The sequence below is a fragment of the Gammaproteobacteria bacterium genome (assembly GCA_016200485.1).
Lineage (GTDB): Bacteria > Pseudomonadota > Gammaproteobacteria > Tenderiales > Tenderiaceae > JACQEP01.
The window spans coordinates 57,672-115,342 of the sequence record JACQEP010000014.1; the positions used below are offsets into that span (position 1 = coordinate 57,672).

At 52.1% G+C, this 57,671-nt stretch carries 59 protein-coding genes (2 of these 59 cut by a window edge); 25 read left to right on the forward strand and 34 right to left on the reverse strand.

From position 1 onward, the window contains the following. From HY272_09045 to HY272_09070, 6 genes are all read left to right on the forward strand, one after another. Positions 1-996, forward strand: the 3' portion of a protein-coding gene (locus HY272_09045) for a hypothetical protein (GenBank protein ID MBI3772829.1). It extends 864 nt beyond the left edge of the window; only the last 996 of its 1,860 coding nucleotides appear in the window; its start codon lies beyond the left edge, outside the window; its stop codon occupies positions 994-996. Between the two features lie 39 nt (positions 997-1,035). Next, positions 1,036-1,584 (forward strand): PEP-CTERM sorting domain-containing protein, encoded by a 549-nt coding sequence (locus tag HY272_09050; protein MBI3772830.1) that lies wholly within the window; start codon positions 1,036-1,038, stop codon positions 1,582-1,584. A 301-nt stretch (positions 1,585-1,885) separates the two neighbouring features. Then, positions 1,886-2,674, forward strand: coding sequence for a hypothetical protein (locus tag HY272_09055; protein MBI3772831.1), 789 nt, complete (start codon positions 1,886-1,888; stop codon positions 2,672-2,674). Between the two features lie 6 nt (positions 2,675-2,680). After that, positions 2,681-3,676, forward strand: coding sequence for a TRAP transporter substrate-binding protein DctP (gene dctP / locus HY272_09060; protein MBI3772832.1), 996 nt, complete (start codon positions 2,681-2,683; stop codon positions 3,674-3,676). 10 nt (positions 3,677-3,686) lie between these two features. Continuing rightward, complete coding sequence (locus HY272_09065) at positions 3,687-4,193, forward strand: TRAP transporter small permease (GenBank protein ID MBI3772833.1); 507 nt, start codon at positions 3,687-3,689, stop codon at positions 4,191-4,193. A gap of 6 nt (positions 4,194-4,199) precedes the next feature. Continuing rightward, positions 4,200-5,477, forward strand: a complete 1,278-nt coding sequence (locus tag HY272_09070) for a TRAP transporter large permease (protein MBI3772834.1) — start codon at positions 4,200-4,202, stop codon at positions 5,475-5,477. Positions 5,478-5,494: 17 nt separating this feature from the next. Here HY272_09070 and HY272_09075 read toward each other — a convergent pair whose 3' ends face one another. Together HY272_09075 and HY272_09080 are read right to left on the reverse strand one after the other, a co-directional pair. Continuing rightward, entirely contained in the window at positions 5,495-5,929 is a 435-nt protein-coding gene (locus tag HY272_09075) for a group 1 truncated hemoglobin (GenBank protein ID MBI3772835.1), read from the reverse strand. Beyond that, positions 5,926-8,571, reverse strand: a complete 2,646-nt coding sequence (locus HY272_09080; GenBank protein ID MBI3772836.1) for a cation-translocating P-type ATPase — start codon at positions 8,569-8,571, stop codon at positions 5,926-5,928. Before HY272_09080 ends, HY272_09075 begins: the two co-directional genes overlap by 4 nt. A gap of 306 nt (positions 8,572-8,877) precedes the next feature. On the opposite strand from HY272_09080, the gene wrbA reads away from it, so the two are divergent. Together wrbA and glgP are read left to right on the forward strand one after the other, a co-directional pair. Then, positions 8,878-9,483 (forward strand): NAD(P)H:quinone oxidoreductase, encoded by a 606-nt coding sequence (wrbA, locus tag HY272_09085; GenBank protein MBI3772837.1) that lies wholly within the window; start codon positions 8,878-8,880, stop codon positions 9,481-9,483. A gap of 48 nt (positions 9,484-9,531) precedes the next feature. Beyond that, positions 9,532-11,220, forward strand: a complete 1,689-nt coding sequence (gene glgP, locus HY272_09090; GenBank protein ID MBI3772838.1) for an alpha-glucan family phosphorylase — start codon at positions 9,532-9,534, stop codon at positions 11,218-11,220. A gap of 200 nt (positions 11,221-11,420) precedes the next feature. Here the strand turns inward: glgP and HY272_09095 are convergent, their stop codons facing one another. The 4 genes from HY272_09095 to HY272_09110 are packed head-to-tail and all read right to left on the reverse strand — an operon-like array spanning position 11,421 to position 13,433. Next, positions 11,421-11,870, reverse strand: coding sequence for a sodium:proline symporter (locus HY272_09095; GenBank protein ID MBI3772839.1), 450 nt, complete (start codon positions 11,868-11,870; stop codon positions 11,421-11,423). Between the two features lie 17 nt (positions 11,871-11,887). Beyond that, a complete protein-coding gene (locus HY272_09100; protein ID MBI3772840.1) occupies positions 11,888-12,367 on the reverse strand; it encodes an SRPBCC family protein in 480 nt (159 codons plus the stop codon). 7 nt (positions 12,368-12,374) lie between these two features. Then, entirely contained in the window at positions 12,375-13,013 is a 639-nt protein-coding gene (locus HY272_09105; protein ID MBI3772841.1) for a DUF1571 domain-containing protein, read from the reverse strand. Next, positions 13,014-13,433, reverse strand: coding sequence for a cupredoxin domain-containing protein (locus HY272_09110; GenBank protein MBI3772842.1), 420 nt, complete (start codon positions 13,431-13,433; stop codon positions 13,014-13,016). 227 nt (positions 13,434-13,660) lie between these two features. On the opposite strand from HY272_09110, the gene HY272_09115 reads away from it, so the two are divergent. The 4 genes from HY272_09115 to HY272_09130 all read left to right on the forward strand — a co-directional run bounded on the left by HY272_09115 (position 13,661) and on the right by HY272_09130 (position 16,671). Further along, positions 13,661-14,671 carry a beta-propeller fold lactonase family protein gene (locus tag HY272_09115; protein ID MBI3772843.1) on the forward strand — a complete coding sequence of 337 codons (1,011 nt, stop codon included), beginning with the start codon at positions 13,661-13,663 and terminating at the stop codon, positions 14,669-14,671. Between the two features lie 177 nt (positions 14,672-14,848). Then, complete coding sequence (locus tag HY272_09120; GenBank protein ID MBI3772844.1) at positions 14,849-15,211, forward strand: hypothetical protein; 363 nt, start codon at positions 14,849-14,851, stop codon at positions 15,209-15,211. Between the two features lie 68 nt (positions 15,212-15,279). Next, positions 15,280-15,636 (forward strand): hypothetical protein, encoded by a 357-nt coding sequence (locus HY272_09125; protein ID MBI3772845.1) that lies wholly within the window; start codon positions 15,280-15,282, stop codon positions 15,634-15,636. A gap of 93 nt (positions 15,637-15,729) precedes the next feature. Next, positions 15,730-16,671 carry an endonuclease/exonuclease/phosphatase family protein gene (locus HY272_09130; protein MBI3772846.1) on the forward strand — a complete coding sequence of 314 codons (942 nt, stop codon included), beginning with the start codon at positions 15,730-15,732 and terminating at the stop codon, positions 16,669-16,671. Between the two features lie 61 nt (positions 16,672-16,732). Here HY272_09130 and HY272_09135 read toward each other — a convergent pair whose 3' ends face one another. From HY272_09135 to HY272_09155, 5 genes are all read right to left on the reverse strand, one after another. Further along, entirely contained in the window at positions 16,733-17,677 is a 945-nt protein-coding gene (locus HY272_09135; protein ID MBI3772847.1) for a PD40 domain-containing protein, read from the reverse strand. Then, the gene (locus HY272_09140) at positions 17,649-18,182 is read right to left on the reverse strand and encodes a hypothetical protein (GenBank protein MBI3772848.1); all 534 of its coding nucleotides are present in this window, start codon (positions 18,180-18,182) and stop codon (positions 17,649-17,651) included. The genes HY272_09135 and HY272_09140 overlap by 29 nt, the downstream gene beginning before the upstream one ends. Positions 18,183-18,511: 329 nt before the next feature. Beyond that, the gene (locus tag HY272_09145; GenBank protein MBI3772849.1) at positions 18,512-19,708 is read right to left on the reverse strand and encodes an SAM-dependent methyltransferase; all 1,197 of its coding nucleotides are present in this window, start codon (positions 19,706-19,708) and stop codon (positions 18,512-18,514) included. A gap of 88 nt (positions 19,709-19,796) precedes the next feature. After that, positions 19,797-20,090, reverse strand: a complete 294-nt coding sequence (locus HY272_09150; GenBank protein MBI3772850.1) for an RNA-binding protein — start codon at positions 20,088-20,090, stop codon at positions 19,797-19,799. Between the two features lie 51 nt (positions 20,091-20,141). Then, positions 20,142-20,822 (reverse strand): hypothetical protein, encoded by a 681-nt coding sequence (locus tag HY272_09155; protein ID MBI3772851.1) that lies wholly within the window; start codon positions 20,820-20,822, stop codon positions 20,142-20,144. Positions 20,823-21,091: 269 nt separating this feature from the next. Here HY272_09155 and HY272_09160 point away from each other — a divergent pair, with 269 nt between their 5' ends. From HY272_09160 to HY272_09175, 4 genes are all read left to right on the forward strand, one after another. Then, positions 21,092-21,943, forward strand: a complete 852-nt coding sequence (locus HY272_09160; GenBank protein ID MBI3772852.1) for a serine protein kinase RIO — start codon at positions 21,092-21,094, stop codon at positions 21,941-21,943. 18 nt (positions 21,944-21,961) lie between these two features. Beyond that, a complete protein-coding gene (gene rluF / locus HY272_09165; GenBank protein ID MBI3772853.1) occupies positions 21,962-22,672 on the forward strand; it encodes a 23S rRNA pseudouridine(2604) synthase RluF in 711 nt (236 codons plus the stop codon). Positions 22,673-22,736: 64 nt separating this feature from the next. Beyond that, positions 22,737-23,237: an LEA type 2 family protein gene (locus HY272_09170; protein ID MBI3772854.1), complete on the forward strand. Its 501-nt coding sequence runs from the start codon at positions 22,737-22,739 to the stop codon at positions 23,235-23,237. A gap of 139 nt (positions 23,238-23,376) precedes the next feature. Next, complete coding sequence (locus HY272_09175) at positions 23,377-24,714, forward strand: hypothetical protein (GenBank protein MBI3772855.1); 1,338 nt, start codon at positions 23,377-23,379, stop codon at positions 24,712-24,714. Here HY272_09175 and HY272_09180 read toward each other — a convergent pair whose 3' ends face one another. The 10 genes from HY272_09180 to HY272_09225 all read right to left on the reverse strand — a co-directional run bounded on the left by HY272_09180 (position 24,715) and on the right by HY272_09225 (position 34,914). Beyond that, positions 24,715-26,259: a hypothetical protein gene (locus tag HY272_09180; protein MBI3772856.1), complete on the reverse strand. Its 1,545-nt coding sequence runs from the start codon at positions 26,257-26,259 to the stop codon at positions 24,715-24,717. It lies immediately after the preceding gene. Between the two features lie 85 nt (positions 26,260-26,344). Next, complete coding sequence (locus tag HY272_09185) at positions 26,345-27,421, reverse strand: hypothetical protein (protein MBI3772857.1); 1,077 nt, start codon at positions 27,419-27,421, stop codon at positions 26,345-26,347. A 2-nt stretch (positions 27,422-27,423) separates the two neighbouring features. After that, positions 27,424-28,947, reverse strand: coding sequence for a polysaccharide deacetylase family protein (locus HY272_09190; GenBank protein MBI3772858.1), 1,524 nt, complete (start codon positions 28,945-28,947; stop codon positions 27,424-27,426). 8 nt (positions 28,948-28,955) lie between these two features. Then, the gene (locus HY272_09195; protein ID MBI3772859.1) at positions 28,956-30,308 is read right to left on the reverse strand and encodes a glycosyltransferase family 2 protein; all 1,353 of its coding nucleotides are present in this window, start codon (positions 30,306-30,308) and stop codon (positions 28,956-28,958) included. Positions 30,309-30,547: 239 nt separating this feature from the next. Further along, the gene (locus HY272_09200) at positions 30,548-30,901 is read right to left on the reverse strand and encodes a YkgJ family cysteine cluster protein (protein ID MBI3772860.1); all 354 of its coding nucleotides are present in this window, start codon (positions 30,899-30,901) and stop codon (positions 30,548-30,550) included. Positions 30,902-31,032: 131 nt separating this feature from the next. Then, positions 31,033-31,182 carry a hypothetical protein gene (locus HY272_09205; protein MBI3772861.1) on the reverse strand — a complete coding sequence of 50 codons (150 nt, stop codon included), beginning with the start codon at positions 31,180-31,182 and terminating at the stop codon, positions 31,033-31,035. Further along, positions 31,179-31,457 (reverse strand): MTH1187 family thiamine-binding protein, encoded by a 279-nt coding sequence (locus HY272_09210; protein MBI3772862.1) that lies wholly within the window; start codon positions 31,455-31,457, stop codon positions 31,179-31,181. Before HY272_09210 ends, HY272_09205 begins: the two co-directional genes overlap by 4 nt. 186 nt (positions 31,458-31,643) lie before the next feature. After that, positions 31,644-33,248: a Na+/H+ antiporter gene (locus HY272_09215; GenBank protein MBI3772863.1), complete on the reverse strand. Its 1,605-nt coding sequence runs from the start codon at positions 33,246-33,248 to the stop codon at positions 31,644-31,646. A 205-nt stretch (positions 33,249-33,453) separates the two neighbouring features. Then, complete coding sequence (locus HY272_09220) at positions 33,454-34,011, reverse strand: YaeQ family protein (protein MBI3772864.1); 558 nt, start codon at positions 34,009-34,011, stop codon at positions 33,454-33,456. A 9-nt stretch (positions 34,012-34,020) separates the two neighbouring features. Then, positions 34,021-34,914, reverse strand: a complete 894-nt coding sequence (locus tag HY272_09225) for a patatin-like phospholipase family protein (protein MBI3772865.1) — start codon at positions 34,912-34,914, stop codon at positions 34,021-34,023. A gap of 178 nt (positions 34,915-35,092) precedes the next feature. Between HY272_09225 and HY272_09230 the strand changes: the two genes are divergently transcribed. Both HY272_09230 and HY272_09235 read left to right on the forward strand, forming a co-directional pair. After that, the gene (locus HY272_09230; GenBank protein ID MBI3772866.1) at positions 35,093-36,025 is read left to right on the forward strand and encodes a hypothetical protein; all 933 of its coding nucleotides are present in this window, start codon (positions 35,093-35,095) and stop codon (positions 36,023-36,025) included. 94 nt (positions 36,026-36,119) lie between these two features. Then, on the forward strand, positions 36,120-37,253 hold the full coding sequence (locus HY272_09235; protein ID MBI3772867.1) for an N-acetyltransferase: 1,134 nt from the start codon (positions 36,120-36,122) through the stop codon (positions 37,251-37,253). 55 nt (positions 37,254-37,308) lie between these two features. Here HY272_09235 and HY272_09240 read toward each other — a convergent pair whose 3' ends face one another. After that, the gene (locus tag HY272_09240) at positions 37,309-37,995 is read right to left on the reverse strand and encodes an NF038129 family PEP-CTERM protein (protein MBI3772868.1); all 687 of its coding nucleotides are present in this window, start codon (positions 37,993-37,995) and stop codon (positions 37,309-37,311) included. Positions 37,996-38,009: 14 nt separating this feature from the next. Next, the gene (locus HY272_09245) at positions 38,010-39,479 is read right to left on the reverse strand and encodes a hypothetical protein (GenBank protein MBI3772869.1); all 1,470 of its coding nucleotides are present in this window, start codon (positions 39,477-39,479) and stop codon (positions 38,010-38,012) included. 304 nt (positions 39,480-39,783) lie between these two features. On the opposite strand from HY272_09245, the gene HY272_09250 reads away from it, so the two are divergent. Then, positions 39,784-40,398: a hemolysin III family protein gene (locus tag HY272_09250; protein ID MBI3772870.1), complete on the forward strand. Its 615-nt coding sequence runs from the start codon at positions 39,784-39,786 to the stop codon at positions 40,396-40,398. 75 nt (positions 40,399-40,473) lie between these two features. Here the strand turns inward: HY272_09250 and HY272_09255 are convergent, their stop codons facing one another. The 4 genes from HY272_09255 to HY272_09270 all read right to left on the reverse strand — a co-directional run bounded on the left by HY272_09255 (position 40,474) and on the right by HY272_09270 (position 45,159). Then, positions 40,474-41,337 carry a GGDEF domain-containing protein gene (locus HY272_09255; GenBank protein MBI3772871.1) on the reverse strand — a complete coding sequence of 288 codons (864 nt, stop codon included), beginning with the start codon at positions 41,335-41,337 and terminating at the stop codon, positions 40,474-40,476. Positions 41,338-41,632: 295 nt separating this feature from the next. Then, positions 41,633-43,384: a hypothetical protein gene (locus tag HY272_09260; GenBank protein MBI3772872.1), complete on the reverse strand. Its 1,752-nt coding sequence runs from the start codon at positions 43,382-43,384 to the stop codon at positions 41,633-41,635. Positions 43,385-43,480: 96 nt separating this feature from the next. Then, on the reverse strand, positions 43,481-44,500 hold the full coding sequence (locus HY272_09265; GenBank protein MBI3772873.1) for a hypothetical protein: 1,020 nt from the start codon (positions 44,498-44,500) through the stop codon (positions 43,481-43,483). 308 nt (positions 44,501-44,808) lie between these two features. Next, positions 44,809-45,159: a hypothetical protein gene (locus HY272_09270; GenBank protein ID MBI3772874.1), complete on the reverse strand. Its 351-nt coding sequence runs from the start codon at positions 45,157-45,159 to the stop codon at positions 44,809-44,811. 900 nt (positions 45,160-46,059) lie between these two features. Here HY272_09270 and HY272_09275 point away from each other — a divergent pair. From HY272_09275 to HY272_09290, 4 genes are all read left to right on the forward strand, one after another. Then, positions 46,060-48,111 (forward strand): hypothetical protein, encoded by a 2,052-nt coding sequence (locus HY272_09275; GenBank protein MBI3772875.1) that lies wholly within the window; start codon positions 46,060-46,062, stop codon positions 48,109-48,111. Between the two features lie 90 nt (positions 48,112-48,201). Continuing rightward, positions 48,202-48,552, forward strand: coding sequence for a hypothetical protein (locus tag HY272_09280; protein ID MBI3772876.1), 351 nt, complete (start codon positions 48,202-48,204; stop codon positions 48,550-48,552). Positions 48,553-48,554: 2 nt separating this feature from the next. Further along, entirely contained in the window at positions 48,555-49,247 is a 693-nt protein-coding gene (locus HY272_09285) for a C39 family peptidase (protein ID MBI3772877.1), read from the forward strand. A 42-nt stretch (positions 49,248-49,289) separates the two neighbouring features. Then, positions 49,290-49,781 carry a hypothetical protein gene (locus HY272_09290; protein ID MBI3772878.1) on the forward strand — a complete coding sequence of 164 codons (492 nt, stop codon included), beginning with the start codon at positions 49,290-49,292 and terminating at the stop codon, positions 49,779-49,781. A gap of 9 nt (positions 49,782-49,790) precedes the next feature. Here HY272_09290 and HY272_09295 read toward each other — a convergent pair whose 3' ends face one another. The 4 genes from HY272_09295 to HY272_09310 all read right to left on the reverse strand — a co-directional run bounded on the left by HY272_09295 (position 49,791) and on the right by HY272_09310 (position 54,400). Next, positions 49,791-50,876 carry an acetate kinase gene (locus HY272_09295; protein ID MBI3772879.1) on the reverse strand — a complete coding sequence of 362 codons (1,086 nt, stop codon included), beginning with the start codon at positions 50,874-50,876 and terminating at the stop codon, positions 49,791-49,793. 45 nt (positions 50,877-50,921) lie between these two features. Continuing rightward, entirely contained in the window at positions 50,922-52,262 is a 1,341-nt protein-coding gene (locus tag HY272_09300; GenBank protein ID MBI3772880.1) for a sigma-54-dependent Fis family transcriptional regulator, read from the reverse strand. A 524-nt stretch (positions 52,263-52,786) separates the two neighbouring features. Continuing rightward, positions 52,787-53,188, reverse strand: a complete 402-nt coding sequence (locus tag HY272_09305) for a hypothetical protein (GenBank protein MBI3772881.1) — start codon at positions 53,186-53,188, stop codon at positions 52,787-52,789. A 165-nt stretch (positions 53,189-53,353) separates the two neighbouring features. After that, positions 53,354-54,400 carry a LysR family transcriptional regulator gene (locus HY272_09310; GenBank protein ID MBI3772882.1) on the reverse strand — a complete coding sequence of 349 codons (1,047 nt, stop codon included), beginning with the start codon at positions 54,398-54,400 and terminating at the stop codon, positions 53,354-53,356. Between the two features lie 65 nt (positions 54,401-54,465). Between HY272_09310 and HY272_09315 the strand changes: the two genes are divergently transcribed. Beyond that, positions 54,466-54,729, forward strand: coding sequence for a DUF2892 domain-containing protein (locus HY272_09315; GenBank protein MBI3772883.1), 264 nt, complete (start codon positions 54,466-54,468; stop codon positions 54,727-54,729). Between the two features lie 137 nt (positions 54,730-54,866). On the opposite strand, the gene HY272_09320 is transcribed toward HY272_09315, so the two are convergent. The 3 genes from HY272_09320 to HY272_09330 all read right to left on the reverse strand — a co-directional run bounded on the left by HY272_09320 (position 54,867) and on the right by HY272_09330 (position 57,011). Further along, entirely contained in the window at positions 54,867-55,574 is a 708-nt protein-coding gene (locus HY272_09320) for a two pore domain potassium channel family protein (protein MBI3772884.1), read from the reverse strand. A 137-nt stretch (positions 55,575-55,711) separates the two neighbouring features. Continuing rightward, complete coding sequence (locus HY272_09325; GenBank protein MBI3772885.1) at positions 55,712-56,149, reverse strand: hypothetical protein; 438 nt, start codon at positions 56,147-56,149, stop codon at positions 55,712-55,714. Between the two features lie 190 nt (positions 56,150-56,339). Beyond that, entirely contained in the window at positions 56,340-57,011 is a 672-nt protein-coding gene (locus HY272_09330; protein MBI3772886.1) for an RluA family pseudouridine synthase, read from the reverse strand. A gap of 211 nt (positions 57,012-57,222) precedes the next feature. Here HY272_09330 and HY272_09335 point away from each other — a divergent pair, with 211 nt between their 5' ends. Further along, positions 57,223-57,671 carry the 5' portion of a M48 family metallopeptidase gene (locus HY272_09335; protein MBI3772887.1) on the forward strand. The gene runs 298 nt beyond the window's last position, so the window shows 449 of its 747 coding nt (coding positions 1-449); it begins with the start codon at positions 57,223-57,225; its stop codon lies off the right edge, out of view.

Sequence of the window (57,671 nt, forward strand, 5' to 3'; positions counted from 1 at the left end):
GCTTCGCTGAGCAGTATTCTGGGCAAGATCACCAACACCCAGAGCAATACTGGTCCGTGGACGGTTGCGTCCTTCAGTGGTCCGGGTAACTATGGTATCGCACTCGGCAAGGATCCGGTTGATAACCATACGCTGGTTTATCTCGGCGGTGTTGGGACAAGCTACGCCAAGTTCGACTCGGCGACCAACGTCTATAGCACTCCAGCCACTGTTTTTTACAGCAGCCTGGGGGTGAACACGGAAGGCGATGGGCACATTCTGGTCAGTAAATCGAGCGGTGGCGTCGTCAAGTTCAATGCCAACGGCAGCGTAATTTGGGACAAACCGGCCCAGGCGGGCACCGCCACCGACAGTCGCGGTATCATGCCCGATGCCAACAGTGACACTTGGCAAGTACATCTCGGCGCCAGCAAGATCTCCAAGTTTGCTAACGCAGATGGCACCGCCTTAGGTGTTCTGCCGACGGGTCTATCTCCTTACACCTACTCTGATGCATCGGGATTTGCGGCTGCCAACATCACCAGCCAGACAGGAAGCTGGACAGTTATTCAGGATGGCGGGGCCGCGGGTACCCCGTGGGGTAAGGTGTCCTGGAACTCCAACGTGCCGACTGGCGCCAGCGTCACTGCCAAAGTTCGCACCGCTGATACACAGCTTGCACTACAGGGTCAGACCTTCACTGATGTCAGCAATGGTGTTGGCTTCAATCTGACCGGACGTTACATCGAAGCTCAGGTGCGGCTTACCGCCAACAATCAGGCGCAATCGCCTATTGTCTACGATGTCACTATCGCTAGCGTGACTCAAGGCAAGTGCGACATCGATAAGGACGGTGATATCGATAAAAACGATATCAATGCCATCTTCAGTGCACGTGGACAAAAAGCCACCGGCGCAGATGACCCGCGTGACCTTGACGGCGATGGCTTGATTACTGTAAACGATTCACGGGGTTGTGTTCTCAAATGCACGCTCGCGAACTGCACAATTAAATAATGATTTACTCGTTGAACCAATATTAAGGAGTGCAAAACAATGAAACGCTTAATCTCAGCTCTGCTTTTTTCCGGTTTGGCAATGCTTGGTATACAGCCTGCGCAGGCCATCTCCATCAATCTGGTTTCTAATTTTGCAGGGAGCACGGGTTACGTCGATATTATCGCCGCCAGTCTTGGTAACCAGGTCGTCGCCGCTTATGATCTTGATGTTGGCTATGACGGTAATCTTCTCAATCCCACAGGGGTTACCTTTGGTGATAAGTTAGGTGGTGGTACAGGTGACTCATTACAAGACTTTAATTTTTTGCCTGATATTGTCGATGTCGCCGAAGTCTCATTATTACCTGACGATGAAATCGCCGCGTTGCAGGCAAATAACGATCCGTTTACCCTGGCAAGAATTGGCTTCAATTGTGCTAACCAGGAATGCGATCCTAATCTGCAATTCAAGCTTCTCTGGACTGCCGGTAATGATGTTAAAGGTCGTAATAACCAGGTCATCGTCCCTGTCCCCGAGCCTGCCTCGTTGTCATTGTTTGGCCTGGGTTTGGCGGTACTGGCCTGGCGACAACGGGCAAACGCTTAACCACGGGTGATATATTTTCAAGCCAAGGCCGGGAATTCCCGGCCTTTTTTTTGTTTGTGTACCCCTTGGAGCCTTTAACCTTGCGCCATCTTCATGTAAATTAGCCGGTTTTTAGGAGATGACAGCCCTCCTGCATAGTGACCTTAATAGCAACATGTGATTTATTTGCGGCTAAATTAAAGTATTTAATCGTCCGATACCTTAGGACTTGATTACAAAAGGAATTTGTACCCGCATCGTGGCTCGGTTCTTACTCATAATATGCGTTTTTCTGACTCTGGTATTACAGGGCTGCACCAGCATGATGGGATCGCGTCTTGCCAGGAACCTGGATGAGGCCATCCTCAATCAGGACGATCCGGAAATTATCCGCAGTGGCGCCCCCTCGTTTTTGATTCTGGTGGATGCTCTGGTACGGGATGATCCGGACAATACTCCCCTGCTCCGGGCTGCAGCCACGCTCAACGGCACTTATTCTTCAGTATTTGTGAACTCCCCAGAGCGCGCCGCCAAACTGGCAGACAAGGCCCGCCACTACGCCCAGCGCGCCATTTGCCAGGATCACCCTTGGTTTTGCGAACATGAACACACGGAGTTAAGCGAATTTATTACTCACCTCAACGCCACTGAGGCAGGTGATATCCCCAATTTGTATGCCTATGGCACTACCTGGGCAACGTGGATCCAAACCCATAGCCAGGATTGGGACGCCATTGCCGATTTGCCAAAAATAGAGGCCATCATGCAACGCATCGTGACGTTGGATGAAAAATACGAATGGGGACGCGCCCATCTTTACCTTGGCGTTCTCCATAGCCAATTATCACCTGCCTTGGGTGGGAATCCCGAAAAGGGGCGCACCCATTTCGAACGTGCGCTAGCAATCTCCGGGGGCAAGGATCTTATCGCCAAGGTAGAATTCGCACGTAATTATGCTCGCCTGACTTTCAATCAGCCGCTACATGATCAACTCCTGAATGAGGTACTGGCCGCTGATCCCAATGTGCCGAATCTGATTCTGACCAATCAGCTGGCACGACAATATGCCCGCGAGTTACTCGATAGTTCAAAAAGATATTTTGAGGATTAAATAATGATGGCTCGTATCTGCACCCTGATTTTTCTCGCCTGTTTCATAGGTACCCCCGCGCTTGCGGGCACATTCAAGATTGCAACCCTGGCGCCAGATGGTACCCGCTGGATGAAGGAGATGAAACAAGGCGCAGATGAAATCGAGCAACGCACCGCAGGGCGCGTCAAATTTCGTTTTTATCCGGGCGGCGTCATGGGTAATGACAAGGCTGTATTGCGTAAAATTCGCATCGGACAATTACATGGCGGCGCAATTACCGGCGGCGGCCTTTCCGAAATTTATCCCGATGGCCAGGTTTACAGTATTCCCCTCGCCTTCCGTTCTTATGAGGAAGTCGATTATGTGCGCCAGAAAATGGATCAAAAATTGATCGAGGGCGTGCGCCAGGCCGGATTTGTCAGCTTTGGTTTTAGTGAAGGTGGCTTTGCCTATCTCATGTCCAATAGCCCAATCACCAAGGCCGCCGACTTGCGTGGGCATAAGGTCTGGTCACCCGAAAATGATGATCTGAGTCGCGCTGCATTCGAAGCCACAAACGTGGCGCCGATTACCCTGCCACTCAGCGATGTATTAACTGGCCTGCAAACGGGGCTCATTGATACCATCGGCAGCTCGGCCATGGGGGCCATCGCCTTGCAGTGGCACACCAAGATCAAGCACATAACGGATATTCCCCTGGTATATCTCTATGGCACGATGATCATCGAGCGCAAGGAAATGGAAAAACTGAGCCCTCAAGATCAGCAAGTGGTTCAGGAAGTCATGACGCGTGTCTTCAAACAACTGGACAAACTCAATCGCGACGATAACGAGTCCGCCCGTGTTGTGCTTAAGAAACAGGGCATCACCTTCACTGTTCCCACCGATACTGATCAGCAAACCTGGCGTGGCGCCGTGAGCACCTCGATTGAAGGTATGATCAAGAAAGGTATCTTCAGCCAGGCGATTGTCACTGAATTTCACAAACAGCTACAGGATTTTCGTGCCAAATCTCATTAATCAGGGCCTAATGAGCCGTTTGCTCCAGATCCTGATCTGGAGCGAAAATGCGCTGATGGCATTGTTGTTGACGGCCATGATTCTAATTGCTGCGAGCCAAATTATACTCCGCAATTTTTTTGATTATGGTATTGCCTGGAGCGATCCTTTGCTGCGCATCATGATGCTGTGGCTCGGTCTTTTTGGCGCCATGCTGGCCTCACGTGAACATAACCATATCAGCATCGATGTCTTATCACGCTTTTTACCCAAAGCTGGACAGCGCATCGCCTCATTGATAACACATCTGTTCAGCAGCTTTATATGCGGAATTATTAGTTATTATTCATGGCAGTTCGTGATGTCCGAAAAAGCCGCGGATATTATCGCCTTTGAAACTATCCCCGCCTGGCTATGCGAAATCATCATTCCCATCAGCTTCGGTGTTATGAGCCTGCGTTTCACTGGTCGTTGCCTGATTGACTTGACAGGCCATGATATTTTTCCAGTGTCCTCATCGACCAATGATTCGGCATAACCCAATATGAGTTTCTTTGTCACTGGGTTGATTGTGCTTGCCTTGCTCGGCACCCCGCTATTCGTAGTCATTGCCGCGTCAGCATTGCTTGGATTCTATCAATCCGAGATTGATCTTTCGGTGGTTGCGATCGAGATATATCGCCTGGCGGAAATGCCAGTGCTAATTGCAATCCCACTCTTCACGTTTGCCGGTTATTTATTGAGCGAAAGCGGCGCGCCTGGTCGCCTGGTAAAACTGACCCAGGCTTTTCTTGGTTGGATGCCCGGTGGCCTTGCCTTTGTCGCACTGGTGGCCTGTGCATTATTCACCGCCTTTACCGGCGCCTCCGGCGTCACTATCATTGCTCTCGGCGCCCTGTTGTATCCCGCGTTGCTCAAAGCCGGATACAAAGAAAACTTCAGCCTTGGTTTAATTACCACTTCTGGAAGTCTGGGCGTTTTATTCGCACCCTCGCTGCCACTTATACTCTATGGCATTGTCGCACAACAAATGGGGATCGGCGAGTCGTTCACCATTGATGAACTTTTTCTCGCCGGCTTACTTCCGGGAATATTAATGATCCTGATGCTGGGCGCCTGGAGTTTATGGCAGGGACGCAGCCTGCCCACGCATTTGGCTACCTGGAATGAAGTAAAGGAAACGGTAAGAGAAGCGATCTGGGAAATCCCACTCCCCTTCATCGTCCTCGGCGGAATATACAGCGGCTACTTCGCGGTATCAGAAGCCGCAGCCGTCACTGCGCTCTATGTCCTGATTGTGGAATGTTTGATCTACCGCGAGATCGGCATCCGCCAGCTACCTAAAATCATGCGCGATTCAATGATCCTGGTCGGTGCGGTACTGGTGATTCTCGGCGCATCACTCGCTTCGACCAACTACATCATCGACGCCGAAGTGCCAACCAAGCTCTTTGATACCATTAAGCACTATATCCATAACCCTTTGACCTTCCTGCTGGTGCTGAACATATTTTTGCTGGTACTCGGCACCCTGCTGGATATTTTCTCCGCAATCGTCATCATGGTCCCACTGTTATTGCCGGTGGCCATTGGCTATGGGATTGATCCAGTCCATCTCGGCATTATCTTCCTGGCCAACATGCAGATTGGCTATTTCACACCACCGGTGGGCATGAATCTGTTCATTGCCAGTTATCGCTTTAATAAACCAATCTTGCAGCTTTGCCGGGCCACATTGCCATTTTTTGCAATATTGCTGACGGCCGTTCTGATCATCACCTATTGGCCAGCGCTGTCACTGACATTACCTGGCCGCTTGTAAACGCGCACTAAATCCAGCTAATTATTAGCGTCGGGTTTCGGTACTATCACACGCTGCTCATACGCGAAGGTATTTCGATAAAAATCCTCAATCGAATCCTTAACAATCTGCCGCCGAAAGGCACCGTCGATCCTGATCCAACGCTCAGCTAGCGCGTCAGGCACACCAGCCTCAGCCAAAGATTCACGCAGCAACTCAGTACGCAGATCAAACAGATCATCGGTGATATACATCTGCCGATGTGCCATCAGCGGCTCCTTACCCATGTATTGATCCGGGCCACCCATTTTTATAGCCATAAAATAGGTCTGCCGATTTTCTATGGCCACCTGATCATGGCCAATGAAAAATTGGCCGATCCAAGGATGAGCATAGATCTTGTCATAAAAGATTTTATGCACCTTCCGCAAGGTGGGAAACCCACCTACCGCCTCGAACAAACTCTGCTTCATTGTGTTACCTCATTAGACACTCGATACAGCCATCCTCGCCGGATCGCCCATTTTTCAATCTCCACCGCCACCAGTACCGTCATCGAGATCGCCACGCAAAACGCTAATTCCTCCACACTCAGAGGTTGGGTATTGAACACACCGTTCAGCCAGGGGACGTACACCACCGCCATATGCAATGCCAACGTCAACAACACTGCACCCAACAGCATTCGATTAGTGGCAATCCCCATCGTAAAAATAGATTCCCGTTCCGAGCGGATTACCATCACATGCACCAGTTGCGTCAGCGTCAAGATGGTAAACACCATGGTCTGCCAGTGCGCATCACCTTGTGCGATAGCATAGGCCTGCGTCATCACACTCAGACCGCCGATCAACAACCCCACCCAGATAATGTGCTGCCACATACCACCGGCAAAAATACTTTCACTCGGTGGACGGGGTGGCCGCCGCATAATGCCGCGTTCTTCCGGCTCCGCCGCTAACGCCAGCCCCGGTAAACCATCGGTGACGAGATTGATCCATAAAATCTGGATGGGTGTTAACGGAATAGGCATCCCGAGCATCGGTGCCAACATCAGCGTCCAGATCTCACCGGAATTGGTCGTCATGCCATAGCGGATAAATTTGCGAATATTGTCAAAGATGCGTCGTCCTTCGCGCACGGCGGTGACAATGGTGGCGAAATTATCATCGAGCAACACCATGTCCGCCGCTTCACGCGCCACATCAGTACCCTTCTTGCCCATCGCCACACCAATATCCGCGCGTTTTAACGCCGGTGCATCATTCACACCATCACCGGTCATGGCAACGAATTCACCTCGCGCTTGCAACGCGCTGACGATATTGATCTTCTGCTCCGGCGAAACACGGGCAAAGACGCGAACATGCGCTAGCCTGCGATCGAACTCGGCATCATCCATCCGTTCAAGCTCAACGCCGGTAATCACCTCGTCATGCGCTCCCATCAATCCCAAGCGCTGCGCAATCACCCGCGCCGTGGCCGGATGATCGCCGGTAATCATCACCGGCGTAATGCCCGCCGTACGGCAATCTTCAATAGCAGCAGGCACCTCAGCGCGTGGAGGATCAATCAAGGCCACCAGCCCAAGGAATGATAAATCCGTTTCAATATGCTCCGGCGTCAGCGTCGGCACCTGTGGCATGCTGCGGCAGGCATACGCCAGTACGCGATAGCCTTCCGCTGCCAGCGCATCTGCCTGCGCCAAAATCGCCCGACGATCAAATTCCAGCCCCATCGCCGCCGTGCAGTAGGCCAACACCTGTTCCGGCGCACCCTTCACATAGGCAATATACTGGTCAGCAGCGCGATGAATCGTCGACATCCGCTTGCGAGTGGCGTCAAAAGGTAATTCACAGCAGCGTGGAAACTGTTTTTCCAACTCAAGCTTCGCATATCCCGCCTGCGTCGCCGCCGCTAACAAGGCCACTTCCGTTGGATCGCCGATCCATAGCTCGCGATCACCAGCACGCACATCATTATTCAACGCCATCGCCTGCGCCAAATGCCGCCAGGCATCGCTCGCGGCCTCAGCAGGCAACAGTTTCGTACTTCGTATTCCTGCGCATACCACCACCTCAGCGTGCATCTTGTTTTGCGTCAGCGTGCCCGTTTTATCGGCACAGATGAACGTCACCGAACCCAAAGTCTCCACCGCCGGCAAATGACGGATCAATGCCTGCTCACGGCTCATTCTGCGCGCACCTATGGCCAGCGTCATTGTTATCACTGCCGGTAACGCCTCCGGAATCGCCGCTACCGCCAGACTCACCGCAGTGAGGAACATTAGCATCGCCGGTTCACCGCGCAGCAAACCACCGACGAACAAAATGGCGCAAATCGCCAACACCGCCAACGCCAAGCGCTTGCCGAACCGCGCCAAGCGCTTTTGCAAGGGTGTTTGACCGGAGTCGGCGTCTTCCAGCAGCAACGCAATCTTGCCCAACTCGGTCGCGAGGCCTGTCGCCACCACCACCCCACGGCCACGACCATGCGTGATCACCGTCCCCTTAAAGGCCATGTTGATGCGATCACCCAAGGGCAAATCAGGCTTGTCCAAGCTCTCTGTGATCTTATCTATGGCCCGCGATTCGCCCGTCAGTGCCGCCTCATCCGCCTGCAAGCGTGCCGATTCCAGCAAGCGCAAATCCGCAGGCACTACATCGCCCGCCTCGATCAGCACCATATCACCGGGCACCAGATCTGCCGCCGCCACCGCCAACACCTGCCCCTCACGCACCACCCGCGCCTGAAAACCTGCCAGCGCCTTCAACGCCGCCATCGCCTGCGCCGCTCGATATTCCTGCACCGTGCCGATCAACGCGTTCAGCAGCACAATAATCACAATCACCAGGCTATCGATCAGATCACCGAGCAAGCCAGACACGACCGCCGCCACCAGCAGTACAATGATCATGAAATCGGTGAATTGACTGCCGAACATCTGTGCCAAGGAATTACGCCGCCCCTTAGGCAATGCGTTTGGGCCCGTTTGGGCCAAACGAATAGCGGATTCGGCTGCCGATAAGCCCGAGTTATCGACAGCTAATGTCGACAATACCTGTGTAGCCGCCAAGGTATGCCAGAGTGAAGTTTGGGAAATATTTTGAGCCATGACTTCCACCTGCCTAATGATTTAAGCATAGGGAAACTCAAGGAAAAACACAAAGAATGAAGCAGGAAAAACCGTTAGCGTGACGTGCAGGATGGGGAAAATGCCATGTACTGCATCTTACGCTGGACTTCGCACAAAAACCATATGGCTATTGATGAACCATCAATCTCGCACCAACAATAGCGTATTTTTCGCTCCACTTGTATTTGGCCATAGATGGCTATAATTAGACTTGAACAGGGGCTATCCAAAGCAACGCCCAGCCATTTCTCTCTCAAACCATCCATGTATCCAAGGGGGCAGACCATGACCAGGATACTCGTACTTTATTACAGCATGTATGGCCATATCGAGGCGATGGCCGAGGCGGAAGCTGAAGGCGCGCGCAGCGTGGCGGGTGTAGAGGCTATCATCAAACGCGTCCCGGAAATCATTACTGAAGACAATGCACGCGCCCTTGGCGTTAAACTGGATCAGAAAGCGCCCATCGCCACCACAGATGAACTCGGCGAGTACGATGGCATACTCTTCGGCACGCCTACTCGCTTTGGCAATATGGCGGCGCAAATGCGCAATTTTCTCGATCAAACGGGAAAACTGTGGATCAACGGCACCCTCATCGGCAAAACTGCCGGGGTATTTACAAGCACTGCCACACAGCATGGCGGCCAGGAAACCACCATCACCTCTTTTCACTCGACCTTGTTGCATCAGGGTATGGTCATCGTAGGCGTGCCCTATTCCTGCAAGGAACTCATGACCATGAATGAAGTTTCTGGCGGCTCGCCTTACGGTGCCAGCACTCTTGCCGGTAACGATGGCAAACGCATGCCCAGCACAAACGAATTAGCGATTGCCCGTTTTCAAGGAAGACACGTGGCGGAAATTACCAAACGCCTCGCGGCTCACTAGCATTAGCGATCATTTATGGCCACCAAAGACGTCATCGCCTACTTCACCATGGAAATGGGCCTGGAAGAGTCCATCCCCACCTATGCTGGCGGTCTCGGCGTCCTCGCTGGCGACACCGTGCGCGCCGCAGCGGATATAGAAATCTCCATGGTGGCGATGACGCTGTTGCATCGCAAGGGATATTTCCAACAACATCTGGATGCCACGGGCATGCAACGCGAAGAACCTGTCATCTGGCCTGTCGCAGATCTGCTGCAACGTGTAAATGCCGAGTGTACGGTTGAAATCGAAGGCCGGATCGTACAGCTACAAACCTGGAAATATGAGGTCAAAGGCATCAATGGTTTTTCTGTTCCAGTCTATTTTCTCGATGCCTCACATGAGAAAAATGCCGAGCAAGATCGCGTGCTCACAGATTATCTTTATGGCGGCGATGAGCGTTATCGGTTATGCCAGGAAATTATTCTAGGTATCGGCGGTGTAAGAATGCTGCGCGCCCTGGGTTATCACGATATTAAGCGCTACCACATGAATGAGGGGCATGCCGCTCTGCTCACCTTAGAGCTTGCCTACGAACTGGCGCATCAGGCATGGAACCTGGCTTATGAACCTATCCAACAAATCGTCACTCAAGAACTAGTGCAATTGATTAAGCCAAAATGTGTGTTCACCACCCATACACCCGTGCCCGCGGGGCATGACAAATTTCATTTGGACTTGGTACATAGTGTGCTCACCGGCTATCACGGCGCGTTCGCTGAGCGAGAAAAGGAATTCTGTCCCGAATGTGTACTCGATATGACGGCGCTCGCCCTCGACCACAGCCACTATATCAATGGTGTGGCCAAACGCCACAGCAAAGTCACGCGCCAAATGTTTTCGGAATATATAATTGATTCCATTACCAATGGCGTACACGCCGCCACATGGACATCACCATCCATGGCTGATATTTTTGACCACCGCATCCCCGGCTGGCGCGAAGACCACTCCAGTCTGCGTTATGCCCTTAACATTCCCAAGAACGAGATATGGCAGGCGCATCGATCCTCCAAACGTGCCATGATCGACCAGCTCAACAAACTTACCGGAAGTCATTTCGATCCCGATGTCTTCACCTTGGGTTTTGCCAGGCGCGCGGCCGTTTATAAACGCGCTGATCTACTATTCTCGGACATAACACGGCTTGAGGAACTCAGCATAAACGTAAGTCCGATACAAATCATCTATGCGGGCAAAGCCCATCCGCGTGATCAAACAGCCAAAGAGCTAATTCAGAACCTCGTACAAATGGGCAAATCCATATCAGGAAGGATCGAATTTATCTATCTGGAAAATTATGGCATCAATATAGCCAAATCGCTGACGGCCGGTGTCGATCTTTGGCTCAATACCCCTCAACCACCACTCGAAGCCTCCGGCACGAGCGGCATGAAGGCGGCGCTTAATGGCGTACCCTCGTTAAGTATTTTGGATGGCTGGTGGATTGAAGGCTGCATCGAAGGCGTCACAGGCTGGGCGATCGGCAAGGACGATGGAGCACTCAGCGGGCGCAGCCATCCTGCGGAAGATGCCCGTTCACTCTACAACAAACTGGAAATGATTATCCTGCCCATGTTCTACCATGAGCAGGATCACTATGCCGATATTATGCGCAATGCCATCGCTCTCAACGGTTCCTTCTTCAACACCGAACGCATGCTGAATCAATATATCGCCAAGGCGTATTTCAAATAGGGAACCTCTGATTAATTCGATCAAGCAGCGGATTAACAGCTTCTTGAAAAAGTGATTTTAGTCCCTTCTCCCTCTGGGAGAAGGTTAGGATGAGGGGGTGTAATCAAGCAGTTGCAATGCATTGATCCTCTCACCCCACCCCTCTCCCTCAGGGAGAGGGTGTTTTTCAACAAGCTGTTAACAGAGGTTCCATAGATTTTTCAACGGCTGGACAGTGCCTTATAGGCCCCTGCGGACGATAACCCAAACATAGCGTGGCTGAGCATCGTAATCCAATCGCGTGTCTCGGCAAACCACGGAAAAAGACTCGTGAACCCATACATATTGACCACAAACAACGATAGGCCGTAAATAATCCCTATCAGAAGTGAAATCATTAGGCTGAACCGTGAGATAAATCCAGCCAAAGCCACACTGTACAAAATAGAAATTGAAAAGTGGATCAGCGTCGCAACGAACATCAGGGTTCCATCAAATGTCATGGGCGGTGATAAGACGCTACGCCCTAAAATAATCGCCGCCGTGAGTCGCACATCACGGTACAAGATCTCCGGCAACACATCCCAGAACGCCCACCACAGCATAATTTGCGCCACGCTGGCAATGATTGCCGCAGCAATCCCAGCGTAAATCGCCTCACGCCAGTGCATTGATGCCGCCGGAATGGTTAATCATGTGCCTGGCTCACCAGCCGGGCGTTCAACAGACGCGCCAACCCCTTACCACCTTGGCGCATCACATAATCATGATTCCATTTAAATAAAGGCCATGCGAACGGCGCAATAAGATTCATCCAGCGCCGATTGGTGCGCACATGCCACTCATAGCGCACGATTGTCATCACGCCATCATTAAAGAAATACCAGCGTCCGATACCCTCCACCTCGCCGCTGGCATATCCTTCGAGAATCATCAGCGGCACTGCGCGCGTAACTCGCAAGTCAAAGGTCAACCGGTAAGGTAACCAGCCTTTCCAGGTAAAACGTCGCAAACTGCCGACCCCATCCGTACCCCCTGACTCAAATATCTCGACCTTCTCCACCGCCTTCCACCAATTCGGCCAGTGCCGGCAATGAGAGATGGCGTCGCATACCTGCACCAAAGGTGCTTCGATCCGCCAAACAGTAACAAATTTAAATTCAGCCATCGTCCGATTACTGACTGAAAAAATCGACGGGGAATTCAGGATCAATCTTCAATCCTTCCATCTCGACCGTCTCAATCGGCTGACCGCGCGCATCTTGACTTAATACCTTGAGCGGAAATCCCGTCGTCTGATCCAACCATAGCTGATAACGCGCAACGGTACCGACAGTAAACCCCTGATCACCCTCAACCGAAATGTGCAGTGAATCTTGTCCATTTATAGCTTCCACTGCAACAAGATCGGTTCGCCCACGGTCCTGCAACAGCTTAACATTTTGATATAAAACGCCAACGTCAGAACGGTCGACTCGCTGTCCCGCTGAGCTTTGAATCAGACTATTGTCCGGGCTAATAGTAAACCCGGGGAAACTCCGGTAACCGAACGGCCATAGTTTCGCCTGCTTGGAAATCGGGCTATAAACCAACACCGCCCCACTGAACGGCGTTACAAACTCCATTCGGACATAGCCGGGTTTCTTGAAATAATATCGTATGATTTCAGTTTTGCCGCGGCTGATTGATCTCAGCGTGACCTGATAGGCTATAGTGTTGCGATAAATATCGATTGCAGCATCAATCGGATTCGCGGTGTCAGCGACGGTATCATTGATTAACAGAGCCACGGTCAATACCGTCCATGGATACATCTATGGAACAACCTCAAGCACACCCTTCATGCCCTTTTGCTCATGGCTTTTAAAAAAAAGAAGCTTATTACGGCAATAAAAGGTGTATTTCCCGACCGCCGCAGGCGTAAACGCAATTGTCTTCGCCTCCGTGCTCAAAGATTCATCAATCATGATCTCCGATTCCGGTATCTTCAACACGAACGTATGAGGCACGATTCCAGATTCACGTTTTACGACCAATTCAACCGGTACGTTCGCTTTTACGATAATGTGATCAGGCTTGAAAAAATAACTACCGCCAAGGATCTCAACCCGTTGTTTGCCATCCTGATCAATTACCGCCCGAATAGCTTCCTGTGCCGATTTCTCCTCGGCAAGAACAGGCAGCACGAGAACTATTGATACCGCGCCCCCCCACAATACTGAGCCAATCTTCATGGAAATAAACCCCCTCCTGAATACATAATATTTCGATACACCTGCATTTAATATTAGCAGCAGATTGAATGACTACGAGGTGGCTGGCGGTAATTAATGAACTAAACTGAATATAGTTGCGGCAATATTTCAGAGTGTTTATGCGAGGGTCTCTCAGTAGCAAATTGATACGGGGCTTCATCGCTCTGCTTTGGGTAGCGAACCCAGGGTTCGCGGCGGCGGAACCGATGCCCTTGCCCCTTTATGCCTATGTATCCAACCTTTACAATGGCACCGTGTCGATCTTCGCAATCGATGCCGCGGGCCTGTTGCGCGCGCGCGCCACGCTGCCCACCGGTCGTTCGCCGCGCGGCGCGGTAAGCGCCGGAAATGTACTGTACGTCATCGATATCGAGAGCCATAACCTCACCGCCTATACTATCGACTCCACCACCGGACAACCCATCACAGGCAGTGCACCCATCGCCACAGGTCTTAGCCCGGAGGCCGTCACCATCGACCCGCTGGGACGTTATGTGTACGTCGCGAACGCCGATTCTGGCGACATCTCGGTTTATCTCATTGGGGAAAAACACGGCGGACTCAAACCACTTGGGCGCTACGCCGCCGGCGCCTATCCCACGGGCCTCGTCGTCGATCCTTGCGGACTTCACCTCTATGTCGCCAATTACCTCGCCGACACTGTCACCGTTTATGCGATACAGCGCTACAGCGGCGCACTCCACACCATCGGCACCACGACCACCGGCAACAACCCAGCCGCCATCGCGATAGATCCAGCAGGCCGGTTTCTCTATGTCGCTGACGGCATCGGCAGCACACTTTCATCCTACCGCATTGATATGGCGAGTGGCGCTCTCACACCCACCGGAAATATCTCTGCTCCCAGCTATCCCTACGCCATCGCCATCGATCCGCTGGGTCGACATCTTTATACCGCCAACTTCGGCTCCGACGATGTCGCGGTTTATGCCGTCCAGCCCGCGAACGGCATGTTGATACGCACCGGCAGTGTCCCCGCCGGTATCGGCCCCTTCTCCATCGCGATGCACCCGACCGGCCGTTACGTCTATGTCGCGAACGTACGATCAAGCAGCATCAATAGTTATAGCGTCGACCCGATCAATGGCAGGCTCACACCACTGCAAACCGTGCAAGCCGAGCCCGGCAGCGCTGCCATCACACTCAGCACGCCCGGCACATCCGGCACGCCACAGCCGTTGCATTGCAGGCAGTAAATTATTTTTCACGTGGTAACTGCCAGCCGATTCATATATCAACCAATTTTCATAGTTGTGGCCATTGCCACTTGACACCATGGCCATCACATTGACAAACGATAAAAGACAGCTATGTTTCCTCAATAGACTCTCTCATCGGTTATCTCTGTAATTCATTCTAAAAAGGAGGCTCCCATGAATACCATCAGTCGTGCTATCGCAGGCTGCTTTGTAGCTCTCTTGATTGTCATTCCACAAAACGTCACTTTTGCTGCCGATGGTTCGATTACAATTCTCGAGCCGAAGGAAGGTACAGATCTCGCGAGCGGCTCAGGTAACAAACTTAAATACGACGTCAAACTCAGCCCCTCGGGCAGCCACTTGCATGTCTACGTCGATGACCAGCCACCCATCATCGTTCGTGAGGTGAAGATGTGCCCATGCAGCGTCGAATTACCCAAGCTAAGTGCGGGCAAACACAAGATTATCATCAAAGAAGCAACCTCCGGCCATTCCCTCACAGGCGTAGAGAGTTCAGTAACCGTTTCCGTCAAGTGAACCCGGTTGATGCCCAGAATCTAATTTATTCACTGAATCAAGTTATTCATAATTTCGGTGCGGTCACTGTGATAGGTATCGCCACCTATGGCCTGATCCGGCAGCGATCGGGAAAGGAGGCAGAGCCACCACGCCCCCTGCTGCTGACACTGACCATTGCCTGGGTTGTGCAAGGTGCAAGTGGCACCACGTTTGGGATCACAAGCCTGTATTTCAACGGTGAATTGCCCGACATCCATGGTGTCGCAATAACAGCACTCATCATCAAGATGGCCTGCGTCAGCATCGGAGTGACTTTGGCCTTCTTCTGTCTCCGGCGTAGCGCCAGTACGGTACAGCAGGTGCCGCGCATGACATGGCCCATATCGTTGACCTTAGGGGCAACTGCCTTAAGCGCAGCCGCCTTCTTGCGATGGTTTTCCTAACCCGCCGCACATACATAATTTTTCAACCACACTTCCCTTTCTCATCATTCTCAGCTTCAATATAAATAATATTAGGATGACAAGGAGGTCACCATGTTTCACGGCAAAGTATCCCCAGAAATCGCCACCGGGCTGACAGCGCTGCGAGAGCGCATTGCAGCGGCTAACATTCCTTCCTCCAAACTCGACCAAACCCTCAACCTCGCCACCTGGAACATCCGCGCCTTTGGCGAAAGTCGCCGCTCCGAGGCCGCCATTCATTACATTGCGGAAATTTTGGGGCAGTTTGATGTGATCAGCCTTGTTGAATTGCGCGATGACCTGCATGATCTGTCCGCGGTGATGAAAATATTGGGCCCTTACTGGCGCGCTGTATATTCAGACATGATTCCCGACCCGGGTGGCAATCGGGAGCGTATCGCCTTTATCTATGATAAACGCGCCGCGACCTTCACCGGCCTTGCCGCCGCCGTCAATCCGCCGCGCAAAAAGAGCGGTACTGAATACGTACCGCAATTCAACTGGTGGCGGGTGCCGTACATGGCCTCTTTCAGTGCCGGTAATTTCGACTTCATCATGGTCACTGCGCACATCCAATGGGGTACGCGTGAAGGCCGGCAAAAGGAACTGGAACAATTTGCTACCTGGGTTGAGCTCAAGAGCCAGCAGACGAATCTTGAAGATAAAGACATCATCGTCACCGGTGATTTCAATATCGAAAACAACAAAATGATGGACACCCTCCTCACCAAAGGCCTAAAAATGCCGGACAGTCTGAAAAAGAAAACCTTCGGCACCACCCTCGGCAATGACAAGCGCTACGATCAAATCCTCCATCTGCCGCGTTACCCCGAGAGTTTCATGAACAAGGCCGGGATTCTGGATTTCTATCAAGGCAGCGTCGCCCCCTTATTCCCAGGCATGTCGCAGACCGACTTTACCTTCCAACTGTCCGATCATTTCCCTCTCTGGGTTCAGATCAATACCGACAATGATGACTTTCAGCTGGAGCAGATCATTCGGCCGGGCCACTAAAGCGAGAATCTGTCATCATGGCTCAACATTCGTACGCCACCTGATACACCAACAACCACCCTCACCAATCCGGCCCACCCTCGTGCGCTGCTGAGTGAGTCACACGAGTGATATCAGAACCGTCTTTAACGATGATCGTATACAGCTCATGGGGACCTTCGCGGTCGGTTGGATAAACTAAGCGATCACCCAAAGGCGACCATGCCGGTCGGCTGAACACTTGACCGATCGCGCCCACCGGGAAGGTTAGCTGTTTCTTATGGTGACCATCGGTGTCCATCAACCAGATCTGAGTACCGCCAGTCCCGAAATTGAGATAAGCAATCTTGCTCGGCACACTGAGAGCTTCAATGGGCGACCATGTCGGGAAGCGGGCCGGCCACCCACTGTCTCCGGTTAGATTGATTTTGTTACTTCCATCATTGGCAGTCATGACATAGATATCATTCCCTATGCCACCAATGCTGCGCTCATAGGTAATCTTGTCAGCATTCGGCGACCATGTCGGCCACTGTGCGTCGCTCCCCTCACCGGTAAGAGTCGTGAGTGTGTTAGAAGAAATATTCAATACGTAGATGCGCCAATTACCCTCACGGTTGCTGGCGAAGGCCAACTTAGTACCGTCCGGCGACCAAGTGGGACTGGCATCGTTTGCCGGATGATTACTAATATTTTGTTGGTTACTGCCGTCCGAGTTCATGAGGTAAATGTCCGAGTTATTACCCGCAGTACGCTGAAAGGCGACTTTTTTTCTGTCCGGTGACCATACCGGGAAGGTATCTTCCATCTGTGCCGGCGGAGTTGTAAGACGCTTGGGATTGTTACCACTGGCGTCGATGGTATAGATACTGTTGGGGCCGGGCTCATCACTGTGGAAGACGATAGTGCTCAGTGAAGGCTCATTGTCACCATTACTGGCAATGATGGAGGCCACTCCGAATGTGACAACCAACATCAAAGCGACGCTATGGATCATCTTATTTGTAATCAGTGACAGCCCATTCATAACGTTCTCCTTTACTGCGCAATAATTGAATGGCCAAAATAGCCAGACCAGCGGCGGCGAATATTGCGGTCACATCAAGCGCGTCATAGGTGCCACGCATAAAATAGCGTGCGGTCTGATCAAAAATCGGCACTTGCTCGAACCACGCCGGCAGTGCGTCCGCGAACATGACCCTTAACGCCGGATGCTGGCCCAACTCGAACAGTAATTCAACGCCAATCCACATCCAGGCAATCGCAATGACCTTAGATAAACGCCGACAGCCGATGATACCCACGCTAATAAGCACAAATGAAAAGGTATGAAGAAAACTGGGCAATGCATCCCACACCGGTACGCTTGGATGACCCGAGAAAATCGGCGCAAAGAGATCAGACAAGAAGAAAATATGAGGTGAGCTTCGGGTCAAAGCATAGAATAAACAATCCATTGTGAACACAGCGAAGCCAAGGCATACGAGATAGCAGTCATGCTGCACAAGGTGTTTTTTGCAACGGGCATCCATGCCAAAACCTCTCTCTTATGGAGATCGGTGTGCTGTTTAGGAGTTAAATCTTACCCAGCATCCTGCCAGAGCGGTTGAGTCCATTTCCCCAACCTTTACATTAAAAGCATATGCAATGAATGCTCTTATCTCAAGCTGTAATTGACAATTTGTTATTCCGCCAGATCGACGTGTACTGTGAAGATTTCTGAAATTCCAGGATACAGACAATGCCAGGCCGATTCCTACGCCTGATCATCCGCGTTCTTTAGCCGTTTTTGGAAATTTTTAACATTGCGCCTAATAGAGCAATCGGACATGAAGCCATATTGACTAAATACCAGGGGCTTCTATGAACCATCCGCCAACAGCAAAGTTTCAAGGCATTGCTCTTTAATGCCATAGAAGTCTTTTAGCGCCTGGATTTGCGTCAGCACTTTTTCCTGCTTAATCGGGTTAGCACGTTTCACCGCCAGAATCATCTTGTTCTTGCTGGTGTGTTCCAGCGAAACAAACTCGAACACCTGAGTTTCATACCCGTAAGCCTCGAGCAGCAGCGCCCGCAGGCTATCGGTCACCATCTCCGCTTCCTGGCCAAGATGCACGCCATACTGCAACATCGGCTGCAAAACCTCTGGATTACGCATCTGTGGCCGCAGTTGCTTGTGACAACACGGCGCACACATAATGATCGCCGCCTCGGAGCGAATCCCCATGTGAATCGCATGATCTGTCGCAATATCGCAGGCATGCAAGGCAATCATCACATCGAGAGACTCCGGTGTATAACTCCGCACATCCCCCTGCCGAAAATGCAAACCCGCAAGCTGCAATCGCTCCGCCGCCTTGTTGCACAATTGTACTAAATCATCACGCAACTCAACCCCGGTCACCTGCGCCGGCAAACCTAGCGTGTTGTGCAGAAAATCGTGAATGGCAAACGTTAAATAGCCCTTGCCGGAGCCAAAATCCACCACCTGCACCGCTTTGGCCGCAGACAAGTGCGAAGCCTCAAACGCACGCCGAAAGACCTCGATGAACTTATTAATCTGCTTCCACTTGCGTGACATCGCGGGGATCAGCTGATGCTGTGTATTGGTAACCCCCAAATCCACCAGAAACGGTCGATTCAGATCAACAAAACGCTGTTTTTCACGATCATGTTCCTGCGATGGTGCAGCAGCGCCATGGCTCACCTTGTGGCTAAACACACTGGCCTTTCCCTTTTTGCTAAACGCAAGCTGATGCTCTAGCGTCAACGTCAGCAGATGCGCATTTTTAAATGAGGCCCCCAACAACTCAGCTGTCATCTCAATCGCTACCGCAGTTGGATAATTTTTGGTGATATCCCGGTTTTTATAGCGGTAGACAAACGAAAGCTGCGGCTGATCCTTAATCATCACCTGGCGCACCACAATCCGCTCCAGGTCCTGCTCCTCACCACAATATTTTCCCAATACCAGCTTAACGAAGGCGTTTTGTTCGAGACTACTCCGCAGCAGATCAAGAAACTGCGCGCTAGAGTCTGCGGTGGGCTTATGAGACATAGGAGTCAAAGAATTTTCGTGGGGGAGTGAATGCGAACAAAAAAAGCCAAAATTGCGCCTTTTTTTCTGTCCTTAAACCGACAGATGCCTATTCCTGGTCTTCTGCCTTAGCCTTATTATCCGATTTCTTATCGTCTATTTTTTTATCTTCCGCTTTCTTTACCCGGATCGTGCTGCCAGCGACTACCTTGCCGTTAAGCGCCTTGATCGCTGCCTTCGCCTCATGCGCGCGCGGCAAATTGGCAAAGCCAAAGCCCTTCGATGTTCCCGTGACCGCATCCATTACTAAATCACAGGACTGCACCAAGCCAAAGGGTTTAAACAATTCCAACAGCTCTTCTTCTGTCGTTTCCCGGGATAAATTACGAATAATGATTTTCATGTTAACTCCTAGTGAATAATTGGATTTTTAATACTTCGCATTACTGCGCTCTCAATTTCGCACCTGCGCCAGCCAGATCACGTGCCGCGAACCCTTGGTCCCACGCGCCCTCACCCCCACCTCCTCCACTTCAAAACCCGCCTTAAGCAGTTGGCCAGTGAAGGCTTTAACGCGGGTGGCCGACCACACAGCCAAGACACCGCCAGCGCGCAAGGCCGCATAGGCTGCGGATAAGCCATCACTGCCATAGAGCCAGTCGTTATTATCATGAGTCAAGCCTTCAGGACCGTTATCAACGTCCAGCAGGATCGCGTCATAAGCGTGTGGTTGTGCCTTGATTATCTGCGCCACATCGCCCTCGCGCACAGTGACCCGCGGGTCCAACAGTGGATGCCCGGCAAGCTCGCCCAGGGGGCCTCGATTCCAGGTCACCACCTCTGGCACCAGTTCCGCCACCGTCACCTGACCATCAGCCCCCAATTGTCGCAGGGACGCCGCCAGGGTGAAGCCCATGCCCAAGCCGCCGATCAGCACGTGCGGCCGGTCACGCCCCGCCAGCCGCGAACAGGAGAGTTCGGCCAACGCCTCCTCAGAACCGTGGCAGCGACTGTTCATCAGCTCACCGCCGCCACCATCAAGCCTGATGGAAAATTCGGTATCCCGCTGATGGAGCGACAGCTTCTTGCCATCAACCGCCACCCGCGCCTCACCCAGCAACACCCAAGGAATCATCGCCACCTCAACAGAAAAACTACCAAACCACCGCACGCAACAAGCCGCGCATAATGGCATATGCTACCTCAAAATGGGCCGCATCCTCCCGCCCGGATCGCCATCGCCGATGGCGCTAAACGGGATATTGTTCAAATAATGCGGCAAATCCCAAGGATCGGATGCGGCTGGCAGGCCACGTCGTGTCCGCAAAAATAGGTGTCCATGTCGAAAAAAGCTGACAATGTTATCATGGTGATGGCACGCCGAAATGGCGGAAAAAGGCGCCTATGAAGATCCCCGCAAGAATTAAACCGTTGGTCGAGGAAGGACTCGTCGATACCGTCATCCGTCAGCTCATGAGCGGCAAGGAGGCCATGGTCTACGTGGTTCGTTGTGGCGAAAAGATCCGTTGCGCCAAGGTTTACAAAGAGGCCAACAAACGCAGCTTCCGCCAGAGCGTCAATTACACCGAAGGCCGCAAGGTACGAAACAGCCGTCGCGCCCGCGCCATGGAAAAAGGCAGCCGCCATGGACGCAAAGAGCAGGAAGAAGCCTGGCAAAGCGCCGAGGTGGATGCCCTGTACCGGCTTGCCGCCGCCGGTGTGCGTGTCCCGCAGCCCTATAACTTCCTTGATGGCGTACTGCTGATGGAGCTGGTGACGGATGACAGTGGCGACGTCGCCCCCCGGCTTAACGACGTGGTGCTCACCGCAGAACAGGCGCGCGAATACCACCGTACATTGATCAATCAGGTCGTACTCATGCTCTGCGCCGGGATCGTCCACGGCGACTTGTCCGAATATAACGTACTCGTCAGCAGCGATGGACCCGTCATCATCGACCTGCCCCAAGCCATCGACGCCGCCGGCAACAACAACGCCTGCAGCATGCTCATGCGCGACATCGACAATCTCGCCGCCTACTTCGGCCAGTTTGCGCCCGAGCTGCTCACTACCGACTACGGCATGGAGATATGGACGCTCTACGAGAGTGGCAATCTGCACCCCGGCGTCGAGCTGACGGGCCACTTCGAACGCGACGAAAGGCCGGCCGATGTCGCCAGCGTCTTGCGCGAAATAGAGGCCGTTAACCAAGAAGAAGCAGAACGCCAACGTTACAAACAGGAAATGAAAGAATAAAAGTAACCATACCTAGTCATGAGACTGAATAAATACATCAGCGAAACCGGCATCTGCTCCCGCCGCGAGGCAGATGACTGGATCGCCAACGGCCGAGTCACCATCAACGGCAATCGGGCCGAACTGGGCGCCCAGGTCAACGAAGGTGATGAAGTGCGCGTCGACAAGCGCCTAATCGGTGCACGCAAACAGCAGCATGTGTATATCTGCCTGAACAAGCCCGTCGGCATCACCTGCACCACCGAGCGCCACGTCAGCGGCAACATCATCGACTTCGTCGGCCATGCGGAGCGCATCTTTCCCATCGGCCGCCTCGACAAAGAATCCGAAGGCCTGATCCTGCTCACCAGCGACGGCGATATCGTCAACGTCGTACTGCGTTCAGAGAACAATCACGAAAAGGAATATATCGTTACTGTGGACAAACTACTCACCGATGATTTTCTCAGCAGCATGAGCAGCGGCGTGCATATCCTCGGTGAGCGTACCAAGCCCTGCAAAATCAGCCGCGTGGATAAATTTACCTTCCGCATCATCCTTACCCAAGGATTAAACCGCCAAATCCGCCGCATGTGCGAAGTCTTTGGTTACGAGGTAAAGCGATTGCAGCGCATCAGAATTATGCACATCAAGCTTGGCAACCTGAAGGTCGGCCATTGGCGCAACCTTACGGAAACGGAGTTGCGCGGGATAATCCCCGCCCCTCGTCAACCCAAAAGCGAGAGATAGACAACCCCGACATTTTTTGCAATTTACGGTAAATTGAGTGACTACGAGCGGGCTAAGGGTAATTATGGAGTATCAATATAAAATGCAACGGGCAATGCAGTGGTGGTATGTAGGTGTGTTCTCGCTAGTATTGGCAGGTTGTGCTGGCATGTTGCCAAAATTAGAACAGCCGCAGGTCGGTGTTGCCAGTATCAACCTGGTGGAACCTGGACTGCTGGAGCAGCGCTACCGCGTTCAGTTGCGCGTGCAGAACCCTAATGCTATTGACCTGCCCATCGATGGCATCCAGTTGCGGGTAGAGATCAATGACCATCCCTTCGTCACCGGCGTGAGCCCTCATCCGGTGACAGTGCCACGGTACGGCTCAGCACTGATCGATATCGACGCGGTCAGCACGCTCGCGGCGCTCGCGCGTCAGCTCAAGGACATCACCTTAAGCCAAACCGAGACGATGCACTATAAACTCTCGGGCAAGGTTCATCTCTCGCAGCCATCTATAGAACTTCCGTTTGCTGAGGAAGGTGATATCAATCTGTCTGGCCTCCGCAGCAAGGCAAACATGTAAGGATGCATTCAGTTTTTTAAATTCATATTAAAGTGGTCATGCCATGAAACCTTTAGTCATATGTGTCATTAAAACGCTTTGCTTATCATTATTTACGGTATTGGCATTGGCGAGTGCTGCGCGGGCAGACTCAGCAGCGATGGCACCGCTAGTGGGTTATACCAACCAGCTCAGCTATCAGGCCGGAGACACTATCGCATTTCATATTTCATCCAAATTCCAGCGCTTCCAAATCACGATTCAACGATTTGGCATAGAACGCCAGACTGTTTTGACTAAAGAAGTCACGAACGGCCAGCCGCATGCAATTCCTGAAAATGCATCAAGCCATGGCGCCAATTGGCCACAAACACTTACTGTTACCGTGCCTGAGTCATGGCGCAGTGGTTATTACCAGGTCTTCCTCGGTGTTTCAGATCCTGCGGACAGTAGCAAGTGGATCGAAGGACAGTCGATGTTTTTTGTCATCCGTGCCGCCCATCCTGGCAAAGAGGCAAACATCCTCTATCAAATGGCAACGAATACCTATAACGCCTATAACAATTGGGGTGGCAATAGTTTGTATGAATTCAATAGTGCCTCGGTAAAAGAGACGAATCGCGTTTCATTCTTGCGTCCGATTCCAAGTGACGCCTACCGTTGGGATCTTCCCTTTATTGAATGGGCGGAGAAAAATGGTTATCGCATGGATTATGCGATCAATAGCGATTTCGAACGGAACCCGGATTTAATTAAACACTACAAGCTCGTATTGAGTGTGGGACACGATGAATACTGGTCAGCCGGCATGCGTGATCAACTGGAGGCCTTCATCGCCAACGGCGGCAATGTTGCTTTTTTCGGCGGCAACAATATCACCTGGCAGATTCGCTATGAAGCGGATGCACAGGAGATGGTGATATGGAGAGCTTACTACCGCGACGATCCACTTTATCGTCCAGAAGGCCCTAATCCCACCCTTGCCACGCTCTGGAGTCATCCATTGATCGGTCGGCCAGAGAATCAGCTCAGCGGTGTCGGTATGCGCTTTGGCGGCATGCATCGCAATCATGGACAGTTCATGGATGGCACGGGAGCGTTTACGGTGCATCGGCCTGAGCACTGGGTATTTGCCAAAACAGGTCTCAAAGAAGGCCAACAGTTCGGGGGTAAAGACAGTATCGTCGGCTATGAATGTGATGGCTGCGAGATCACGTGGGTCGATGGACGCCCGCAACCCACACATCGCGATGGAACCCCGGAGAATTTTGAAGTGCTCGCCACAGCACCGGCACAATGGCCTGATGATGCCTGGCCCTGGTTTAAAGAATGGCAGCCGGGACGTATTGGTAATGCCTGTTTTGGTATTTACAAGAAGCCCGGCGGTGGCACGGTATTTACTGCCAGTACAACGAACTGGAGTCATGGTTTGAAAGGCCATGACCCAATCGTTGAGCAGATTAGCCGTAACGTGATGGATCGTCTTTCTAAAGACTAATCAGAAAAAGGCTGAAATTCCGAGACTGGCAAGATAGTAGTAATAGCCATTTACTTTACCCAGAGCGGAATGACTGCCTTCCAATGAAGCATTAACACTAAACACATTCATCACGTTATAACCCAGGTTAAGCGTTAGCCCGGCAATATTCTCAGTTTGATCAGTCACTGCAATGGAGGTGGATTGGCGGCCATAAAAGATTTCGCCAGAACCTTCAAAACTTTTTGAATAATGGGTAAAGCCCAGGGTCAACTCGTGTGCCGCAGTATTATCAGGCGCATAATAGCCACCACCACTTTGTCGCTGAAAATCCTGCTGATAATACTTGTAGCCGATTTCAATCCGTGGCTCCATCAGCGCAATGGAGTAACGTGATCTGAGTACCAGCTCATATGATTTGTTGTCATCTGAATAATCCGTGCCGCGTAGCTCACCGTTGAGCCGTATCCAGTCATTCACGGTGTATTGTGCATGATTGTAAATATCGCTGCGGATAATATGGTGCGCAAGAATTGATGCCGTATCATCATACAATTCGCGACTCAACTCGGCATCCCATAACCAGCGGCCGGTCTGTGTCTTGCTCGACAGCAACAGATTCAGTTCATCAAACGTTTGTTGATGGGTGCCCGCCTTCACCCAGGCCAACTCGCTCGCCAACTTCCAGGCAGGACTCATCCGCCAGCGCCCCGCAACTTCCACGCCATTCAATTCCTGAGACAACGCTGTCCATGGGTCCTCCGCCTTCTGCTGCCGTAGGCTGAGCGTCATGCCTGACCGCTCGAACGGCAAGTTATATGACAAGATATGATCAAACCGCCTGCTATGGGATCTGTCATTGAGATATTCGGTTTTCCATGACACATTGCGCCGTCCCTGATCGATCAAGGCCTGGCGTACCTCAAGTGTTGTGTGGCGCTTTGGAACATTGGCAGCATACAACCACCAGTGACTGTACTTGGCCTCGCGGTAACTGCCTGAGGCTAATAAGGCATAGGTATAGCCGAGGCGTGTATCGAAGTCTTCTTCCTCAGCCAACAGTTTTTCGAATACGGGCAAAGCAACATAGAAATCCCCGCTCCAACTGGCGGCATTTGCCTTGGCCAATCGTGCCTGTCGATTCTTGGGTTCGACTGCCAGCACCTGATCAGCGACCACAACAGCTTGCAACAAGCGCCCGTTCCAAGACAGCAGATTGGCCAGCAACACTTTTGCTTCAATTATTTTAGGATTGGCACTGGTAAATGTTTCCAGCGCATCGATTGCCCCCTCAGCATCATCACAGTCAGCCAGTGACTGGGCGATTTCCAGATAACGATCGGCAGGTAAATTCGCTTCGTTTTGCCGTAGCGCTTGGCGATATAGGCGTGACCCGAGACGATATTTTTCTATGGAACAATACTTCGCGGCCTGGTTGAGTTGTTCTTCAAGTCCCGATGCTGTTTCAGCGCCGCGCACCACACTCGCACTCAAAAACAAGACTGCCAGGCTTAATGGAATACTGAGCACGCCTATAGAGTGAGAATTGAAAAACTTTCTAATCATAACAACTCACGAGCACCCTAAACAGAAGCCCGATTTCTTTCCCATCTGCAAATAAACAAATCAAACATCGCCTTGTGCGTGCACACTAAGAAATACGTGTTATTGGCCGGTCGTTATCATTCCCCTCATGAAACAGCGAATGAATCGATGCCGACACCACTTCAGGTTTGCGATGAATCAATGACGACTCACTAATATCGAGATGACGATGACACCCAATACACTGGAAGTTCTCCCAGAACCAATGGCCCAGTGTATGGGCGCCGCAATAGGGGCAGTCGAGAAGCAGGCTTTCCTTTAATCGTGCCTCAAGGAAAGAGAGGCAGTCTTTGCTGTAACCGGCGTCTTGCCAGTGAATCAAGAATTGACGGCCTTTATCGGTGATACTGACCCGATTACCATCGATAGCCACATAACCCAGCAAATTAGACTCCTCAACAAAGCGCAATGTGCGGGCATCCTGGGTGTTGACACCCGCTTCGGCGATAATTTCATTCATTGTTTTGGGTCTGTCACTGACGATATCGAGTACTCTGGCGCGACGGAATGATGCCACCTTCGCCGCCCCGGTGGCACGCAATAAGGCCGAGACTTTCATAAAGGTGTCGTAACTAATGATTTCCTGCTCTGTCTCAGCGGATAGCTGACGCCAGTTACGCAGATGGTCGCTGCTGCGCCGCCCTGTTTTTCCACGCTCTGGAGTGGGGGGTGCCTTGTCATGAGATGAGTGCGACTGCCAACGCCTGAACATCATGAAGAGTAACGCCACGACAACACTACCAAGAATGGCCGCAAGCCAGGCATAGTTGGGACTTGATGTTGATTCGGTTATGTCTGTAGTAGGTATGACTGACTCAGTCGGCTTTTTATCGACAGTGTTAGACGGACGATTACTGTCACTTCCCGGGACTACTGCCACGCTTGCATTTGTCACAATGCCATCCAATAATGCCGCACTTCCCGGTTCCAGGTTGTAGCCAGCCTCTTTACCCCGACCAAATAAATATGAGTACGGATAAAAAACCAAACCATCGGAACCAGGCTGCGCTTCCTCAAGTGATTTTTCAAACTCTTTTGACGATTGGGACCACTTGCCAGGTTCTTGATAACTTGCCAGCCCTGTAAACACCTGCTTATTACCAACACGATAGCGTGCAGCCATCGCTACCTGATGAATCCATTCGACTGTTCTTGCTCATTTTTGAAATAAGCCATCGGCAAGACGGCGTCGAGATACTCGGCCAGCTGGCTGTACTCCTGGCCAAATTTCTCGTGTGACAGGTAAGAAACACTCGCGTCTGCGATCAAGGCAGCCGACAATTGCATCCCCCCGCCATGGCTAGCCACCCGCACTTTGATATCATGTACAAACGCAGTGATCTGGCTGGCACGCCAATCTGTCCATACAGTGTAGTATTTGGATATCAGTTGCCGCGGCGTGACGGCAGTCATCCCCTTGGCAGCGCTAAAATTTTGCAGTGACAGAGGTGAATAATCATGTGACAAATCAGGGTAGCGCACATAATCGAGGTGAATACCGTCCAGATTATAATTGCTAACGAGTTGTTCCACCGTATTCGCCAGTGACTTTTTCACCTCGGGATGCGTCGGTGAAAGCCACTCCACAGACACCGCACCTGTATCACTGACCATGGCCCAGTCGGGATGTAATTTAGCCAGTACAGGGTTTCTGAACACAGGCAACCAGGCATGCACCCTCACACCAGCCTGTTTCAATAACTGAACATACTTTCCAAAGATGTCTTGCTGTGAACCCAGCTTGTCTCGCTGAGCAACGAAATAATCATTGCCATCCGGATCACGGGCCATGAGATAAACATCTTTCATGCCCTTTTCGCGTAAATCCTTGAGCAACAGTTCGGGATCAGGCTGGCCCAGTGCCAGATTGAGCCAGACACCCAGCTGTTTGGGTTTAATCGATTGGGTTGCTTGCAACCAGCCGTCGGCCGACATGAACACGCCACTTTGCTGGACGACATAGTTGATAAATCCATCCAACACCGCTTTATGCTCAACGATAATGCGGGGATGAAGCAGTATCACCAAGGGCCGTCCGGTTGAGACGCGCTCCTGATAACGTGACTTCAACCACACAAGCGCATCGGCATCCGACATTTTCTGGTTTTCAAACAGTTCAAAATCCGAAGCCAGCAGGTGGGTATCGTCCGCACTGGATGAGATAGGCAACTCTACTAATTGCTTCAGCTTGGTCCAGCGTTCAGGATCAGAGCTGTCGTACCGAAAACCCAACTCATTTAGCACATCCATCACCTGTGGGTTGTATGACAACAAAGGCGCTCTGAACCAGAGGGGTGCCTTGCCAGTGGCCTCCTGCAACACAACCTTGCTGGCGAGCAGTTCCTTGCGCAGATCTGCAATCGAAAGTTCAGCCAGGTTGATATGACTGTAAGAATTCGCACCTATGCTGTGCTTCTGCGCCAATTCTTGAACCAGTTGCTTATTTTTCTCGATAAACTGCCCCGTTACAAAAAACGTTGCCGGGCGTGTTAAATTCAGCGCATTGATCGCACTGGCGTCTTTTGCTTCTTGAGTGTCAAACGTTAGCAATACCGGCACTGATGCCGCAAGCGACAGACTCGGTGTTGCGAATAATAAAAATGGCAGCAGTAACAGAGGCGCATAGACGCCACGAAATATTTTATTCATAGGATTTATTAACCAGCCCATGTGGCCTCCTGCTTTTTGGCCTCCCGGCATATGGCGACCAGGCGGATCCAGGAAAGAAAAAGATGATAAGGTTTAACGGTCAGCGCCGCGAAAATCAGCTTCGGCTTTAATTCTTTCTCGATCGCCAGCGGGATTAGATATTGAAGCGATACCATCAGTTCTATAAGCACCATAATGATTAAACCCATAGCGAAGATCTTCAGCGCTGCGCCGGAGAAATAGAGTAAAACCGGAAAACTGGCGAGCATGGCAATCTCGAACAGAACCGCACCAAAGCCTGAAAAAAGAGAATACGGTAACCAAAATAGACCTATGCTGCCCGCTCTGCGGCGCAGCAATATATCACGATATAGCGATAGTACTTGCAGATTACCGCGATACCAGCGAGTGCGCTGTGAACCCAATACCCGCCAACGGCGAGGAACATTGGTCCAGGCAATCGCACGCGGTTCGTAAACAGTCCGGTAACCCAGGCCAATGATTTCAAGCGTGGCGTCAAAGTCTTCAACCAGGGTTCTGTCTTTGTAGCCCCCCATTTCAAACAGTACTGACCGGCGCACCGCACACGCCGGCCCCGGACACACCGTGACCGAACCCCCGTTACCGATCTGCGCCTGCTTCATGATGGTCTGCGCCTGCAGATATTCCAGGTTTTGCCAACATTCAAGCATGATGTTGTTATTGGTCACACAGACTTTTCCCGCCACAGCACCGACCGTCGGGTCGTTAAAGTGCTCCACCATGTAACGAATAGCAGACTTATCAAGACGAGAATCCGAATCCGAAAACATAATAATGTCGCCTTTGGCCTGATCAATACCCGCATTCAATGCAGCGGCCTTGCCGCGATTGCGACGCAGGCGAATAAACCGTATTGAATCGTTGTCGACGGTATAGGGCGTAAAATCCAATGAACCATCGTCAACAACGATGATTTCGTAATTAGGATAATCCTGCTCCATGGCACTCTTCAGGCTTTTGGCCATGGTGTTTTGCTCGTTATAGGCAGGAATCACGAGCGTTACGAACGGTGTCGTTTTATTATCGTTAGTGCGGATTGGGAATTTTAGTTGCCGCCAACCCAGAAACAGCATGAACGGGAAAATAATTCCGATCAGGTAAAAACAGAGATAGGCAAGGAAGGTGATCGATATCCAGCGCGGAATCGCTACTTCCATCGTTGGGAAGACCTGCCCCCCTATCCAAGCAGCCAGCGCTAGCGTTAGAAAAAAGATAAGTGCAGTGAAAATTATCGATAACGTAATCACCAAGACATGATTAAAGAAATTGCGCAAATTGGTGACGCCATCCTCACGGGACTGATAAATATACCCCTCCATACACCATTCTCTCATCCACTGCGGTTGCCATCCAGATATGAATAAGCTCTAGATAGTAACGACCCGTCATACTGGTTACTTAATAGCTCCAGAGCGCTAAAAATAACCGAATCACTAATTTAAAATATACAATAAATATTTTTTAATCAATGGGTTATACATGTATCCCGTGGCCAACATACGCCTGGACCCGAAAGCTGGAACAACTGCTTAATTTTCTACGATTTTAGAGGGGAACTTCAGACCAATACCTGGCGTGTCTCCGCGTTAAAACGGTAAACCTGTTGCTCTATTTTTGGATCGACCATTTGCGCAGGTCCCTTGCCATTCGGGCAGGCAAGGCGTGGCGTTGTTCCGAACAGGCGACAGATCAATGGACGTTCAGCGTAGACCCGGCAGCCATGGCTGCCCAGGTGAGGACAGCTCAGCTCAGCCAATGCTGTCGCATGCGCCGCTTCGTTTTTGACCGGCAGCCTTGCCATCTCTTCGCTGGAGGTAGTCACCGGCCCACAGCAATCGTGACAGCCGGGTGTGCATTCGAAGGAAGGAATACGCGCCCTTAAATAGCGAATGGTTCGGTCGTTTTTAGTCATTTAAATGATTTCATCAGGTATAAGCTGTGATTTTACGCTCACGGCACGCTATTGTCGCCATACGGCTTACATGCTTAGCCCTTTACCGCCAACACCCCATCGCCGCTCAACTCCGCAACGCGCGTCGTCGATCACCCCAGATCCAGCGAGCACTCGACATTCGGCACACCCGCCCGCTGTGCCGCGCGCAACAATTCATGTTCTTTCAGGGTTAACAGCGGCCCCATCGAACATGCCTCAGGCATAACGGCGGGTGTGCGATGGCGCGCTTCCTCCCTCACAGCCGTTTCCCAATCAATGTCGGTACCTTATCGGTACGGGTCTCCACCTTTAAATAACTCACCAAGCGAACACAACCTTCCTTGTGCAACAGCTCGTGAATTTCCTCGACCACCGTCAGAATCTCAGCCAATTCACCTTCAATGTTGGTACCCGAAGCATGGGTCTCAATAATAAAATCGTGCGCCTGAAGCAACTTGGCAACCCGAGTAATCTCCTGCCTGACCGAGACACCTCTACCAATTGGAATAATCTGTAATTCAGCGGTGGCTTTCATTTCAAAATCCTCGTGGTTAACGGGCAACGTTTCCTTTGATCCAAGTATCAAGTGTGAGTCAAGTGGCGTCTCAAGCATCCTCAAGGCTACCCGGTGAAGGCCTCATGTGGCAACGACGTTAGCACAGCGAGCTTGCGCTGGCAGGCAGGACGGAAACGGAGCCGCTGCCGGGATTACACCCAGTCACTAGACACGCCCAGTGAGGCTGGCCTCAACGTAATCAATGTCGAATTGTATGGTTCTTAGCGTTTCGTCGTTGATGATGCCAGCCTGTCGCAACCTGTGTAACTCTGTTCTCTCCGCCGCGAGCGCCTTCAAACGGATGGACGACTCGCATTCAAGACGACTTCCGGCCATCTGTCCTTGAGCGGTATCGGGATACGCGTAATGCAGGCGTCGGTGCTCATACTCCTCCATCAATCGCAACAAAAAAAACCGCTGCTCTTCCGGAAGCTCGTCAGTTGGCATATTCGCCAGCGACTTGATAGCTGCCTCGGTCGTCGCCACCCGAGCCGCCCGTGTTTCACGTTCCGCGATGTCGTCTGCCTGCACACGGAACAAGCGAATAAACAACGGTAAGGTCAAGCCGTTGATGAGCAGAGTTGCAATGATAACGCTGGTTGCCAACAAGATAAGTAAATTGCGTCCTGGAAAGGGCGCCTCCCCGGCCATCAATGGAATCGATAAGGCACCCGCCAGCGTCACGGCTCCACGAATCCCCGCCCATCCAGTAATGAACACATTACGCCAGGGTGGCGTTGGAACCTCAGGATCATGCAGGCGCATGAGCCAGGTCGAAACCCGCGAAAATGGGAATATCCAAAGCAGGCGCACAACGATCACCATGCCGGATACCGCCAGCGCGTAATATAGCAGCTCTAGCCCGCTGTAACCGGAGATGCCGATGAACACACTCCGCAGTTGCAGGCCCAACAACAAAAACACCAGGCCGTTGAAAACAAACAACAGCATGGTCCAGACACTCCAGGCATGCAGTCGGATATCGGTCTCCATGTGCTTGCTATCGTGCACCCCAGCATAAAACCCGGCCGCGACCACCGCGAGGATGCCGGAAAAATGAAACAGTTGTTCACCCACCAGGTAGGCTGCAAAGGGCGTCAGCAGGGACAAGGCAACCGATACTGAAGGGTCTCTGAGCCCACGGCGCACCAGTGAACGCCTCAGCCACTGAATAAGCCCAGAAACGGCAAGCCCCGCGAGCAAACCACCGACAGTCAGCGCGACGAACGACACCGCCGCATGTTCGAGCGAAAAACTACCGGTCAATACTGCGGCCACAGCAAATTTGAACGCGACCAAGCCGGAGGCATCGTTAACCAGACTCTCACCTGCAAGCACATTGGCACTGCGGCTAGGTAAGCGGACCTTCTCCGTGAGTGCCGACACTGCAACCGCATCCGTAGGCGACACCACGGCGCCGAGCGCAAAGCAGGCAGCGAGCGGCAGGCTGGGAATGAGGAGATGCAACCCATACCCCACGGCAAACACCGTAGCGAAGACCAGCCCAAAGGCAAGCAGCATGATGGAATAACGCAATTGATAGAATTCGCGCTTGGGCAACAACCAGCTGTCGGCAAACAACAGCGGCGGAATGAAAAGGGCGAAGAATATTTCCGGCTCCAGCTCGACCTTCTCGAACCCGGAAATAGCGCTCATTGCTACGCCACCGCCCACCAGCAACAGTGGCAACGGTATAGGCACACGCCTGCCAAGCGCGCCAATAAGCGTAACGGCGAGGATCATGGCGAGTACGTGCTGAAGAATATCCATAGTGGACTAGATTGTACCTTGGCACGGGGATTACCGGTACCGCGGCACCCATCCAGTGGCTACTGCTATTGTAGCCTTCGCCCGCGTTCAGACATTACGTAGCAGATCGGATAGGTTACGCAAACAATGCTCTCGTGCCCTTTGGGTAAACTCACCCTACATTTGACATAAGATTAGGTGTCATTCGGCTTTGACCCTGCTTCACTCAGTGCAACGGAGACGTCGGCGATTTTAGTAACGTCAGTTCAAGCTCGATCCTATTCTCGTTATCCGCCAGCCAGACCTGCCCATCCTGGATGGTGCATTGCAATTGCATGGTACGCCGCGCCATATTGGCCAGTGCCAGGCTGGTCTCGGTTGGCAGGTTGATCACGCTGAGATTTTTTACGCGTTCGAACGCACGGCGGTTTTGTTCCCACCACAAATCGGCACCGCGCCCGCCGTAGCTGTAGACAATAACCTGCTTGGCGCGGCCCGCAGCCTTGCGGAGACGCTTTTCGTCGGGCAAACCCACGTCTATCCACAGATCAATGGCGCCGGTCAGATCCTTCAGCCAGACGTCAGGCTCGTCTTCCGTGCTCAACCCTTTGCCGAACACCAAGTCCTCATGCGCGTGCAGCACAAAGGCCAATAAACGCACCATCATCCGTTCATCGGTTTCCGAAGCATGCTGGGCAATGGTCAGGGCATGATCATGGTAATAATGACGATCCATGTCCGCAATGTTCAGATCAGCTTTGAATATAGTTGCTTTTAGGGCCATAGGGTCACCTCACTCTGCCCTTGTTTTCGACGACAACGCCGCCACCGTCTGCAGGCGGCCAATTTCAATCAATTCACGCGCCCGATGGAATTCATAAAAGTTACAGGCATTTCTTGGGATTTCAATCAAAATATCAGGCGCATGATCTTTAAGCTGCGCCAGCGCCAGTGTGTTTTCCATGATCACCATCGACTTCATGATGATATCAAGCATGCTCAATGTTTCGTCTGACTGCCTTTCCATACGTATCATCAATTCCTCGACAAACTGCATAATCCGCTGATGATAGGTCGCATGCTGATGATTGTTATTCTGCGGCGGTGGAACTTGCAGTTTGGGTTTTGGCGTTGGTTTACCACTCAATATCACAGCAATGGTCAGGTCGGCCTTGTCTTTGAGTGCACCAGTAATTGGCAGCGGATTTATCAGCCCGCCGTCGAGAAATTCACGGCCACGGTATTGATGCGGCGTAAAAATAGTAGGAATGGAAATAGACGCCCGAATCGCATCGAACAACGGCCCTTCGCGGAACCAAGCCTCCTCCTCCGCCACCATATCCGTCGCCACCGCAGCAAAGCGGATCGGCAAATCCTCGATATTGATGTCACCGATCAATTCCCGCAGCACCTCCATGATGCGATCACCCTTGATCAAACCATTATGGCCGAAGGAAAGATCAAGCAACCGAATCACATCCGTGCGCTGCAACGCCATCACCCAGCGGGTGTAAACATCAAGTTTACCCGTGCCGTAAATACCACCGATCAAGGCCCCCATCGAAGACCCGGTAATGGCCTTAATCTCATAGCCGCAACGCGTCAGCTCGTTGATCACACCGATATGCGCAAACCCACGCGCCCCACCGCTGCCCAATACCAAGGACACTGTTTTCTTGACTGCCATAAGGAAACTATACCGAATTGATGGTTATATCGCCATTTAAAGCCGTGATCTTAAGATCATACCAGGGTGAAAGGACCTACGCTTTTCCGCCCAACAGGTCGCTAATATGGATGGATGCAGGGCGGAAAAGCGAGGCGCCTTCCGCCAGATCAAACCACCCGAGAATGGACGACAAACCATGACCCAGCCCATCGCTCATACACCGCTTACCTTCCTGCAAATCCACATCGATGCGGCTCGTAACTCTACGGATGATTTCAACCTGTTCCATGACAGGGTAAAGTGGGGACGGATTCATGGCAATCCGTTTGGCGGTCCGATCGCACTTGGCTTCCAGCTGGAGTGTTTGATCGAAGATCAGCTGCGGCTTTATCGCGCACAGCACAACGAAGCTATAGTGATTGAAGACAACAAACTGCGATTCAGCAACTATCAATTCACCTTCGCCAGCGTAGTAAAACCCGGCGAGACCGTACAGGTCGAGATCAAAAAATCGCAATTCAAACCGGGAGAGAACACCACCCTCAGCAACCGGATTGCAATCAAGAATGAGCGCGGCATCGTCATCTTCGGTTTCAAGAAAGAATCGCAGGCCCCGCTCTTCCTCAGCGACACCCACCTCTCATCCCTGCCCGATCTCACCCATCAACCCGACCGCAGCTACATTGAGGGCACCGGTCTTTTCTATAAACGGAAGTTCATGAGCAACGGCAATGCCAAGAACTTTCTCTCGGGCTCACTGGCCGATCAGTCGGCCTATTTTGACGAGCTTGAAGAGCGGATCAGATTTCCGGAGACCTACTCAGCAGGGCTCATCTCCTGCGCCCTGCTGGAACGCGCCCTCAAAAACCACCATGACTTTGAACGTGAGCCGATGGTCTATACCACTCACAACATTTCAATCGATCGCGAACTGACAAAAAGGCTGCGCAGTAATGATATACTCCACATGCTCGTCAATGAACCCACCGCGATCGCAGCGGGTGAAGATGCCGCAGGTGTTACTCAATATCTACACCACTGCTTTGGTTTACTGAAAAATGGTGCAATTCTGTTCCGCGCAGAGATCACCATGATGCCGTTAGCAGCAATACTGAAAGCCACGCAATAAGGCCAGAAGAGCCGTAAAAACCTGCATCAGAGACTTGTTTCATCGGTTTAGACTAAAATCCGAAATCGGTCACCTGTGATATTCTGAATACAACATGCAGCTCACCCTCATCGACAGTCTAAGCGACGTTCCCGCCCCACAATGGAATGCACTGGCCGGCAACGAAAACCCTTTCCTGCGCCACGAATTCCTCGCCGCACTGGAACAGCACCACTGTGTCGGCGAACACGCCGGTTGGTGGCCGCAGCATCTGATTGCCACCGATAATGGCCAACTGCTCGGTGCCGTGCCGATGTACCTGAAGAATAACTCCTACGGTGAATTCGTCTTCGACTGGGCTTGGGCCGAAGCCTATGAACATGCACACTTGAACTACTACCCAAAACTGATCGTCGCCATCCCCTACACCCCCGCCACCGGCCCGCGCCTGCTACTGGCCGATGGACCGCAACGCGAAATGGTCGCTGACCTGCTCATCACCGGCACACTCGAACATGCCCGCCAGCTGAATGTCTCAAGCCTGCACTGGCTGTTTACCGATGAGCGCGACACCGCACGTCTGCAACAACACGGTCTGTTACAACGCATCGGCTGTCAGTATCACTGGACCAACCACACCTATCGCGATTTCGACGACTTCCTGCAAACACTTTCCGCCGAAAAACGCAAAAAGATCAAACGCGAGCGCCGCCAGGTCACCGAAGCCAACGTCACGCTCGAGCTACTCGACGGCCACCACATCGACGCAGCGCAGTGGGATATTTTTCACGACTTTTACCAATCTACCTTCGACAAAAAATGGGGCACTGCCTCGCTGACCCCAGGTTTTTTTAAAGCACTGGGGAAAACCATGCCCGATCACACCCTGCTCATCTTCGCACGCCATAACGGCCGCTACGTCGCAGGCTCATTTTTCTTACGCGGGCGCGACACGCTCTACGGCCGCCACTGGGGTTGCAGTGAACAATTCCACAGCCTGCATTTCGAAGCCTGTTATTACCGCGCCATCGACTACTGCATCGAACACGGCCTCAACCGATTCGAAGCCGGTGCGCAGGGCGAACATAAAATCAGTCGTGGCTTTCTACCCACCCCCATCTACTCCGCCCACTGGATCGCCCACCCAGGCTTCCGTAACGCCATCGCCGATTATGTCGCGCGTGAAGAAATCCTCATGCAACAACAGATGCAGAAGCTTGCAGCCCATTCGCCTTATAAATGTAAGTAGTGGCGAAGATCGTGAAATGGCTTAACCCCTGTTGATGTCGTATCTTGAGACTATTCTACTTGATCTTTATTCGGTGGCTTACCCTGACGAGAGAGACTAGCCCAACCCCCAATAACAGCAAACTTCCCGGTTCCGGCACTTGCCCATTGGGTGGTGCAAGCACATACGTCGGGGCATTCAATGCAACTTCGCTTCCAGGCGCTGTTGCGAAGGACAGTAGCGTTGGATTGCTCGAGTCGATGTCGAAACTCAGCAATGTGTCAGCCCCTGATGCGTCCAGCGTCGGAAGCGGAGTGCCGGTGATATCCAAGATGCTGAAGCCGAAGGCGTCTGGCGTTCCGCCTGCATCGAGATTTGTCGTCATGTCCAATTTGAACGACAACGTGTTACCTGGCGTAAAACGTTGCGCAAATGAATTGAAGAAATCGCTATCGGTAAGAGTAATACCAGAAACGAGACTCGCATCCCCACTCGCTCCGCCCAATGGCTCGCAATTTCCCGCCACACCGCAACTGCCGGCGCTACCGCCACCGAAACTGAAGTTGCTGAGCATCACGGTGTTGTTATTGTCACTTAGCCCCGATCCGTCATTCAGCTGAAAGGCCAGCGCATACCCCGCCGCACCATTTATGGCGCTCGTATTCAAATTCACCGTGTAAACGACGTTCGCATGTACCGTACCTGCCACGGCCAGCGCAATCGGTAACAGCGACCAAGATGCAACGCGTTGTCTAATGTTCATATGTATCGTTCTCCCTATCTCATTCCTGACGTGGATAACACGCGTGGAGTGTAACTAATGCTGGTTTTGGCAGGATTGCTGAATTGAAGTGTCATTGAGACGCTCGCGCCCGGTGCCAGACTAGCCACGCTTGTATTGATCGAGGAATCGGCGTACGGACTGTTCTGCGGCGCCGTACAACTCGTCGTGCCTGCAACGTTGAACAGGCCGGCATTACCACTCAGATTGAGATTGTCGAGCACCAGCGAGATCGGCCCAAAGATCGGTGCATTACTGGTATTGGTCAGCGTGACATTCTGGGAGAAAAGTTTGGTACCAAAGTTGAAGAGGTAGCCGGAACGTTTCACCGCAATCGAAGAACTTACATCGACTGCGCAAGCTGCCACCAGGTTTATAGCCGCGTTCTGAGCGCCGATCAGGTCACCGACACCAGCAACGCCATTGGCATCAGGCGCACCGCATCTCTCTGGAATTTGCTGATCCACTGCGGTTGGATTATCGCAAAAGGCCTCGTGGAAGTTCTCTGGGTCAGGGTCATACGCACCGGTGTATTTATAGAACTCGTAAGTTCGGCTAACCGCTTCATTGCCGGCGCCCGCCTCTCCCCCGTTTTCGCTGGACTCATTAATTCCATCAGGTTTATCCAATGGGGCCGATTGCAGCAACTGCCACTCGATCTCTGGCGGCTCTGCGGGATTCGGTACGTCCGCTCCGTCAGGAACAAGATCATTAAGGTCGGCCGGATCGGACAGCTCGGTTTTGTAGATTTTCATCCAGATCGCATCTCCCCACTGCCCCTTTCCGGCCGGCGGAAGAGGTGGCGCAGGCGGTGCTTGCACTACTGCCACCACCACCGGGGGCTGAGCCGGAGGAACACCCGGAGGTGGAGGTGCTTGGTTAACGTTCCAGATCGGTGCAGGAACATTGACCGGTGCCGGAATGCTCGGATTACCGGGGCTGCCGACCACGCTCAGCTTGCCTGTCACATTGTTCCCCACCAGCCACCGATAAGTGGTCTTGGTCGGATTACCGATCAGCGAAACGCCAAAGTGTTCGCAACCGCTGGTGGGATAATGTACCGGGTCGCCATAGATCCAGCACTGATGTCCCATCGTAACTGGGTAGGGTGGCGTCGGCGAGGGAGTCGCTTCGATAAACACTCCGCCGACATACGTGCTGGCATAGCGAACAATGGTGCCGGTGCCGGCGGCATTCCGCAATACAGTCGGTTTGCCATAGCGTATATAAGGCACGGCGGGATTACCCGAGTCACCAAAGGTGTAAACGACATCACCGGGGGATATCCCCTCGAGTTCAATTTCAAACCCGTTCGTTGGCTGACCAGTGTCATTGATAACATCGAAATTGCTCAAGGTGCCATACATGACCGGCGCGGTTATGCCGAGCGCCAGCTGATTCACCAGGAGCAGAGACAACGCGGTAATCCACGACGCCAGAACGATTGGTAAAGATCGATGATTCACGGCTAGCCTCCATTCATCAATATGAAACGCGGGCATAAAAGCAACTACTCAGGATAGCAGTGTAGTTCATGAATAGGACTAAATCTATCAATGCTGATTTGAAGAGCAGATTTTTTTTATTTACATGCTGATTTTACTCTTTATCAATAGGACATAATTCTACATAACAAATCAACTTATCATGCAGGTTTTAGTAACGACATCGCCTATTATGTCGCGCACGAAGAAAATCTCATGCAACAACAGATGCAAAAACTTGCCGCGCATTCGCCTTATAAAAACCGCAACCTGTAGAATAGAGCGCATGGACAAAGAAGAACGCTTCAACGGTATCAGTCACCTCATCGGCGCCGTACTCGCGCTGGCCGGTGGTGCGGTGCTCGTTACTTATGCCGCCATCGATGGCGATGTCCGCAAGATCATCAGCTACAGTGTCTACGGCTTTACCCTGTTCCTGCTCTATCTCGTCTCCACCCTTTATCACAGCCTCAGCGGCCGGGCTAAACGGATATTCCAGGTGTTCGACCACCAGGCCATCTACCTGCTGATCGCCGGCACCTACACCCCCTTCACACTCGTCGCACTCAAAGGTGCCTTGAGCTGGTGGATGTTTGGCGTGATCTGGGGGCTCGCGGCATTCGGTGTCGTCCTCGACGCATTGCCACGCAAAGGGGCACGAGTGGTGCCGATTATCATCTACCTGGTCATGGGCTGGCTCTGTCTCTTCGCCCTCGATCCGATCATCGCCGCGTTGCCGCCCGCGGGCTTTCGCTGGCTGCTGGCCGGAGGAATTTTCTACACCACAGGCGTCGTGTTTTTTATCCTGGACCACTGGTACCCGAGGTGCCATGGCATCTGGCATTTGTTTGTGCTTGCGGGCAGCGTAAGTCACTATTTTGCGATACTGCTCTACTTGTGATGAAAAAGGTGTCAGATTTATTAAAGGGCTTTGACCCGAAAGGAACCTCAGAACGTCGCTAATGCTGGCGGCAAGCTAATGGCTAACCATATTCGGCATCGCCCGCGCTTGCGGAAAAACCGTAAATCCCTCGATCGCAACATGATTTTTCCCACGATGCTTTGCCTGATACAGCAATTTATCAGCCGCTTTAAGCAAATCACCAATTAACTGCCACCTCCGACTCGCCGCCACAACACCAATACTTACCGTCACCTTAATTTCCTGCTGCTGATAAGTAAGCGTTATGTTTTCAATCGCCGAACGCACTTTCTCCGCTACCACATCACCTGCATCGATGGTCGTGGAAGGCAAAAGTACAACAAACTCTTCACCACCGATGCGGGCAATCACATCAACATCGCGCAAACACTGTTTCAGCGTATCTGCCACATGTTTGAGCACTCGATCCCCCGCGTCATGCCCATATGTGTCATTTATTTTTTTGAAATCATCCATATCAATCAGCATCAACGTGACCGGCGTCTTGTAGCGAGTCCAGCCCTTTAATATTCTTTCTGCCTGAATAAAAAAATAATGCCTGTTGTACAGCCCCGTCACATGATCCAATATTGCCATCGTTTTCAACTCTGCCAGACTGGAGAAATGTATCACCATGATGATGCACGCCGCCCAAATCACGGCTAAGGCAATGCCACGATTGATCAGCACCATGTAATGAATGCCGCCAGGTTCGGAGATAAAATAGCCAATGATAGTTAATAGACTGCCGATGATCGCCATGCCGACGGCATCCCAGCGACGTTGGGTTATCAGACTCAACAGCACCAGCAGTACATAAGACACGCCTGCGGCCACACCGAACGGTAACATCGCATCAAATGCAAATATGAGCATCGCGGCAGAAAAACCAAGCAGCTTGAAGATCGCGGCTGACATATTCAACACATCTCCTTTAACGGATCGAGTAATACCGGTCACTTACTAGTGAGTATAAGACGGCGAGTCATAACGACAATGTCAAAAAAAGGCGACACTTTTAAAGTGGAGTTTACACGCAGTAAATCACCCCGCCGCAAACGGACGGGGTATTAAATCGCAGGAGCGGTTTCGGCGCGATAACGCCGCCAGGCGGGGCTTGCGGCGTAGGGGCGATTCATGAATCGCCCCTACAATCTTTTGCAGCAAACTGCGGGGAATTACACCCGCAGAGATTTAACGGTAATCGAATTTTCTAGGTCACAGACTCTATTTCCTTTGATGGCGTCTCGGTCTGAGCATGCTTGCCCACCTTGCCGCTGAGTTCGATCGCTCGCTTTAGCGCACGCAGCGTACGTTCCATGCGCATACTTTGCTCATTTAAGCCGCGGCGAAGACCGGACATTGCACCGCTTTGAATGAGCTGCATTCCACTTTCCGCATCAAGCTTATTCGACATGAGAAGTTGCCGATTTTCCGGCTGCCGCAACTTGATCATCGCACCACCCAAGGCATAGTACGCAAGTTCGAGCTTATCTACCGCGAGATCTTTACGTATAACTTCATTCGGTGGCGGGTCTGGCAGCGTAAGCTTGATATACACCGAAGGTGAAAGCAAATACGACAATGGATCGGGAATCGCTACATCGAAGACAAAGTCGAGCACCATGCAAGGCGACGTCTTTTGTGTCATCAGGTCCCACGCAACGGCACCGTGTCTAACCAAATATCGAGGCGATAGACGATCGGCCGCATCATTCAACGCAGTCTGCTTAAGCCGGGGGTCCAGTGCCACATCCAGGAACGCTTGCCAGGCGAGTTGCTTGAACGTTTTCGGGCGAGATAGCCACTTGGCGATATTGCACCAATACGCCTTGATATTCGCGTAATGGGCCTGACCTGCCGGCGATGCAAGAAAACCCTGTCCTTTGACAGCATCAACGGGATTAGGCTCATCTGAAAATTCCGACTTGACGCCCGTCACATTGATGTTGGTGAAGTGATGGAAAGTCGAGTCTACCACCACTCGTCCGACCTTAGCACGGTGACCGTTGTAGGCAGTGATCACCGGGAAATTTGTCGCAGTGACATTCGTATTGGAGTCCCTGACACCTTCGGTAGGATCGTCAAAATTTGGATCATAGCTTCGCGCCTTGACCCGGCCATAGGCCACCACTTCCGGTGAAACCCGGGTGCCGTTCGAGAGCAGAGGGTATTCGTCATGGGACTGGCCTTTGATCGCAAATGTTTTAGTCAGGTCTTGCGGGACGAGACAACGTCCCTCGTGCATATGGTCCGGCAACACATCGATCACACCGTTCGGCCCACACAGTAATGGATGCGGTACCCGTTCAATCCAACCGATCTCGCCGCCTGCAATATGGGAGATGTGCTGGCGAATCACGCGCATGACCGGATCGATCTGCTGAGGAATATCGTCCGATTGATCCTGGAACTCGTAGTGCACATTGTGACCTGTGACGAGCGTATCAAGACGATAGCGGCCAACCGGCGGCGGCGATTTGCTGGCGTCAGGGACAAATGCATCGGGATTACCCGTGTAATTTAACCACCCATAATCCGTCGTCCATTGCCGCATACTGCGCACTCGTGGCACTTTGGCACACAGATCGGCACCGAGGTCGTCATGATCACCTGTCGCAAACACACCGCCGCCATCATTCATGAACTGAGCCAGGACTTCGACCTCGCTATCGGACATCGCGAAACCTGAAGGATCGCCATAAGGGCCTTGCGGATTGCTACTCGCAAATCCCATCAGCCACACCACATCGTAGTCGTTCGCGTTGAAAAATCCCTGCTGAAACTTAAAGCTCGTAATATCCGCACCCGCAGTATGTTGCATGCCATCGTTCCAACGATGCGCCTTCGTAACCTGATAGCCGCCGTCTTTAAGCGCCTGAACGAGTTCCGTGAGCCCGAATCGTTCACTCGGTGCGCTATAGCTACCTTCGGCGTCACTCACCATCAATATACGTATTGCCATATTCTCCTCCTTGAGTTTGGCGTAAAGAGCAACACTGCTCCCTGCGTTGCTCTACCTCGTACACTCATGCGCTCGCAAGTTAAACTGGCATCTGATCTACGTCAAAACTGAGATCAATACAAAAGGACACATGATCTGAAAGTCTCCGCTGTTGAAATCCACATTCACGTGGCCACTGTCGGTGCCGGTTCCATAGGTAATGGCCGCCGTCACCTCAATTACCGTCACTGCATGCGGCGGCATCACAAAGAGAGTGTGACGGAGATCGACGCCTCTGAATACGTTCTTGGTTTCAATGGCCCCCACATCGCCAAAACCTCCTCCCGTGGTTGCTACGGACGCTACCTGCTGAGTTTGGTCAGCCTGTGCTAACGGTTCGGTCGGTGGCTGATTCCACCACTCAAAGACGTGCAGATGCCCACCGACGCCTACACTGGCGTGTCTGTCACCCGGCCAGAACCCCCCGCCCTGAGACGCCCGGAGCTGTCCATTGAAAACCAGGTAACCGTCGACATTGATCACGGAAAACCGGTCGCTCGGATTCTCATAGAGAAAATAGAACCCCAGCTCCTCGTAACCGAACGTCCGGCCAGAATCGAGAGTAATTTTCGCCGTGCTTCGATACGGGTCTGTATGCGAGTCTAATAGTTCTATGCCATGGGTCGGCCAGATGAGAAAAGGCGAATCCAGCGCGACAAAGAAAGGCTGGGGTGACACGGCTGTGGAGATTAGCGTATCGAACGCCTGGCGCTTGCTTTCGATGGCGTGAATGAACGTCTTCATTTCGGATGAAGACTGCTTGATGGCGGCCGCCTTTTGCTCATCCGCAATACGGCTCAGTTCAGCTTGATTGCGCGCGAGAATCTCATCGAACTTCTCGCTCTCAAAACCGTTTTTGGTTGCGAAGTACTCGATAAGCTGCCAGCTAGCGCGTTGATTGGCCAGTACCTCCGATCGCCCGGAGAATCTTGCCCGGAGAGCGGACTCCTCCTGCCGCGCATCTTTGATCAACGCCAGATCCCTGGCAGCCTTCAATTCTGTGATGAGCTGGGGTACGTAAGACTTTGTAGTCTTGGCCTGAGCTGAACGAATGTGAGACACACGAGCCTTTCCCATGACGACCTCCCTGTCTAAGCGTAATAGACTGAATAGATTGATGAAGAAACTGATAAGCAAGTACAGGTCGACTAAACGCTACTCTCCCTACGCTACTCTCCCTAGAATACAAGAATAGTCCAAATAGTTGAGATTTCCACTCAGAATAAAAACGGCTAGGGCATGGTTAAAGAGCTTTGACCCGAATGGCACTTAACTTAAGTTTTTTTATTTCCTCCTCTTGATGGGGAAGCGTTGGTACTTCCACAAATAAATAATTAGACTTCAATTCATTCCGCCATCACAGCAAAAACAAGAGGGACTCAGATTTATTCGTTTTGATCCACCAAACTGACAACGGCCTCTCCCGACCGTTTGTTCAGCACCAACCAAAGTTCGCAATACTCATTCAGCGCCTCCATCGGCGTTGGATCATCGGCACAATTGCATCCGGCAATCATCCCACGATAAAACACGCCGATCTTGGCGCGAATAACGTCCGCCGTATCAGCAACCGAAATAATCCGTACACTGGGTTTATCGTCAACCACATAACTACTAACAGACAACCCCTGCTGCAACGGCAGCTGATCGACAGGCAGTGCTTCCACTTCGCGTGTTAATACCGAGTTAAATTCTGGCGTCGACCAAGCGTTGCGGGATTCAGGTAGGCGGATCATAGTTAGCAAAACTGTGCTTGACCTGTAACCAGGATAACCTATTTTTATACGGTTCTATAACTTGCATCCTCCGCTAAAAAGTCCAATGGAAAGAGAAATAATCGCCATTTACATTCCGCAATTATCTCGCCAGATGAGAATTTCAGTACTCAATTAAATAATATGCTTAACGAGCCCCTAAGAAAGTCGTAATGCGGTCGTAAGGTATTTCCTAATCTTCAGAGAAATGTGCGGCTAGTGTTTTATTCCACAGTAACAAAACTGTATCAGTCGCGCACCATCGACACAGCATACACCCACGATACTGTTTCAAAATGTTTACAACTCCAATCTTGAACAAGGCAGATGGATTAATGCTTGTAATTTAAGCACCTGATGTTACCTGTTCGCAATATAAGGCACGACGAGTGTTTCAATCTGTTTACAAGTGGATTGCCAATACATTTTACAATGCGACAGACCTTTAATAGCAAGCTTAGAAAATTCATGAAGTTGCGGCACAAGCCAGAGTTGGGCACGGCATTTGCATTATTGGATATCCCAGTGGCCTTCTATACAGATCGACAATAAACGGAGGACGTTATGAATAATGTTATTAATAATGATACTTTCAGTAAAAAGCGTCTATGCACTGCTGTGGCCCTTGCCCTAGGTATTTCGGCTCCGGTCTGGGCAAATCCAACCAACACCGACTCCGGTGGCGGTGACCAAACTGCTACCGCTACTTCCACACAAACCGACAACAGTGGACCAGTAGCAAACGAGTTTTCAACAGCCTCAGTGGCAAACACAGATGACAATTCAGATAACTCAGATAATTCAAATAACTCAGATCAAGGAAACGATAAGAGCACTGACAACAGTAACCAGAACAATAACAGCAGTACTAACAATTCTGATGTGAACAATAATAAGAGTATCAACACCGATAATTCAAATCAGAATAACAACAATGACAGTAGCGTCTCGCAGTCGAACAACACCGACAATAGCATCACTAATTCCAACAATACCAGCACATCGATTACCGCACAAACCATTTTGAATGGCACCGTATCAAATAACTCGGTCACCAACACTGGTAATACGGGTGGTTCCGGCGGCGCTGCCGGCGCGGGTGCCAGTGGCGGTAATGGCGGCAATGCCAATGTGACTAATACCGGTGGATCGAGTATTGGTGGTAATGGCGCGCAAGGTGGCATGAGCGGCAGCAACACCGCCACCGCCAACAGTGGACCGAGTAATGCCGGCAGTGGCGGCAATGGCTCAAATGGCGGAAACGGCACTGCGAATTCCACAAGCGGCGTTGCTTCGGCGAATGGCGGCTCAGCCGGTAACGGTGGCAGTTTCTCAGGCGCTAGCACCAGCGGTAATGCCAGCAGCACTAATGGTGGCGATGCAACTACCACGGCTACCAGCGGTCAGGGCCTGAGCGGTAGCGTCGGCGATACCTCGGGATCATCCGCAGGTGGCGTTGCGACTGGCGGAATAGGAGGCAGCACGAGTACTAGTGCCTCCACTGGCGCGGGCACGAGCGGTAACGGAGGAGGCGCGACGAATGCCGGTACCACGGGTAACGGTGCTGGCGGACTTGGTGGCGGTACGACCGCTACCAGTACCAGCGGCGCGGGCATGAGCGGTGCCAGCGGCGGTATCACCGCCAATGGCAGCAGCGGCAGCGCAACTGGCGGATTGGGTGGTGCCACCACTGCAGACTCAACCTCCGGTCAGGGTATGAGTGGCAATGTGGGTAGTTCTACTGGTACTGGTACCAGTGGCACTGGCACTGGCGGAAGCCTAGGCGATGCCTCGGCCGCGGCGAGTAGTGGCCAAGGCTTGGGCGGCTCAGTGGGTGATACTGCGGGTACAGCTACCGGTGGCAACAGTGCTACCGGCGCAGGTGGCGCAGGGAATACCGGCAACCAGGCTAACGGTGGCGCAGGCGGAACTCCTAGCGGCGCCGGCGGTGCAGGCGGCACAGTCGGTAATACTACCGCTGGCGCGGGCGGCGCGGGCGGTACAGCAGGACAAGCCACTGGCACCGGCACCGGCGGATCCAGCGGTGCTGGTACTGGCGGCATGGCATCAGGGACCGGCACCGGCGGTACCGCCGGACATGGTACCAGCGGCGTGGCATCGGGGACCGGCACCGGCGGTACCAGTGGTGGCGCAGCGAGTGGCACCGCAAGCACCACCGGCACCGCGGGTAATGCGGGTGACAGCACCACTGGCCAGGCCAGTGGCACAGGTACCAGCGGCGATAGCGGTATGGCAACAACCGGCACCGCCAGCGGTACTGGCACTGGCGGCAGCGGCGGACATGGCACCAGTGGTGCGGTAACTGGAACGGCGAGCGGCGGTACTAGCGGTGCGGCCACTTCCGGAACAGCTTCTACCACCGATACGGGCGGTGCCGGCGGTCAGGCCAACGGTGGCGGCTCGACGACCACTGCATCCGGCGGCAACACCGGCGCAGCCACCTCCGGTGCAGCGACAGGCACGGCGAGTGGCGGTGCGGGCGGCACGGCCACATCGGGCACAGCCTCATCCGATGGAACCAGCGGTAGCGGCGGTAGTGCTGGTGGCGGAACAGCCTCCTCCGGCGCTTCTACGGCGTCGGCAACCGGCGGTGCGGGCGGTAGTGGTGCTGCGGGCGGTGATGCTACCACTGGCACGGCATCCAACACCCAAGACACGGGTGGCGGTGGCGATGGCGGCTTGGGCGGTGATTCCACGACCGGTGAAACCCTGGCTAACGTCACCACTGGCAATGGTGCCGCAGGCGGCAATGGCGGTAGCGCTAATGGCGGAGATGCGGGGACCTACAATGCCTCCAACACCATCAGCGGGGGCTTCGACGGTGCCGCCGGCATTACTGTGGTGAGCCAGAACACGGGGCACAATGCCTTAGTGCAACAAGGTGTCACGGTGCAGGCCAATTTAACCCCTTGAGTTTGAGTTAGCGACGGTGAGTTTAACGCCGGGGCGGTTGTAAGCCGTCCCGGCGTACCTTCCGTAATATCCAAGCAGGGGTCTCCTCTGATGCCAGGAAAACAAATAATCGTGATGGCACTCGCGCTGTGGCTTGGCATAATGCTTTCACCGCATGTCCTCGCCGAGGAAGCCGAGGAGAAAGCTGGCACGGCGGAAATTGGCGGCATGCTGGCCGACGGTGAACTTGCAGCGATGCGCGGTGGCGAGGACCAGTATCTCAATGACATGGAGTTATCTGCACAACTCTATGAAAACCAGGCCATATCCAATGTCACTGGCTCCAATATCATCACCCAGGATGCCTTTGCCGGGGCTAAGGGCTTCGCAACTATAATTCAAAATTCTGGAAATAACGTCATCATTCAAAACGCCACCATATTGAATCTGCGGCTGCAGTAGCTATGGAAATGCTTAGATATCTAGGCCCTTCGTTGCTGTTTTTAGCGCTAACCGCAACACCTGCGCAGGCAGGATTCGTAAGCCTCGCCGGCGCTGCGCCGGGAAACATTTTCGTTCCGGTCACCAGCCTTAAGGAGGCGCGCTTTCGCACCACTCTACGGCAACAATACGATTTCAGCTGCGGCTCTGCGACCATGGCAACGCTGCTGACATACCACTACGATCATCCTGTGACTGAGCAGGAAGTTTTTCTCGCTATGTATGAACAAGGCGACAAGGAAAAGATCCGCGTTGAAGGATTCTCCATGCTCGATATGAAAAAATACCTTGATCAAAATGGATTCCGCGCCGAAGGCTACCGAGCATCACTGGATCAGCTGTCAAAGGCGGGCATCCCTGCCATCGCACTCATCAAGGAAGCGGGCTACAACCATTTCGTTCTGATCAAGGGAATTCGCGATGGCAAATTACTCATCGGGGATCCCGCAGTCGGCACCAGGACCATCTCGCGCACTGACTTTGAGAAAATGTGGACGAACGGTATTCTGTTCGCCATAAGAAATTCAAAAGCCAAAAATAACTTTAACCGCGTCCAGGAGTGGAAGGTTCGCGCACCCGCCCCCATCGATAGGGCGATACTGAGCGACACCTCGGCGGGCACCCACTTGATGCGTCCCGGAAAGAATGATTTTTAGGAACCGAATATGATGCGATGTTTTCGGCAAGGCGTTACACGGATGCTGTTGTTGCTGGCAGGCAGCACGACGATCCATGCCGGGACGTCCGTTGTTGATGAACATATTGTTAGTGATCTCTTCGATCAACCGCGGGTCGACGCGACCGAGCTCAATAGCATTCGCGGTGGTTTTTCCCTCTTCGATCGTGATACAGAGCTGCAAATATCCATCGGTATTGAGCATGCTGCGTTCGTGGATGGTATTCTCCATGTATCGACTAAGTTCGAAATCCCATCATTAGGATCCACGGCCATCGGCGCGGATGAGTTGCAGGGTTTAACCATCGTACAGAGTGGTCCTAATAACCATTTCCTGGCCTCGAGCCTCAATGACTTACCTGCCAGCGTAATGACGCTGGTGCAGAACAGCTTGGATAACAAAACCATTTCCAATCTCAATATCATCAACGCCACTGTCACCAGCCGCGAATGGCTTCGCGACATGGCTGTCACCTCCTCCCTGCAAGACATGCTTGCCGCCTCAGTTCGCTGACAGCGATACTCAAAAGTTCATCGGCCAGCGCAGGGTAAGTTGCATATCCGGCGTATCTTCCGTCAAACCCGCAGAAAGCGAAACGTTAAAGCTCCGCTTATCACTCAGGCGATAGGTGTAGCCCAACAGCAAAGAACCGAGCTGGACCACCGTTGCACTAGGTGCCGTTGCGCCATTGATTTCATCCCTGCCAATGACGCTGTGATCATAGCCCAGACTAAAAGACGCCTTTTCGTTAAGCGCCACTCCCATGCCAAAATTGATGCCGAAAACATCGCCGGGATCAACGGAGCCATAATTTGCCCCGGCGTTTCTCCCCAAATTGAATTGATAACTCACACCGCCGAAAAATGCCGCCGGGTCCGAAGCAAAAATCGCGGTCAAACCTGGTTGTATCCCGTAAAACCCGGATCCCGTGGGCAGTGTCTTCTGCAGATTGTTGTCATCCAACTCCACATCAAATGGACTGTCACCAGAACGGGTCTTCACGCGCAGGTAACTAATGTAAAAGGGCGTCTCAGCGCCGCCATCGTTCATCTGCCAACGAGCGGTAAACTCCGCATCCCCTATCCCGCTGCCACTGACGCTGGAAGCAGTTTCTTGATTGGCGCCGCCGCCGAAGGCGCGCGTTACGGTGGAGTCATTACGATAAACATAGGGCAGCTTTCCCTCCAACTCGAAGCGATTACTGACGCCATAGCGGGCAGTCATGGCCGCGATCACTGTGGTGCGATTGACACTCCTGATATCGATAAGCCCTATTAGAATGGCCGGGATGACTGTATAACCAACCAACGTCACGCGGTTGCTTGAAGCATAGGCATATTGCAGTGATGGCTCTATGGCAAAACTTCCACGCGGGGTCAGTATTCCCGGCTGGTCGAAGATCTGTGCGACAGTCGGCGGGCGGCGGCTGCGTTCAGGTGCCTGTCCTACCGACGACGGCGGCGGCGGTTTCTGTGCCTCTTCCTCGACTGCCGCTGGCGAATTGTTCTCTGCCGGCGCTTGATCCTCCGCCCGCACCGGCCACGCGATCACTATTAAACCCAACATCAGCCCGGCAAAAACGAGAAATTCAGTTCGATGCACAGTCATGGGCCTTCTCCCCAGGTCGAGCACTTAACATCCACAGCAATGCGATCACTGGTCTGGCTCCAGCTTGTTCATCAATCTATACAATGTCACACGTGATACACCGAGCTGACGGGCCGCCTCCGAGACGTTGTTGTCTGCAAAATAGAGTGCCCGATTTATCGCCTCCCTCTCCATCTGAGTGCGGGCAACTTCCAGCTTTATTGGATTCCTGGCAGCACGCCGCTTCTCCAGACCGAGATCATCCGCGGTCAACAGACGCTTCTCACTCATGACTACGGCACGGCGCACGCGATTGACTAACTCGCGGACGTTGCCGGGCCAATCGTGATTCTTCATCGCATGCAGGGCTTGTCTGCTGAACCCTTTAGCAGTTGAAGCGCCATCGCGAGAAAACTTTCTAAAGTACTCATGCGCAAGCATTTCAAAATCGTCCTCACGATTCCGCAAGGGCGGAATCGTGAGATGCAATACGTTGATGCGGTAATAGAGATCTTCCCTGAAACGGCCCAAGGCCACCGCCTCATCAAGATCGACATGGGTTGCCGCTATCACACGCGCCTCGATCGGGATGTGCTTGATGGAGCCGACACGCTGTATCGTCTTCTCCTCAATAAAACGCAGCAGGTTAACCTGAAGATCCAGCGGCAGATCACCAATCTCATCCAGAAAAATTGTCCCCCCATGAGCCGCCTCTATGCGCCCCACTGCATTTGAGTAGGCCCCCGTGAATGACCCTTTCTCATGGCCGAATAATTCCGATTGCACGAGATTAACGGGGATGGCCCCGCAGTTGACAGCGATGAAAGGTTTACCCGCGCGACTGGAATACTGATGAATGGCGCGCGCCGCCAACTCCTTGCCCGTACCACTCTCCCCTTGGATCAGAACCGGTGCGTCCGAGCCGTGAATTTTTCTTAAATCGCGATAGAGCTTCTGCATCGAAACGCTCTGACCGATCATCTCAAACTCGCCCTTACTGCCCTGTCCGCCAACTCGGCTTGCGAGCTTGCGCCTTAATTCAACTTTGCCATAGGCATGCCCTAAGGCAAAGAATAAGCGCTCACCATCCAGTGGCAACGTATGGTAATCGAAGAAAAATTCCCCCACCAATTTTTCAACTGCGACGGTGAACTGATCGACTGGCGGCACAATGGCAACCCACTCTGTGTCCCCATTGGCGAGCAATAATTCCTCGAGTTGCGTGACATCCGCGCCCCTGCAATCAAGACTAACCACACCGACATAGAAATCATGCTGGCTGAGCAGTTCTCGAGCCTCGGCAATATTGGCCGCAGCGTAAACCTCCCAACCAGGTTGTCTGAGTTGATTCACAAAAACCGGCGAATCCGCCACCTGACTGAATAGAAATAGCTTGCGGTAAGCCATATCCACTTCTCCCTGAAATACAGCAAATTCTCCTTAATACCTGATCCGAGAACACACCCGTCACCTATTGCCGGAAAGCGTATTTATGCGCGCACTTCAGTAGAGTCAACACATCAACAAAAAACACAAAACTCCTTAGCGCTTATAGCGCTGTAATGTTAGTCAACATCTTGATCACCGCGATGCTGCGAAAATCAATTCCTCCATATTGCAAGGCCAATCACCTACACTACGTAAGGTGTCAGTGTTGCAAACGTCAACCAACAGTATTGATTTCCACCGCGCTAAGGCCATAGTAATGGCAATTTTTGTTACTTTTTGTACTAATTTTGGATCTTAAATTAGCATTTATGAATATAGTACGAACGCCTGCGCTTTTCCAGAAAACCCGCTTGGAGCAAGGACTTGTGCGCGTTGTTGATCAACGGACAATGCCTCAAACTCGCGCTTTCGTACTGTGTTGAATTCGAGCATAGATCAAGCGTTACGGGATTCAGGTAGGTGGATCATTGGCTATAAAAAATTCACAACGGCATGGGTTGATCGTCGAGGAGCCGGAGCAAACCGTGTGCAATACGATAAAGCACCCACAGCCCGGCAATCCACGCAACAACAAACGCGATTAGAATTCCGATAAATGTCACCGCAAACAATACCGCAACAATCACCCACACCAAAGCAAACCAGAAAGTACGAATCTGCCAGCGGAAATGTGATTCGAGATAGGTGCCGCGCGTCTCCGTACGTTTCGCGTAATTGATGATCACTGCAACGATGGATGGCCACCCACTTACAAATGCCGTGACCACAAACGCCGGACTCAGCACGCCGCCCAGCGCACTCAGCGCGTGCAGACCGTAGATCACATAGGTAAGCGTCACTAAGCTGTTACGTACCGCCGGAGGTGCCTGATGATTAGTTTCAATGTCCACGCGCTTCAGTCCTGTTCACGGTGTTTGGTCTTTGTAATAAAGGGTAGCACCACTTCCCAGTGAACGCTACGAACCGCTCTACGACGGTACCCCTCCTTAAGCGAGGCAATGCGCTTCAAATACAGTATTTTAAGGTCAAATAGTGAGAATTGCGATGCTTTAAACCCGCGCAATATTCTCTATCACCTCGGCTCCCTCTTCCTGAAGGAAGCGTAAAAAGACATTCGCTGCCGGAGACATGTGCCGGTCCTTCGGATGAACAATGTACCAGCGCTCCATCAGCGGAAATCCTTTGATATTCAGCTCCACTAGTTCGCCGCGCTCACATTCACGTGCGACGCAATACCGCGACAGCACCGACAATCCCATATTGCTGGCGACGGCTTGTTTTAGCGCCTCATTACTACTCAACTCCATACCAATATTCAACGTTATTGCCTGGCTATCAAGAAAGCGCTTTAATGCGATTCGCGTCCCTGAAGTACGCTCTCGCAGCAGAAATGTCTCCGTCTTGAGCACTTCCATCGAAAGATGTTTTCGACGCGCGAGGGGATAATCCGACGAGGCGACGACCACTAACGGGTTTTTAATAAACGGAATTATATTGACCTCGACATCATTTGGAACTTGGTCGATCAAACACAAATCATCAAGATTATCTTGTAGTCGCCGCGACAGGTTTTCTCTGTCAACGATACTCAAAGAAAACGTCACTTGTGGGTAGATCTTTTTAAATGCCCCTAACAAAACAGGGACAAAGTATTCCGTGGTGGTCACCCCGGCAAATGTCAACGGGCCACTCACCGTATCAATTCGGTTTGAGATGTGTTCATCAAACCGCGTCACACAAGAAAATATCTCGCGACAGGTTTTCAGAAACGCTCGGCCCTCATAAGTGAGATGAATCTGCCGCCCAACCTGCTCGAAGAGCCGGGTATTCAAACACTCTTCCAGCTTCTTCATCTGCATGGATACCGTTGGCTGCGTAATGAAAAGCTCCCGCGACGCAGCAGTAAAGTTACCTAATCTTGCGACGCATTCGAATACTTGAAGCTGTCGAAACGAAATATTTCGTAACCTACGCGATGCAAGAGTCACTTGGCTTGTGTCGATATGTGTACTCATAGACATATGGTGATGAGGCCGATACGTAATGGTGATTGGATATTGTACGCGATAACGCGCATTGTGGCTGAACTTGCTCATTTGAGCAGCTTAAACAGCAGCTCCTGCGGAGATTGTTGCACGATTACTGAAATGGAGAAACAACCATGAATACAGGTAAATTACACTTTGATCTTAACCAAAATATGGCGAATATTGACAAGGTCGCCCGATATGTCGTGGGTGCTGCTCTGATTGGAGCGATATTTGTAATAGTGCCAGCCCAAGCTAGCTTGCTCGTCTTGCTCCCATTGATAGCGATACCCATTGTCATCAGCGCGATCATCGGATGGGATCCAATCTACGCGTTATTTCAGAAACTGCCGATTCCCAAGCGATTACCTTTCAATATGAAACCTGCTGCCGCATGAACGCCGAGACATTATAACTAATCAGGCAGAAGGTAAAGTGATGCAGGATGGGCATGCAGTTTGTGCCCACGTGTTCATTCCCATAGGCACCACTCTCTAACGACAACCCAGGAAAGTATCAATCAGTTTAGATTCAGTTAGGGGGGGCCCTTATCTGATTCCGATTGTTGATAATGCACGATCGTCATCCCAATTAACCGGGAAACTACCACGGCAATGTAGGCAATGCCCGCGAACTGTTCGAGCATCACCAGCACTCGTGCCATCGGTGTTACCGGCAAAATGTCCCCGAGGCCAGTCGACAAAAGTGTGGTGAAACTCAGGAAAAGGAGTTCAAGGAAAGTTCGCGGTTCATCGGGACGAATGGCACCGATAAAACTCCCCGGCGCCCCGATCTGGCAGACTAGATAAATATAGGCGAATCCCCAGACAATCAACGTAAAGGTGGCGCCGGCCGCAAATAACTCGTCGGTGGTTACGCGGCGATCTTCCATCATGTAGGCGATCAAACTGCCGGCCGCGTAAAAATAGAGCAGCGCTTCCATCAACGATGACCAGACGACAAGTCTCGGGTCGGCGTAGAATACAGACAGCAGCGACAATGTGAACGCCGCGGCGGCGAGAACCCATGCAATCCAGCGTGCCGAGGGACTGCGAATAACAACCCAGACCGCCAGTACCAACACCAAAACACCGAACACGGCAAACAATGCCCGTCCACCGGTTATGTCGTCATAGAAGGCGTACAGCACCAAACTCAATAACTGCGCGGCAAGAAGAAATGCGGACGGGTGGTAGCGCAAGAGTGTGCGCGGTTGCGGGAATGATATGCCTTGGTTTTCCATATTTATCTGGGTATTTTCAGGAGTTAAGAAACGAAAACCGGGAGTAGGCCGCGGTTTTCGCTAATATTACTGGGAACTGTACATTGACGCCAAACATTCCTTCAGATCTAGTTTGCAGGGGCTTCTCCCTGACAACATCAGCGCTTTTCTTCACCATAGGTGATGCGCAGCCCGGCGCGCTTGATGCTCAATACCCGCATAAACGCCCAGATGCCGAGCATAAATCCCGCCAATGACATGCAGGCATTAAGGATGGAGAGCGTAGTGTCGCCGACCCCAAGTGCCTGCAAGGAGAGGACCAAGCCGAGTATCCAGAAAAAGAGGCCAGCTCCCATTACCAGGGTGTAGTTGGAACCGTCAATCTGGAGAGTGCGGTTCTGGGTCATGTTCTTCACCGCCAGAGCGCGCAACACATCATCGCGCAGGTCGCCAGCCACGAGGATATCATCACCTTCCTTGATGATACGCTCCAAATCACCATGAATTATCACGTTGCTCTCGCCGATACGGCACGCAACACTGTTCTGATTGTCGGTTTTGACGATGTCCGTGGCGATGCCGCGGCGTATTTCCATGCCCATATCATTTTTATCCTGTGGGTAGATGCAATAATTGCGATCTTAAGACTGCGATGATGCCCATTAATTCAAAAAATAGTTGGGGCATTAAAGCCACGTAGATACCATCTCTGGCGAACCGTCACCGCCCCGCCCGTCCATTTGCCCGGCTAAAGGGTTCTAACCGTTTTAATGCCTAAGCGGCGAACTAAAACGGACAAGGACTAACGCCCTTGATTCTTTCTTCAGTGACGGGATGGTTAAATTCAATACTTGTGGCGTGCAACATTAACCGCTTTGCCATAAAAAATGCCTCATCCGTAGCATAGAGGTCACAACCCAAAATAGGGTGACCGATGGCATTGCTGTGGATATGCAATTGATGCGTACGACCCGAAATGGGTGTAAAGAGTACTTTTGTTACAAAAGAGTCCTGCAAGCGTTCAATCACTTGATATTTCGTTACGGCCTTTTTTCCAGTGTCATAACAGATCTTTTGTAATGGAAAATTCAGTTTGTCTTTAGCGAGCGGCAAATCAATGCGGCCATCATCCTTGGCGAGATGCCCATGCAGAATAGCCGTATAGATTTTGACAACATGGTGCGCTTGAAACTGTTTGCCAATATGGGCATTAATCTCTTTATTCAATGCCACAATTAAAATACCAGAGGTGCCAAAATCAAGGCGATGAAGCATCGTAGCCGTGGGAAAGTCTTTGACTAAACGGAAGTGGACCGAGTCTTTGTTGAGCGGATGTTTCCCCGACAGTGTCAACAACGACGCTGGCTTATTGATTAATAAAAGATGCTGATCCTGATAAAGAATCTCGATCTCTTCATAACACTCAGGGACAATAAAGGGATCGGCTTGTGGTTGCATTATGCAGATTAGGCTGGGCAAGAATGGGAATCAAATTGTAGCAGAGTAAGTAAGCCGTAGCCTGTTCACTACTGTTATATAACGCAGGTCTGACTGCTAGCTAAAGGGCAACAACCCTTTAAAGAAAAAAGCCCGGACTCGCCGGACTTCGTAGTTTGTAGTGATTTAGTGATCAGTTGAACGTCAGCGTCTAACCAGGCACAATCATCAGGTGACTGAAGTAAATCGCCAACTAACATTCTCATTTATGCCTGCCTATGAGGTGCGCGTCTCACACCGTGCGCGCCATTTACAGTTGCGCGTGTTGCCTGGCAGGGTCGAGGTAGTCGTGCCCAAAGGCGTAGCTCTCAAACACGTGCCAGGATTCGTCGCCGAGCATGAAGAATGGTTGCGTAACACCTTGGCAAGCTCTGTTTGGTCGCAGGCGTCACCTGTGACATTGCCCGAGGAAATCTCCCTGGCGGCGATTACCGAAGTTTGGCGGTTGGAATATATCTCGGGTCAACGGCGCCGGATCTCGGTCCGGGAAGCTAACGCTGGCAGCGGAGTGATGCAGGTCGCCGCCGATTCTGACACCCAACGCTTTTCGCTGTTACAAGCGTGGCTGACCCGCCGCGCCAAAGCGATATTAATTCCGTGGTTGTCGGCGCTGAGCCGCGA

Bases quoted from the DNA above. Each gene is read 5' to 3' on its own strand.
- HY272_09150 (MBI3772850.1), bottom strand. From the start codon at position 20,090: ATGAAAATCATTATTCGTAATTTATCCCGGGAAACGACAGAAGAAGAG.
- HY272_09070 (MBI3772834.1), top strand. From the start codon at position 4,200: ATGAGTTTCTTTGTCACTGGGTTGATTGTGCTTGCCTTGCTCGGCACC.
- HY272_09135 (MBI3772847.1), bottom strand. From the start codon at position 17,677: ATGAATGGGCTGTCACTGATTACAAATAAGATGATCCATAGCGTCGCT.
- HY272_09210 (MBI3772862.1), bottom strand. From the start codon at position 31,457: ATGAAAGCCACCGCTGAATTACAGATTATTCCAATTGGTAGAGGTGTC.
- HY272_09105 (MBI3772841.1), bottom strand. From the start codon at position 13,013: ATGTATCCATGGACGGTATTGACCGTGGCTCTGTTAATCAATGATACC.
- HY272_09155 (MBI3772851.1), bottom strand. From the start codon at position 20,822: ATGATTCCTTGGGTGTTGCTGGGTGAGGCGCGGGTGGCGGTTGATGGC.
- glgP (MBI3772838.1), top strand. From the start codon at position 9,532: ATGGAAATGGGCCTGGAAGAGTCCATCCCCACCTATGCTGGCGGTCTC.
- HY272_09265 (MBI3772873.1), bottom strand. From the start codon at position 44,500: ATGGGAAAGGCTCGTGTGTCTCACATTCGTTCAGCTCAGGCCAAGACT.
- HY272_09120 (MBI3772844.1), top strand. From the start codon at position 14,849: ATGAATACCATCAGTCGTGCTATCGCAGGCTGCTTTGTAGCTCTCTTG.
- wrbA (MBI3772837.1), top strand. From the start codon at position 8,878: ATGACCAGGATACTCGTACTTTATTACAGCATGTATGGCCATATCGAG.
- HY272_09300 (MBI3772880.1), bottom strand. From the start codon at position 52,262: ATGGCTTACCGCAAGCTATTTCTATTCAGTCAGGTGGCGGATTCGCCG.
- dctP (MBI3772832.1), top strand. From the start codon at position 2,681: ATGGCTCGTATCTGCACCCTGATTTTTCTCGCCTGTTTCATAGGTACC.
- HY272_09330 (MBI3772886.1), bottom strand. From the start codon at position 57,011: ATGCAACCACAAGCCGATCCCTTTATTGTCCCTGAGTGTTATGAAGAG.
- HY272_09100 (MBI3772840.1), bottom strand. From the start codon at position 12,367: ATGGCTGAATTTAAATTTGTTACTGTTTGGCGGATCGAAGCACCTTTG.
- HY272_09080 (MBI3772836.1), bottom strand. From the start codon at position 8,571: ATGGCTCAAAATATTTCCCAAACTTCACTCTGGCATACCTTGGCGGCT.
- HY272_09075 (MBI3772835.1), bottom strand. From the start codon at position 5,929: ATGAAGCAGAGTTTGTTCGAGGCGGTAGGTGGGTTTCCCACCTTGCGG.
- HY272_09115 (MBI3772843.1), top strand. From the start codon at position 13,661: ATGCCCTTGCCCCTTTATGCCTATGTATCCAACCTTTACAATGGCACC.
- HY272_09185 (MBI3772857.1), bottom strand. From the start codon at position 27,421: ATGGCTGCACGCTATCGTGTTGGTAATAAGCAGGTGTTTACAGGGCTG.
- HY272_09225 (MBI3772865.1), bottom strand. From the start codon at position 34,914: ATGGCAGTCAAGAAAACAGTGTCCTTGGTATTGGGCAGCGGTGGGGCG.
- HY272_09145 (MBI3772849.1), bottom strand. From the start codon at position 19,708: ATGTCTCATAAGCCCACCGCAGACTCTAGCGCGCAGTTTCTTGATCTG.
- HY272_09290 (MBI3772878.1), top strand. From the start codon at position 49,290: ATGCTGTTGTTGCTGGCAGGCAGCACGACGATCCATGCCGGGACGTCC.
- HY272_09255 (MBI3772871.1), bottom strand. From the start codon at position 41,337: ATGTCAGCCGCGATCTTCAAGCTGCTTGGTTTTTCTGCCGCGATGCTC.
- HY272_09315 (MBI3772883.1), top strand. From the start codon at position 54,466: ATGAATACAGGTAAATTACACTTTGATCTTAACCAAAATATGGCGAAT.
- HY272_09250 (MBI3772870.1), top strand. From the start codon at position 39,784: ATGGACAAAGAAGAACGCTTCAACGGTATCAGTCACCTCATCGGCGCC.
- HY272_09110 (MBI3772842.1), bottom strand. From the start codon at position 13,433: ATGAAGATTGGCTCAGTATTGTGGGGGGGCGCGGTATCAATAGTTCTC.
- HY272_09320 (MBI3772884.1), bottom strand. From the start codon at position 55,574: ATGGAAAACCAAGGCATATCATTCCCGCAACCGCGCACACTCTTGCGC.
- HY272_09220 (MBI3772864.1), bottom strand. From the start codon at position 34,011: ATGGCCCTAAAAGCAACTATATTCAAAGCTGATCTGAACATTGCGGAC.
- HY272_09050 (MBI3772830.1), top strand. From the start codon at position 1,036: ATGAAACGCTTAATCTCAGCTCTGCTTTTTTCCGGTTTGGCAATGCTT.
- HY272_09230 (MBI3772866.1), top strand. From the start codon at position 35,093: ATGACCCAGCCCATCGCTCATACACCGCTTACCTTCCTGCAAATCCAC.
- rluF (MBI3772853.1), top strand. From the start codon at position 21,962: ATGAGACTGAATAAATACATCAGCGAAACCGGCATCTGCTCCCGCCGC.
- HY272_09235 (MBI3772867.1), top strand. From the start codon at position 36,120: ATGCAGCTCACCCTCATCGACAGTCTAAGCGACGTTCCCGCCCCACAA.
- HY272_09270 (MBI3772874.1), bottom strand. From the start codon at position 45,159: ATGATCCGCCTACCTGAATCCCGCAACGCTTGGTCGACGCCAGAATTT.
- HY272_09095 (MBI3772839.1), bottom strand. From the start codon at position 11,870: ATGCACTGGCGTGAGGCGATTTACGCTGGGATTGCTGCGGCAATCATT.
- HY272_09215 (MBI3772863.1), bottom strand. From the start codon at position 33,248: ATGGATATTCTTCAGCACGTACTCGCCATGATCCTCGCCGTTACGCTT.
- HY272_09325 (MBI3772885.1), bottom strand. From the start codon at position 56,149: ATGGAAATACGCCGCGGCATCGCCACGGACATCGTCAAAACCGACAAT.
- HY272_09240 (MBI3772868.1), bottom strand. From the start codon at position 37,995: ATGAACATTAGACAACGCGTTGCATCTTGGTCGCTGTTACCGATTGCG.
- HY272_09200 (MBI3772860.1), bottom strand. From the start codon at position 30,901: ATGACTAAAAACGACCGAACCATTCGCTATTTAAGGGCGCGTATTCCT.
- HY272_09280 (MBI3772876.1), top strand. From the start codon at position 48,202: ATGCCAGGAAAACAAATAATCGTGATGGCACTCGCGCTGTGGCTTGGC.
- HY272_09285 (MBI3772877.1), top strand. From the start codon at position 48,555: ATGGAAATGCTTAGATATCTAGGCCCTTCGTTGCTGTTTTTAGCGCTA.
- HY272_09180 (MBI3772856.1), bottom strand. From the start codon at position 26,259: ATGATTAGAAAGTTTTTCAATTCTCACTCTATAGGCGTGCTCAGTATT.
- HY272_09260 (MBI3772872.1), bottom strand. From the start codon at position 43,384: ATGGCAATACGTATATTGATGGTGAGTGACGCCGAAGGTAGCTATAGC.
- HY272_09130 (MBI3772846.1), top strand. From the start codon at position 15,730: ATGTTTCACGGCAAAGTATCCCCAGAAATCGCCACCGGGCTGACAGCG.
- HY272_09175 (MBI3772855.1), top strand. From the start codon at position 23,377: ATGGCACCGCTAGTGGGTTATACCAACCAGCTCAGCTATCAGGCCGGA.
- HY272_09055 (MBI3772831.1), top strand. From the start codon at position 1,886: ATGATGGGATCGCGTCTTGCCAGGAACCTGGATGAGGCCATCCTCAAT.
- HY272_09140 (MBI3772848.1), bottom strand. From the start codon at position 18,182: ATGGATGCCCGTTGCAAAAAACACCTTGTGCAGCATGACTGCTATCTC.
- HY272_09190 (MBI3772858.1), bottom strand. From the start codon at position 28,947: ATGAATAAAATATTTCGTGGCGTCTATGCGCCTCTGTTACTGCTGCCA.
- HY272_09065 (MBI3772833.1), top strand. From the start codon at position 3,687: ATGAGCCGTTTGCTCCAGATCCTGATCTGGAGCGAAAATGCGCTGATG.
- HY272_09170 (MBI3772854.1), top strand. From the start codon at position 22,737: ATGGAGTATCAATATAAAATGCAACGGGCAATGCAGTGGTGGTATGTA.
- HY272_09310 (MBI3772882.1), bottom strand. From the start codon at position 54,400: ATGAGCAAGTTCAGCCACAATGCGCGTTATCGCGTACAATATCCAATC.
- HY272_09160 (MBI3772852.1), top strand. From the start codon at position 21,092: ATGAAGATCCCCGCAAGAATTAAACCGTTGGTCGAGGAAGGACTCGTC.
- HY272_09295 (MBI3772879.1), bottom strand. From the start codon at position 50,876: ATGACTGTGCATCGAACTGAATTTCTCGTTTTTGCCGGGCTGATGTTG.
- HY272_09195 (MBI3772859.1), bottom strand. From the start codon at position 30,308: ATGGAGGGGTATATTTATCAGTCCCGTGAGGATGGCGTCACCAATTTG.